The organism is Stutzerimonas azotifigens, from assembly GCF_013522725.1.
GTDB classification, from domain to species: domain Bacteria; phylum Pseudomonadota; class Gammaproteobacteria; order Pseudomonadales; family Pseudomonadaceae; genus Stutzerimonas; species Stutzerimonas azotifigens_A.
The window spans coordinates 230687-288357 of the sequence record NZ_JAAMRF010000005.1 but is presented as its reverse complement, the minus strand read 5'-3'; the positions used below and the strand labels follow the sequence as shown (position 1 = coordinate 288357).

44 protein-coding genes (2 of these 44 running past the window's edge) are annotated in these 57671 nt (G+C 63.8%); 21 read left to right on the top strand and 23 right to left on the bottom strand.

Annotation, left to right across the window (positions count from 1 at the left end; all coding sequences use genetic code 11):
- Together G7026_RS12055 and G7026_RS12050 are read left to right on the top strand one after the other, a co-directional pair.
- Positions 1 to 655, top strand: partial view of a multidrug efflux RND transporter permease subunit gene (locus G7026_RS12055; RefSeq protein ID WP_181071063.1) — the end only. The gene continues 2453 nt to the left of window position 1, outside the view; only the last 655 of its 3108 coding nucleotides appear in the window; the start codon falls outside the window, past its left edge; the stop codon is at positions 653 to 655.
- A 2-nt stretch (positions 656 to 657) separates the two neighbouring features.
- Positions 658 to 2133 carry an efflux transporter outer membrane subunit gene (locus G7026_RS12050; RefSeq protein ID WP_181071223.1) on the top strand — a complete coding sequence of 492 codons (1476 nt, stop codon included), beginning with the start codon at positions 658 to 660 and terminating at the stop codon, positions 2131 to 2133.
- Between the two features lie 57 nt (positions 2134 to 2190).
- On the opposite strand, the gene G7026_RS12045 is transcribed toward G7026_RS12050, so the two are convergent.
- On the bottom strand, positions 2191 to 3186 hold the full coding sequence (locus tag G7026_RS12045) for a TRAP transporter substrate-binding protein (RefSeq protein WP_181071222.1): 996 nt from the start codon (positions 3184 to 3186) through the stop codon (positions 2191 to 2193).
- Between the two features lie 148 nt (positions 3187 to 3334).
- Positions 3335 to 3637 (bottom strand): hypothetical protein, encoded by a 303-nt coding sequence (locus tag G7026_RS12040; protein WP_181071061.1) that lies wholly within the window; start codon positions 3635 to 3637, stop codon positions 3335 to 3337.
- Between G7026_RS12040 and G7026_RS12035 the strand changes: the two genes are divergently transcribed.
- Positions 3621 to 4763, top strand: a complete 1143-nt coding sequence (locus G7026_RS12035; protein ID WP_181071059.1) for an HPP family protein — start codon at positions 3621 to 3623, stop codon at positions 4761 to 4763. The genes G7026_RS12040 and G7026_RS12035 overlap by 17 nt on opposite strands.
- On the opposite strand, the gene G7026_RS12030 is transcribed toward G7026_RS12035, so the two are convergent.
- The 5 genes from G7026_RS12030 to G7026_RS12010 all read right to left on the bottom strand — a co-directional run bounded on the left by G7026_RS12030 (position 4751) and on the right by G7026_RS12010 (position 12913).
- On the bottom strand, positions 4751 to 5611 hold the full coding sequence (locus G7026_RS12030) for a LysR family transcriptional regulator (RefSeq protein ID WP_181071057.1): 861 nt from the start codon (positions 5609 to 5611) through the stop codon (positions 4751 to 4753). The two genes, G7026_RS12035 and G7026_RS12030, sit on opposite strands and share 13 nt — an antisense overlap.
- A 260-nt stretch (positions 5612 to 5871) precedes the next feature.
- Positions 5872 to 7260: an efflux transporter outer membrane subunit gene (locus G7026_RS12025; RefSeq protein WP_181071055.1), complete on the bottom strand. Its 1389-nt coding sequence runs from the start codon at positions 7258 to 7260 to the stop codon at positions 5872 to 5874.
- Positions 7257 to 10430: an efflux RND transporter permease subunit gene (locus G7026_RS12020; RefSeq protein WP_181071053.1), complete on the bottom strand. Its 3174-nt coding sequence runs from the start codon at positions 10428 to 10430 to the stop codon at positions 7257 to 7259. The genes G7026_RS12025 and G7026_RS12020 overlap by 4 nt, the downstream gene beginning before the upstream one ends.
- Before the next feature lie 114 nt (positions 10431 to 10544).
- The gene (gene mexE, locus G7026_RS12015; RefSeq protein ID WP_181071051.1) at positions 10545 to 11786 is read right to left on the bottom strand and encodes a multidrug efflux RND transporter periplasmic adaptor subunit MexE; all 1242 of its coding nucleotides are present in this window, start codon (positions 11784 to 11786) and stop codon (positions 10545 to 10547) included.
- Between the two features lie 209 nt (positions 11787 to 11995).
- Positions 11996 to 12913: a LysR substrate-binding domain-containing protein gene (locus G7026_RS12010; protein WP_258190252.1), complete on the bottom strand. Its 918-nt coding sequence runs from the start codon at positions 12911 to 12913 to the stop codon at positions 11996 to 11998.
- A 312-nt stretch (positions 12914 to 13225) separates the two neighbouring features.
- Here G7026_RS12010 and G7026_RS12005 point away from each other — a divergent pair, with 312 nt between their 5' ends.
- The 8 genes from G7026_RS12005 (at position 13226) to fdhE (ending at position 23026) form a co-directional block, all read left to right on the top strand.
- Positions 13226 to 14242, top strand: a complete 1017-nt coding sequence (locus G7026_RS12005; RefSeq protein WP_181071049.1) for a zinc-dependent alcohol dehydrogenase family protein — start codon at positions 13226 to 13228, stop codon at positions 14240 to 14242.
- Positions 14243 to 14341: 99 nt separating this feature from the next.
- A complete protein-coding gene (locus tag G7026_RS12000) occupies positions 14342 to 15199 on the top strand; it encodes an SDR family oxidoreductase (RefSeq protein WP_181071047.1) in 858 nt (285 codons plus the stop codon).
- An 11-nt stretch (positions 15200 to 15210) separates the two neighbouring features.
- Entirely contained in the window at positions 15211 to 16221 is a 1011-nt protein-coding gene (gene ku / locus G7026_RS11995; RefSeq protein WP_181071045.1) for a non-homologous end joining protein Ku, read from the top strand.
- A 172-nt stretch (positions 16222 to 16393) separates the two neighbouring features.
- Entirely contained in the window at positions 16394 to 17266 is an 873-nt protein-coding gene (gene ligD, locus G7026_RS11990; protein WP_308811794.1) for a non-homologous end-joining DNA ligase, read from the top strand.
- A gap of 129 nt (positions 17267 to 17395) precedes the next feature.
- Positions 17396 to 20467 (top strand): formate dehydrogenase-N subunit alpha, encoded by a 3072-nt coding sequence (gene fdnG / locus G7026_RS11985; protein ID WP_181071221.1) that lies wholly within the window; start codon positions 17396 to 17398, stop codon positions 20465 to 20467.
- Positions 20467 to 21402 carry a formate dehydrogenase subunit beta gene (fdxH, locus tag G7026_RS11980; RefSeq protein WP_181071041.1) on the top strand — a complete coding sequence of 312 codons (936 nt, stop codon included), beginning with the start codon at positions 20467 to 20469 and terminating at the stop codon, positions 21400 to 21402. Before fdnG ends, fdxH begins: the two co-directional genes overlap by 1 nt.
- On the top strand, positions 21399 to 22091 hold the full coding sequence (locus G7026_RS11975) for a formate dehydrogenase subunit gamma (protein ID WP_181071039.1): 693 nt from the start codon (positions 21399 to 21401) through the stop codon (positions 22089 to 22091). Before fdxH ends, G7026_RS11975 begins: the two co-directional genes overlap by 4 nt.
- Positions 22088 to 23026 (top strand): formate dehydrogenase accessory protein FdhE, encoded by a 939-nt coding sequence (gene fdhE / locus G7026_RS11970; protein WP_258190251.1) that lies wholly within the window; start codon positions 22088 to 22090, stop codon positions 23024 to 23026. Before G7026_RS11975 ends, fdhE begins: the two co-directional genes overlap by 4 nt.
- A gap of 87 nt (positions 23027 to 23113) precedes the next feature.
- On the opposite strand, the gene G7026_RS11965 is transcribed toward fdhE, so the two are convergent.
- A complete protein-coding gene (locus G7026_RS11965; protein WP_181071037.1) occupies positions 23114 to 23278 on the bottom strand; it encodes a hypothetical protein in 165 nt (54 codons plus the stop codon).
- A gap of 292 nt (positions 23279 to 23570) precedes the next feature.
- Here G7026_RS11965 and G7026_RS11960 point away from each other — a divergent pair, with 292 nt between their 5' ends.
- The 3 genes from G7026_RS11960 (at position 23571) to glgB (ending at position 31289) form a co-directional block, all read left to right on the top strand.
- Positions 23571 to 25583: an alpha-1,4-glucan--maltose-1-phosphate maltosyltransferase gene (locus tag G7026_RS11960; RefSeq protein WP_181071035.1), complete on the top strand. Its 2013-nt coding sequence runs from the start codon at positions 23571 to 23573 to the stop codon at positions 25581 to 25583.
- A gap of 160 nt (positions 25584 to 25743) precedes the next feature.
- On the top strand, positions 25744 to 29076 hold the full coding sequence (gene treS / locus G7026_RS11955; RefSeq protein ID WP_181071033.1) for a maltose alpha-D-glucosyltransferase: 3333 nt from the start codon (positions 25744 to 25746) through the stop codon (positions 29074 to 29076).
- Positions 29073 to 31289: a 1,4-alpha-glucan branching protein GlgB gene (gene glgB, locus G7026_RS11950; RefSeq protein ID WP_181071031.1), complete on the top strand. Its 2217-nt coding sequence runs from the start codon at positions 29073 to 29075 to the stop codon at positions 31287 to 31289. The genes treS and glgB overlap by 4 nt, the downstream gene beginning before the upstream one ends.
- 285 nt (positions 31290 to 31574) lie before the next feature.
- Here the strand turns inward: glgB and G7026_RS11945 are convergent, their stop codons facing one another.
- The 6 genes from G7026_RS11945 to G7026_RS11920 form a co-directional block, all read right to left on the bottom strand.
- Positions 31575 to 32567, bottom strand: coding sequence for a lysylphosphatidylglycerol synthase domain-containing protein (locus tag G7026_RS11945; protein WP_181071029.1), 993 nt, complete (start codon positions 32565 to 32567; stop codon positions 31575 to 31577).
- Positions 32564 to 33817, bottom strand: a complete 1254-nt coding sequence (gene clsB / locus G7026_RS11940; protein WP_181071027.1) for a cardiolipin synthase ClsB — start codon at positions 33815 to 33817, stop codon at positions 32564 to 32566. Before clsB ends, G7026_RS11945 begins: the two co-directional genes overlap by 4 nt.
- Positions 33814 to 34566: an endonuclease/exonuclease/phosphatase family protein gene (locus G7026_RS11935; protein WP_181071219.1), complete on the bottom strand. Its 753-nt coding sequence runs from the start codon at positions 34564 to 34566 to the stop codon at positions 33814 to 33816. Before G7026_RS11935 ends, clsB begins: the two co-directional genes overlap by 4 nt.
- Positions 34567 to 34613: 47 nt before the next feature.
- Positions 34614 to 35528 (bottom strand): DUF72 domain-containing protein, encoded by a 915-nt coding sequence (locus tag G7026_RS11930; protein ID WP_181071025.1) that lies wholly within the window; start codon positions 35526 to 35528, stop codon positions 34614 to 34616.
- A gap of 16 nt (positions 35529 to 35544) precedes the next feature.
- Positions 35545 to 36831, bottom strand: coding sequence for a zinc-dependent alcohol dehydrogenase (locus tag G7026_RS11925; protein ID WP_181071023.1), 1287 nt, complete (start codon positions 36829 to 36831; stop codon positions 35545 to 35547).
- Positions 36832 to 37366: 535 nt separating this feature from the next.
- Positions 37367 to 38278 (bottom strand): LysR family transcriptional regulator, encoded by a 912-nt coding sequence (locus G7026_RS11920; protein WP_181071021.1) that lies wholly within the window; start codon positions 38276 to 38278, stop codon positions 37367 to 37369.
- A 106-nt stretch (positions 38279 to 38384) separates the two neighbouring features.
- On the opposite strand from G7026_RS11920, the gene G7026_RS11915 reads away from it, so the two are divergent.
- Positions 38385 to 39206: a DODA-type extradiol aromatic ring-opening family dioxygenase gene (locus tag G7026_RS11915; RefSeq protein ID WP_181071019.1), complete on the top strand. Its 822-nt coding sequence runs from the start codon at positions 38385 to 38387 to the stop codon at positions 39204 to 39206.
- A 23-nt stretch (positions 39207 to 39229) separates the two neighbouring features.
- Positions 39230 to 39511, top strand: a complete 282-nt coding sequence (locus G7026_RS11910; protein ID WP_181071018.1) for a DUF2218 domain-containing protein — start codon at positions 39230 to 39232, stop codon at positions 39509 to 39511.
- A 6-nt stretch (positions 39512 to 39517) separates the two neighbouring features.
- Here the strand turns inward: G7026_RS11910 and G7026_RS11905 are convergent, their stop codons facing one another.
- The 7 genes from G7026_RS11905 to glgA form a co-directional block, all read right to left on the bottom strand.
- Positions 39518 to 40342 carry a M23 family metallopeptidase gene (locus G7026_RS11905; protein ID WP_181071017.1) on the bottom strand — a complete coding sequence of 275 codons (825 nt, stop codon included), beginning with the start codon at positions 40340 to 40342 and terminating at the stop codon, positions 39518 to 39520.
- Positions 40343 to 40511: 169 nt separating this feature from the next.
- Positions 40512 to 42662 (bottom strand): glycogen debranching protein GlgX, encoded by a 2151-nt coding sequence (gene glgX / locus G7026_RS11900; RefSeq protein ID WP_181071016.1) that lies wholly within the window; start codon positions 42660 to 42662, stop codon positions 40512 to 40514.
- 63 nt (positions 42663 to 42725) lie between these two features.
- On the bottom strand, positions 42726 to 43055 hold the full coding sequence (locus tag G7026_RS11895) for a DUF2934 domain-containing protein (RefSeq protein WP_181071014.1): 330 nt from the start codon (positions 43053 to 43055) through the stop codon (positions 42726 to 42728).
- A 14-nt stretch (positions 43056 to 43069) separates the two neighbouring features.
- Positions 43070 to 45859: a malto-oligosyltrehalose synthase gene (locus G7026_RS11890; protein ID WP_181071218.1), complete on the bottom strand. Its 2790-nt coding sequence runs from the start codon at positions 45857 to 45859 to the stop codon at positions 43070 to 43072.
- A complete protein-coding gene (malQ, locus tag G7026_RS11885) occupies positions 45859 to 47934 on the bottom strand; it encodes a 4-alpha-glucanotransferase (RefSeq protein WP_181071012.1) in 2076 nt (691 codons plus the stop codon). The genes G7026_RS11890 and malQ overlap by 1 nt, the downstream gene beginning before the upstream one ends.
- On the bottom strand, positions 47927 to 49702 hold the full coding sequence (gene treZ / locus G7026_RS11880) for a malto-oligosyltrehalose trehalohydrolase (protein ID WP_181071010.1): 1776 nt from the start codon (positions 49700 to 49702) through the stop codon (positions 47927 to 47929). The genes malQ and treZ overlap by 8 nt, the downstream gene beginning before the upstream one ends.
- An 11-nt stretch (positions 49703 to 49713) precedes the next feature.
- On the bottom strand, positions 49714 to 51264 hold the full coding sequence (glgA, locus tag G7026_RS11875) for a glycogen synthase GlgA (protein ID WP_181071008.1): 1551 nt from the start codon (positions 51262 to 51264) through the stop codon (positions 49714 to 49716).
- A 302-nt stretch (positions 51265 to 51566) separates the two neighbouring features.
- Here glgA and G7026_RS11870 point away from each other — a divergent pair, with 302 nt between their 5' ends.
- Positions 51567 to 52058, top strand: coding sequence for a CinA family protein (locus tag G7026_RS11870; RefSeq protein WP_181071006.1), 492 nt, complete (start codon positions 51567 to 51569; stop codon positions 52056 to 52058).
- Between the two features lie 14 nt (positions 52059 to 52072).
- Here G7026_RS11870 and G7026_RS11865 read toward each other — a convergent pair whose 3' ends face one another.
- On the bottom strand, positions 52073 to 53188 hold the full coding sequence (locus G7026_RS11865; RefSeq protein WP_219858416.1) for a mechanosensitive ion channel family protein: 1116 nt from the start codon (positions 53186 to 53188) through the stop codon (positions 52073 to 52075).
- A gap of 213 nt (positions 53189 to 53401) precedes the next feature.
- Here G7026_RS11865 and G7026_RS11860 point away from each other — a divergent pair, with 213 nt between their 5' ends.
- Complete coding sequence (locus tag G7026_RS11860) at positions 53402 to 53941, top strand: ferritin-like domain-containing protein (RefSeq protein WP_181071004.1); 540 nt, start codon at positions 53402 to 53404, stop codon at positions 53939 to 53941.
- 87 nt (positions 53942 to 54028) lie between these two features.
- Positions 54029 to 54304: a DUF2061 domain-containing protein gene (locus tag G7026_RS11855; RefSeq protein WP_258190249.1), complete on the top strand. Its 276-nt coding sequence runs from the start codon at positions 54029 to 54031 to the stop codon at positions 54302 to 54304.
- Here G7026_RS11855 and G7026_RS11850 read toward each other — a convergent pair.
- On the bottom strand, positions 54295 to 54555 hold the full coding sequence (locus G7026_RS11850; RefSeq protein WP_181071002.1) for a DUF1652 domain-containing protein: 261 nt from the start codon (positions 54553 to 54555) through the stop codon (positions 54295 to 54297). The two genes, G7026_RS11855 and G7026_RS11850, sit on opposite strands and share 10 nt — an antisense overlap.
- Before the next feature lie 285 nt (positions 54556 to 54840).
- Here G7026_RS11850 and G7026_RS11845 point away from each other — a divergent pair, with 285 nt between their 5' ends.
- Together G7026_RS11845 and ligD (G7026_RS11840) are read left to right on the top strand one after the other, a co-directional pair.
- Complete coding sequence (locus G7026_RS11845) at positions 54841 to 55155, top strand: hypothetical protein (protein WP_181071000.1); 315 nt, start codon at positions 54841 to 54843, stop codon at positions 55153 to 55155.
- 68 nt (positions 55156 to 55223) lie between these two features.
- Positions 55224 to 57671, top strand: partial view of a DNA ligase D gene (ligD, locus tag G7026_RS11840; protein ID WP_181070998.1) — the 5' portion only. 135 nt of this gene lie beyond the right edge of the window; the window shows 2448 of its 2583 coding nt (coding positions 1-2448); it begins with the start codon at positions 55224 to 55226; its stop codon lies off the right edge, out of view.

Genomic DNA, 57671 nt, shown 5'->3' with positions numbered 1-57671 from the left:
GGATCAAGCCACCGCCGCGATCGAACGCGCCGTCGCAGCCATCGGTCTTCCCACCGAGGTGCAAGGCCGGCTGGGCGGTACGGGCAGCGCATTCCAGTCGACCCAGGACAGCCAACCGTTGATGATCCTCGGCGCACTGCTGCTGGTTTACATCGTGCTCGGCATTCTCTACGAGAGCTACATCCACCCGCTGACGATCCTTTCCACCCTGCCTTCGGCTGGGGTCGGCGCACTGCTGGCGATCCTGCTGACCGGCCAGCAGTTCAGCCTGATTTCACTGCTCGGGTTGTTCCTGTTGATCGGCGTGGTGAAGAAGAATGCGATCCTGATGGTGGACCTCGCCCTGCAGTTCGAGCGCAACGACAAACTGGCGCCGGCCGAATCCATTCGCCGGGCTTGCCTGCTGCGTTTCAGGCCGATCCTGATGACCACCCTGGCGGCGATTCTCGGTGCACTGCCGTTGCTGATCGGGGGTGCAGAAGGGTCGGAGATGCGCCAGCCCCTGGGCTTGTCGATCATCGGCGGATTGCTGCTGAGCCAAGTACTGACGCTTTACACCACGCCGGTGGTCTATCTGTACTTCGACCGCCTGCGTCATCGTTTCAATCGCTGGCGTGGTATTCGTACCGACGCCGCCTTGGATAACCCGCTATGAGCATGACCTGTTTCAACCCGGACCGGCCTTTCCCAGCGATGCGTCCCCTTGCCGTCGCTGTGCTGTTGCTGTCCCTCGGCGGCTGCACGCTGGGCCCCGACTACCAACGTCCGACGCTGCCCGCGTCGGCTGAATTCAAACAGGCCACGGGCTGGAAGGCCGCAACGCCAGCCGATGCGCTGCAGCGCGGCGCCTGGTGGCAGCTCTACGGCGACCCCGAGCTCGACGCGTTGGTCGAACGGCTGAACGTCTCCAATCAAAGTCTGGCCGCGGCCGAAGCGCAGTACCGTCAGGCCCGGGCGCTGGTGCGCAGCGCACGCTCGCAGCTGTTCCCACTGATCGGTGCGAGTGCCGGCGTGACCCGCTCGAGTCAGGGAAGCGGGAGCAGCAACTCCCAGTTCGAACAGAGCGGCAGCCGTCGCGACAACTACGAAGCGGGGGTGAACGCCTCCTGGGAACTGGATATCTGGGGCCGCCTGCGGCGCAACCTGGAGGCCAACCGGGCCAATGCCGAGGCCAGCGCCGCGGACCTGGGCGCCGTCAAGCTGAGCTTGCAGGCCGAGTTGGTGCAGACCTACCTGCAGTTGCGCGTGATCGATGAGCAGCAGCGCCTGCTCGACCAGACCGTGGCCTCGTTCGATCGCTCGCTGCGCCTGACCCAGAACCAGTACGACGCCGGTATCGTTCCACGCTCCGATGTCGCCCAGGCGTTGACGCAACTCAAGAGCACTCAGGCCCAGGCCATCGACCTCAAGTGGCAGCGCGCCCAGCTCGAGCATGCGATCGCCGTGCTGGTCGGCGTTGCGCCGTCCGAACTCGGCATCGCAGTGAGCGACCGGATCCCGTCCTTGCCGGCGGTCCCGCTTGCCTTGCCGAGCGAGCTGCTCGAGCGGCGGCCGGATATCGCTTCGGCAGAGCGTCAGGTGATCGCCGCCAACGCGCAAATCGGCGTGACCCAGGCGGCCTGGTATCCGGATCTGACGTTGTCGGCCAGTGGCGGCTACCGCAACAGCAGCTTCAGCGATCTGTTCAGCGTGCCCAACCGCTTTTGGTCGCTGGGCCCGCAGCTCGCGGTCACCTTGCTCGATTTCGGCAGTCGCCGCGCCGAGCTCGAGCGCGCCGAGGCAGTCTACGATCAAACGGTGGCGAACTATCGGGAAACGGTGCTGCAGAGTTTCCGCGAGGTCGAGGACTACCTCGTCCAGTTGCGTGTGCTGGAGCAGGAGGCGGTGGTGCAGCGCGAGGCATTGGAAGCCGCTCAGGAATCGCTGCGGCTGATCGAAAACCAGTACCGCGCCGGCACGGTGGATTTCCTCAGCGTCGCCACGGTGCAATCCAATGCGTTGAACAACGAACGCACCAACCTCAGCCTGTTGGGCAGTCGGCTCACCGCCAGCGTGCAACTGATCGCAGCGCTCGGTGGTGGCTGGCAGAGTAGCGAACTGGAGCTTGAGGTACCGGAGGCGACCGGAGATTAATCATTGCCCATAAAAAACCAGGCCGAAGCCTGGTTTTTTTATGCTGCGCCGGACGCGTTACTGGTTTTGCTGCTTGCGGTTGACCGTTTCAGCGGCCTTGACGATGTCCGGGCCGATCTCGGCTTCGAACTGCTTCCATACCGGACGCATCGCGTTGCGCCAGGCTTCGCGCTCTTCGGCGGTGAGGGTGATGATTTCCGAGGTGCCGGCCTGGCGAACGCGTTCGCGTTCGGCCTTGTTCAGGGCCTCGGCCTGTTGGTTCACGCTATAGGTGACTTCATCCACGATCCCTTCGAGGACGACGCGGATCGAATGCGGCAGGCTGTACCAGAAGGACGAATTGCTCACCAGCATGTAGTCCAGCACGCCATGGTTGGACTCGGTGATGTAGGGCTGAAGGGTGTGCAGCTTCTTGCTGTAGATGTTCGACCAGGGGTTCTCGGCGCCCTTGACGGTACCGTTTTGCAGCGCCCCGAAGACTTCCGAGAAGGGCAGCATCCGGCTGGAAGCGCCGATCTGGGCGAACTGGGCTTCGATCACGCTGGATTGCTGGATGCGGAAGGTCAGACCGGCTGCATCGCTGGGTCGACGCAGCGGACGGGTCGCGGAAAGCTGCTTCAGGCCGTTGTGCCAGAAGGCCAGGCCAACGATACCGCTCGACTCCATCGAGCGCAGCAGCTGCTTGCCCTTGGCGCGCTTCTGGAAGCGATCGACCGAGTCCTGGTCGTCGAACAGGAAAGGCAGGTCGAATATCTGCAGCTGCTTGGTGTATTTCTGGAAGTTGGCCAGCGAAGGCGCGAGCAGCTGCACCTCGTTCTTGCGCAGTGCCTCGAGCTCGTCAGCGTCGCGCAACAGGGTAGAGTTGGGGTAAACCTCGACAACGACCTGACCGGGAAGCCGCTCTTCCACCAGACGTTTGAACAGCACCGCACCGTTACCCTTCGGGGTATCTTCGGTGACGACGTGGGAAAACTTGATGACGATGGGGTCCGCCTGGACGGTAACGCTGGCCAGCGCTAGAACGACGCTGGCGAGAGTGATGATCGGCTTGATCATGAAGGACTCGGTCTATGTTGTGCGGTTGTTGGCGTGCGTGCGTATCAGTCTTTGCCGATTGCGCACGCGGCGAGGCGATCAGCCAAGGCTTATGCCAAAGATGACGTGTCATAAAAAGCCTGCGCCAACAGAGAGCTGAAGTAGGTCACATTTTTCTTGTGAATAATGCCCGAGCACTTGCCGGGTATTGCATAGGGTGTTTTGCAATGTTCATGGATGACCGTTGGGCGCTCAGCTTTGCCGGCTGAGTCAATTGCTTTGGCCTGCTGATGACACCCTCGTAATCCTGAGCCTGATCGAACAGCGTCTGGAAACAGCCAAAATCTGTGTCTACTGCAATTTTCATGAACTTAAGCAGCAATATCTTTCGTTGGAGCTGATGGAAAAAGCGCAGGAAAATGGCTGGTTTTACCAAGGGGCGAATGCGCAAGATGCGAGACCGCTTCATCAGTCATCTCAAGGCGTTTTGCGCAACATCCTTCAGTACTCGCCCGCAGGAATGGCTCCGTGCCGGAAGTGGCGTCGTGCTCGCCATGCTCGCGGTGCTCTCGGCGGACCTCATGCTGTTTGGTCCCACCGTCTCACTACCGCTGTCCGGTCCGGTGGCGGCCTCGGCCTTTCTTCTGTTCGTAGCGCCGTCTAGCCCCTTCGCCCGGCCATGGTCGGTCTTCGCTGGCAGCCTGATAGCAACCTTGGTCGGGGTGTCGGTCGGGCTGGCGGGACTCGATCCGGTGCTCGCCGGTGCGCTCGCCGGAGGCCTCACGCTCGGCAGTCTGGCGGCGCTGCGCTGCCTGCATCCGCCGGGGTGTGCGCTGGGCTTGGTGGCGGCGCTGGGCGGGCCGGTCCTCCATGATCTGCATTACACGCTGCTGCTGCCGGTAGGCCTCAATGCCGCGTTGCTGATCGCCGCCGCGTTGCTCTACAACAACCTCACTGGTCATACCTATCCGAAAACGCCGACGCCCCGCGAGAACGGTCATCACACACGAGACCCACTGCCGGACGACCGCCTGAGCTTTACCCAGGCGGATATCGGCCAAGCGCTGCAGGACTTCGGTGAATACGTCGACGTCATGCCCGAGGACCTCGAACAGCTGATACGTCAGACGGAGCGGTACGCGTTGCGGCGCACGATGGGGCGGATCTGCGCCGCTGACATCATGTCCCGGGATCTTTACCACTGCTCGACCAGGACTTCAGTGCGCCAGGCGCTGCGTGCCCTGCAGCATCATCATCTGCGGGCATTGCCCGTGGTCGAGAAGGGCACCGGGCGGCTGCTCGGTATCATTACCCTGACCGACCTGCTGCGTGTTTCTCGGCCCGGGTTGCTGCGGCTGGGGAGGCTCGGACCGACCGAGCGGGTCGGAGACCTGATGAGTGCGCCGGTCGTGTCGGTCAGCGGCGAGACGCACATGGTCGAGCTCGTTTCGCTGCTTTCGGACCGCGGTCTGCACTGCCTGCCGGTGGTGGATACCGAGCAGCGCTTGATGGGTATCGTTACCCAGACCGACCTCGTCGCCGCACTGTATCGGCACTGGATCTACCACCTGCCAGGCTCGGGTCAGACTTCGTAGTACCAGCGAGACCAGTCGATTTCTTCGTCGGCCACTTCGCGAAGGGCATCCAGCGCGGAGCGAAGAGCCGTGCCATCGGCTGCACGTGCGTATACGAGAAAAATGGGGTGGGTGAACTCGGGTGCGTTATGGACGAGTTTCAGGCTGCCCTCATTGAGATAGCGCTGCACGACGCGGGTGCGAAAATAGCCGCGCCCGCCGTATTGCAGCAGGTACTGCAACGCCAGCGGACCGAGGCTGAAGCTCAGCGGTGCATTCAGGTGTTCCGGCAGGGCGGCGTCGTGCTGACTGCGAAACGACGGCCCCCAGTCGACGTAGAGATATGGTTCGGGCTTGCCTGCATGCACCACTTGCACGAGTTTTTCTTCAAGCAGCTGCTCTATCTGAAAGCCCGGGCGGTATTCGGGCTGATGCACGAGCACCACATCCAGGGCGCCCAATTCGAGCTGATCTTGCAGCTCGGCATCGCTGGCGATTCGCGTACGTACCGCATGGCTGGGCATCGCCTGGCTCAGCCGCCGCACCCAGGCCAGCATCAGCGGGTTGCACAGGCTGTGCTCTGCACCGAGGTTCAGCAGGTCGCGATAGCCTGACGGCAGTGGCAAGTCGCGACGTGCTGCGTCCCAGGTCTGCACCAGCTGCGTGGCGTGGCCGGCGAAGCGCTCGCCATCGGCTGTAAGCGTCGCGCCCGAGCGGTTGCGGATGAACAGCTGGCAGCCCAGCTGCCGTTCGAGGCTTTGTATTCGGGCGGTGACGGCCGTTTGCGTGAGGTGCAGACGCTGGGCCGCAGCGACGAAGCTGCCAGCGCGCACGATCTCCAGAAAGGTGGCGGCGAGTTCGATGTCCATGACGGCGCGGCTGTGGGGTGGGGCGTCAGTGTAGCGAAGCGTAGGTTGCAGAGTATTGCCCTTGGATGCTGCATGCCTGGGGCGAAAAAGATTTCTTAGTCACGTTCGCTCCGCAGGGTGTCCCGACAGCCTATGCCGATCCCCCAGGGCCGCCTTGATCTGGCTCAAGCTCGACGGGCGCCGGCGTGCCGGGCAAAAAAAAAAGCCCCGCGACCAGGAGCCAATCGCGGGGCAAAGGTGAAGCGGATGCGAGGAAAAGGTCAGCTGCTGATGTCCCAACCGCCGCCGAGCGCCTTGTAGATGGAGACGATGCCGCGGTACAGATCGACCTCGGCCTGCGCCTGGGCGTCTTCGGCGGCCAGGCGCTCGCGCTCGGCATCGAGCAGGACGAGGAAGTCCACCGTGCCTTCGCGGTAGCGGATCGCCGCCTGGCCGGCCGCTTCGCGGCTGGCATCGGATTGGCGCACCAGGGCCAGTAGGCGTTGCTGGGTCTTGGCGTAGTCGCTGAAGGCGTTTTCCGATTCTTCCAGGGCCAGCAATACCTGCTGCTCGTACTGCGCCAGGGCGCCATCGGCATCGGCGCGGGCACCGCGCAGGCGGGCCCGCACACTGCCGAGGTCGAAGGCGGCCCAGCTGATGGTCGGTGCGACGCCCCAGGCCCGAGCAGCCGAGGAGCCTATCTGCGAGCCACGTCCGGCGGTGAAGCCGAGAAACCCGGAAAGGCTGACCCGGGGAAAGAGGTCCGCCGTTGCCACGCCAACGTTCGCCGTGGCGGCTGCCAGCTGGCGTTCGGCCGCATTGATGTCCGGGCGGCGACGCAGCAGTTCCGCTGGATCGCCGATCGGCAGCGCCTTGGCGATCGCCGGCAGCTCGCGCGGGGAGAGGTCGACCGTGAGCTGATCGGGGCGCTGGCCCATCAGCGTGGCGATGCGGTTGCGGGCCCGTACCTGCTGGGCCTGGAGCAGTGGCAGTGTCGCTTCGATGGCGGCCAGACGCGCATCGGCGCGCAACACGTCCAGCTGGCTGCCGATGCCGGCTTCGCGCAGCTGTTCGGTCAGCCCACGGGAGTCCTGCTGGTTTTCAAGGTTGGCGCGGGCGATGCGTTCACGCAGCTGGGCACCGCGCAGATCGCCGTAGGCATCGACCAGATCGGCGATCAGCGTGATCTGCAGCTGATAGAGCTCGGCCTCGGCGCTCTGCGCCTGGGCCTCGCTGGATTCGAGCTGGCGCTGAATGCGCCCGAACAGGTCGATCTCCCAGGCCATATCAAGGCCCAGGTCATAGCGCTCGGCATTGCCGCGGCGCTCGCTGAAGCCCGGTTGCTGCGCCTTGCCGACTTCGGCGCTGGCGCGGCTGCTGACGATCGGCAGCGCGTCGTTGCCGACGTCGTCACGGATCGCCCTGGCCGCACGCACCCGGGCAAAGGCGATGCGCAGTTCGCGGTTCTCTTCGAGCGCCTGCTCCACCAGTTGGTCGAGGGTGCGGTCTTCGAACTGGCGCCACCAGGCGCTCTCGAAGCGGCTGCGGTCGAGCGACGCCGCCTGCGCGTGGATCAGGTTGGCCGGCGCGGTCTCCGGCGCGCGGTAGTCCGGGCCTACCGCACAGGCGGACAGTGCCAGTGCGAGCAGGGCGGGGGCAAAGGCCTTCATGCATGAATCTCCTTGAGACGGGTCTGCCGGCGTGCTTCGCGGCGTTCGACGAAGGCGCGCAGCAGGACATAGAACACGGGGGTCAGCAGCAACCCGAAGAAGGTCACGCCGAGCATCCCGGAGAACACCGCGACACCCATCGCGTGGCGCATCTCGGCGCCGGCGCCACTGGATATCACCAGCGGAACCACGCCCATGATGAAGGCGAAGCTGGTCATCAGGATCGGCCGTAGACGCAGGCGGCAGGCTTCGAGCACAGCGGCCACGCGGTCGAGGCCTTCTTCCTGTTTCTCCTTGGCGAACTCGACGATGAGGATCGCGTTCTTGCACGCCAAGCCCACCAGTACGATCAGGCCGATCTGGGTGAAGATGTTGTTGTCGCTACCGGCGATGATTACCCCGGCGATTGCCGAAAGCAGCGTCATCGGCACGATCAGGATGACCGCGAGCGGCAGACTCCAGCTTTCGTACTGGGCGGCCAGTACCAGAAACGCCAGCAGTACGCAGAGCGGAAAGACAAACATTGAAGTGTTGCCGGAGAGGATCTGCTGGTAGGTCAGGTCGGTCCACTCGAAGGTCATGCCGTTGGGCAACTCCTCACGCAGCAGCCGCTCCATCGCCGCTTCGGCCTGTCCGGTGCTATAGCCGGGCGCCGGCGCGCCATTGATTTCGGCGGTAATGAACCCGTTGTAGTGCATGACGCGATCCGGCCCTGCGCTGTCGCTGACCTTGACGAAGGTCGACAGCGGCACCATTTCGCCCCGGTTGTTGCGAACCTTCAGCTGACCAATCTGCTCGGCTTCGAGCCGGAACTGCTGCTCGGCCTGTACGTTGACCTGGTAGGTCCGGCCGAACCGGTTGAAGTCGTTGGCGTACAGCGAACCGAGGTAGATCTGCATGGTGTCGAAGATGTCGTCGATCGCCACGCCGTGGGTCTTGGCCTTCTCCCGGTCGATCGCCGCTTCTACCTGCGGCACGTTGACCTGGTAGCTGGAGAACAGACCGGCCAGTTCGGGCACGCTCTGGCTCTTGGCGATGATGTTCTGGGTCTGACGGTAGAGCTCGTCATAGCCCAGGTTGGCACGGTCCTGCACTTGCACACGGAAGCCGCCGATGGTGCCGAGGCCCATCACCGGTGGCGGCGGGAAGATGGCAATGAAGGCATCCTGAATTCCGCCGAACTGGCCGTTGAGTTCTCCGGCAATGGCACCGGCCGACAGCGAGGCGTCCTTGCGCTCGGCGAAGTCCTTGAGGGTGACGAAGACGATCCCGCTGTTGCTGCTGTTGGTGAAGCCGTTGATCGAGAGGCCGGGGAAGGCCACGGTGTTCTCGACGCCGGGATGCTTGAGGGCAAGCTCCGACATCTTCTTGATCACGTCTTCGCTGCGGTCCAGCGTCGCTGCGTCCGGCAGTTGGGCGAAAGCCACCAGATACTGCTTGTCCTGCTGCGGCACGAAACCGGTCGGCGTGTTGGCGAAGCCCATCCAGGTCAGGCCCATCAGCCCGGCGTAGATCAGCACCGCAATGCCGCTGCCGCGCAGGATGCGGCGCACGGCCCCGACGTAGCCGTGGCTGGCGCGATCGAATACCCGGTTGAACGGCTTGAACAGCCAGCGCCCGAAGAGGGCATCCAGCACGCGGGAAAAGCGGTCCTTCGGCGCATCGTGGGCGCGCAGCAGCACGGCAGCCAGCGCCGGCGAAAGGGTGAGCGAGTTGAACGCGGAGATGACCGTAGAGATGGCGATGGTCAGCGCGAACTGCTGGTAGAACTGCCCGGTAAGCCCGGAGATGAAGGCGGTCGGCACGAACACCGCGCACAGCACCAACGCCGTCGCCACGATCGGACCGGTGACTTCCTTCATGGCCTGCTTGGTGGCCTCGACCGGCGTTTTGCCCAGATCGATATTACGTTCGACGTTCTCCACCACCACGATCGCATCGTCCACGACGATACCGATCGCCAGCACGAGGCCGAACAGTGACAAGGCATTTAGCGAAAAACCGAACATGTGCATGACCGCGAAGGTGCCGATCAGCGAAACCGGTACCGCTACCAGCGGAATGATCGAGGCACGCCAGGTCTGCAAGAACAGGATCACCACCAGCACCACCAGCACGATCGCTTCGAGCAGGGTATGGACCACCGCCTCGATGGAGCCACGCACGAAGATGGTCGGGTCGTAGACGATTTCGTAATCGACGCCCTGGGGGAAAGCTTCCTTGAGCTCGGCCATCTTCGCCCGCACGTTGTTGGACACGTCGATGGCGTTGGAGCCTGGGCGCTGGAAGATCGGCATGGCCACGGCGGGCTTGTTGTTGAGCAGCGAGCGCAGAGCGTATTGATTCGAGCCAAGCTCAATCCGCGCAATGTCCCTCAGGCGGGTGATCTCGCCGTCTTCACCGGCGCGCACCACGATGTTCTCGAACTCCTCCTCGCTGACCAGCCGGCCCTGGGTGTTGATCGACAGCTGGAAGCTGTTGCCGGCATTGGACGGCGGCGCGCCCAGCGAGCCTGCGGCGACCTGGCGGTTCTGCTCGCGAATCGCGTCAACCACGTCGGTTGCGGTGAGGTTGCGCGAAGCGACCTTGGTCGGATCCAGCCAGACGCGCAGCGAGTATTCGCCGAGGCCGAATAGCTGCACGTCGCCGATGCCGTCCAGCCGCGCCAGCTCGTCCTTGACGTTGAGCGTGGCGTAGTTGGACAGGTAGAGCATGTCGTAGCGCTCGTCCGGCGACGTCAGGTGCACCACCATGGTCAGGTCGGGCGAGGCCTTGTCGACGGTGACGCCCAGGCGCTGCACCTCGGTCGGCAGAGTCGGCATGGTCCGGGTGACGCGGTTCTGCACCTGCACCTGGGCGGTATCCAGATCCGTACCGAGGGCGAAGGTGATGGTCAGGGTCATCCTGCCGTCGGAGGTGGCCTGGGACGACATGTAGAGCATGCCCTCGACGCCATTGATGGCCTGTTCGAGCGGCGAGGCGACGGTTTCGCCGATGACCTTGGGGTTCGCCCCCGGGAAATTGGCGCGCACCACCACGGTCGGCGGTACCACTTCCGGGTACTCGCTAATGGGCAACTGGAACAGCGCGATGGCGCCGCCGATCAGGATGATCAGCGAAAGCACCGCCGCGAAGATCGGCCGCAGGATGAAGAATTGAGAGAAGTTCATCGGAGCATGTCCTGTGTATCGCTCGGCAAGGGGGCACCGCTGCCCGCGACAAGCGGGCAGGGCACAGCACTACAACAAGGGTGAACGCCTCCCGCGGCGCGGGAGGGTCAGGCATCAGCTTCTGGGCGCACCGTTGCCATCGCGGCGGGCAACGCTCGGGGCCGGGTTCTGCTGTGCGGCCTCGATCGCTTCGCGCTGGCTGGCCAGGGCAGCGAGGGTGGCTTCGCTTGCCATGGGTACTTCCTGCGGCTCGACATGCATGCCCGGGCGCACCCGCTGCAAGCCGTTGACCACGATGCGCTCGCCCTTGGCCAGGCCGCTGCGCACGATGCGCAGCCCTTCGAGGCGCGGTCCGAGTTCGACGGCGCGGTAGTCCACGTCACCGTTGGCGCCGATGACCAGCACGAACTTCTTGCCTAGGTCCGTGCCGACGGCGCCGTCCTGGATCAGGGTGGCGTCGTAGCGGCCGCTGCCCACCAGTTTCAGACGGGCGTACAGCCCCGGGGTGAAGCGCCCGTCGCGGTTGTCGAACACGGCGCGACCGCGGATGGTGCCGGTGCGCGGGTCGACGCGGTTGTCGATGAAGTCCATGTGGCCGAGATGTGGATGACCGTCTTCGTTGGTCAGCCCGAGATAGACCGGTGTCGCATCGCCGCGCGAGCCCTGGCGGGCCAGTTCGCGCTGCTTGAGGTAGACGCGCTCGTCCGCCTCGAAGTAGGCGTAGACGCGATCGGTGGAGACCAGCGTGGTAAGCAACGTGTCACCGGCATTTACCAGGTTGCCGGCGGTCACCACGGCATTGCTGACCTGTCCGTCGATGGGCGCGGTGATCTGCGTGAAGCTCAGGTCCAGACGTGCCGAGTCGAGCTGGGCCTGAATCGCCGCCACCGCCGCCTTGGCTTCCTCGGCGGCGCTGATACGCGCATCGGCCAGTTCGGCGGAGATCGCGTTGCTCGAACGCAGGCGTTCGCCACGCTCGGCCTCGCTGACGGTACGGCGTTGCTGAGCACGGGCTTGTTGGAGCTGGGCTTCGAGCCGCTTGACCTCGGCCTGGAACGGGCGTGGATCGATCTGGAACAGCAGGTCGCCTTTTTTCACCCGGGCGCCTTCGGTGAAGGCCACCTTGTCGATATAGCCCGACACCCGTGGGCGGATCTGTACCGACTCGGGTGCCTCCAGGCGTCCGGTCAACTCGTCCCATTCGGTAATGGGCTGCTCGATCACCTGGGCGACGCTGACGGCAGGCGCCGGCGGCGCGGCCGACGCGCTGGCTTGGGGTGCCTTGTCGCAGGCGGCGAGGGCGACGATCGCGAGAGCGGCCAGGGGAAAGCGCAAGGCCTTGAATGACTGATCCATGTAACGGGCTCCGCAAAGCAGGGAATAGACAGTGGGGCGAGTGTGCGTGTCGCGCGGTGGTACGACGAATCGAACGAGGCGAAGATGAATATCACTGTCGATGATGGTTTAACTGTATGTATCGATGCAGGTGAGGATCAGCGGACAGCGCCCTTGCGTGGCGCAAGGTATGACCGTCCACCCAACGTTGTATTGCAGTTGGGCGCGAGTTAGAGGCTGTCCGGATCGCCGATGAACATCTGAATGCGCGAACGCAGCCAGCGCTCGGCCGGGTCGTTGTCCTGAGCGCCGCGCCAGGCCATCGACAGCTCGAAGGTGGTGTCTGTCTCGAAGGGCAGCGGCTCGGCGCGCACGCCCCCATTGGCGGCAAGGGCCGCAGCGGCATAGTCGGGCACCGTGGCGATGATGTCGGTACCGGCGATCAGGCTGGCCAGGCCGTTGAACTGGGGAACCGCCAGCACCACCTTGCGCTTGCAGCCACGCAAGGCCAGTTCTTCATCGATGAACCCGTTCAGGTCGCCGGCGAACGAGACCATCGCATGGGGCCGCGCGCAATATTCATCCATGCTCAGCGCACCGGGCTTGGAGTCTGCCCTCAACAGTCTCGGCCGGCTACGGCGCAGGACCTTGCGCTTGGCGTTGGCTGGCAATTCGTCGGTGTAGCTGACGCCGACCGAGATTTCGCCAGAGGCCAGCAGGCTCGGCATCAGCAGGTAGTTGGCGCGCCGTACCACCAGCACCACGCCCGGAGCCTCGGCGCGGATGCGCCGCAGTAGCGGCGGCAACAGGCCGAACTCCACCTCGTCGCTCAGGCCAATGCGGAACACCATGTTGCTGGTGGCCGGGTCGAACTGGCTGGCACGACTGACCGCCGTGGAAATCGAGTCCAGCGCGGGCGAGAGCAAGCCGAAGATTTCCTGAGCGCGCGCCGTCGGCTCCATGCTGCGGCCGGTGCGCACGAACAGTGGATCGTCGAACAGTGAGCGCAGACGCCCGAGTGCGGCACTGATCGCTGGTTGGCCGAGGAACAGCTTTTCCGCGGCGCGGGTAACGCTGCGCTCGTGCATCAGCGTTTCGAAGACGATCAGCAGGTTGAGGTCGAGGCGACGAAGGTCGTTACGGTTCATGCCATCCACGCAGTAGTCAGTGACCGGATAATCGAGCGTTACCCGATAAACAGATGTCTCAAGGCAAATGGTAGTGTCTCGTGCCAGGATGACGAATGCCCGATCGTATCGGTGCCTTGCCTGATCCAGCGGCATAAGAGCACGCCGGCACGCCGCCGTCGACTGCTCTAAGCCGCTTCAAAGAGGTCGAGTGGTCGAGATCATTAGCACCGGGCATGAGCACTATCAACAGGAATACCCCTTCGATGGGTGGTGTTGTTCGGGGAGTGCGGATAGAGTCGCTCCAGCCTAGAAGTACGAGTGAGGTGCACGATGTCGCGCATGATCAAATTTCACCAGTTCGGCCCCGCCGAAGTACTGCAATTCGAGAACGTCGAAGTCGGTTCGCCTGCGCCTGGCGAAGTGCTGATTGCAGTCAAGGCGATCGGTGTCAGCTGGAACGACGTGCTCTGGCGTCAGGACTTGGCGCCGCGTCATCCGCGCTTGCCCACGGGGCTTGGCAGCGAGGTCGCCGGGGAAGTACTGGCGGTCGGCGAGGGCGTCGAGCGCTTCAAGGTCGGCGACGCAGTGGCAAGCTTCCCGGCGCACGATCTCAATGACTATCCCGCCTACGGCGAGCGCGTGCTGATGCCGCAGACGTCGCTTGTCCAGTATCCGGACGTGCTGAGCGCCGAGCAGGCGTGTGTGCATTACACGCCGCTGTTGATCGCGTATTTCGGCCTCAAGGACCTGGCACAGCTGCAAGCCGGTCAGCAGGTGCTGATGACCGATGCCAGCCACTGTACGGGCCCGTCGGCGGTGCAGCTCGCTTCTGCCCTGGGCGCGCGGGTGATCGCAACCACCGATACCAGCGAAGACCGGGACTTTCTCCTGGATCTCGGCGCAAATGTGGTGATCGCCACCGAGGAAGAGGATCTGGTCGGGCGCGTCCAGAAACTCACCGAGGGCCGTGGCGTGGAAGTCATCCTCGACGCCTGCGGCGGTTCGCAGATGGCCTTGCTCGGCGACGTCATCGCGCCGCGCGGCAAGCTGATCCTCTATGGGCTCAATGGCGGCAACGAGACTGCATTCCCGGCGTGCGCCGCGTTCGAAAAGAACATCAAGTTCTTCCTGCACTGCCTGGGCGACTTCACCGGCCTGCCGGAGCTTGGCATCGCTCAGGACGCCGAGGCGGTCGAGCGGGCGCTGACCCACATCAACCAGCTCACCGCAGACCGTCTGCTGCAGCCCGCCATCGCTCGCGTCTACGGTTTCGACGAAGTGGCCGACGCGCACCGCTATCTGGAAAGCGGCGCTGCCCGAGGCCGAGTGGTATTGCGAGTCGAGTGACCGCAGGTTCCCGTTCGGCGGGCGCGCCGCCCGCTGACGGAAACTTTTGTTTCTCCCCGCCAGTCCTCCAAAGACAGTCGTACGCTTTGGAGACGCCGTATGTCGGACGCGAGCCAGACCCTTCCGCCCCAGCAACAACCCGAGCCCGGTGACGAAAGTCGCATGCGTCCGCGCCCCGCCTACAAGGGCGAGGACTACCGCGCGGCGGGCAAGCTCGAGGGGCGCGTAGCGATCATCACCGGCGGCGACAGCGGCATCGGCCGCTCCGTCGCGGTGCTCTATGCCCGAGAGGGCGCCGATGTGGTGGTGCTCTACCTGAACCAGGTGGACGACGCCGAAGAAACCCGCCGAGAAGTCGAGAAGCACGGCCGCCGCTGCCTGACCTTCGCAGGCGATGTGGCCGATGCGAATTTTTGCCGCCGGGTCATCGACGAAACCCAGCGGCTTTTTGGCCGGCTCGACATTCTGGTCAACAACGCCGGTGAGCAGCATCCTCAGAAGAGCCTAGAGGACATCAGCGAGGAACAGTGGGAGCGCACCTTCCGCACCAACATCTTCGGCATGTTCCAGCTGACCAAGGCCGCTTTGCCGGTGATGAAGGAGGGCGCCTCGATCATCAATACCACCTCGGTGACGGCCTACAAGGGCAACCCGAATCTGATCGACTACTCCTCGACCAAGGGCGCCATCACCAGCTTCACCCGCTCACTGGCGATCAACCTCGCGCCGCGTGGCATCCGGGTCAATGCGGTGGCGCCCGGGCCGATCTGGACGCCGCTGATTCCCTCGACCTTCGACGCGGATCACGTCGCCCACTTCGGGTCCAACACGCCCATGGAGCGCCCCGGCCAGCCCGAGGAGGTCGCTCCCGCCTACGTCTACCTCGCCAGTTCCGACTCGTCCTACGTCAGCGGCCAGGTCATCCATGTCAACGGCGGAACCGTCGTCAACGGTTGAGGAGTACAGCCATGCCACGCACGATCTGGAAAGGGGCCGTCAGCTTCGGCCTGGTACACATCCCGGTGGCGCTGGTGCCGGCCACCACTCGCCAGGGCATCGATTTCGACTGGCTCGACAAGCGCAGCATGGATCGGGTCGGCTACAAGCGAATCAACAAGACCACTGGCGAAGACATCGAAAGCGAAAACATCGTCAAGGGCGTCGAGTACGAGAAGGGGCATTACGTCGTTATCAGCGATGATGAGATCAAGGCAGCCCACCCGAAAGCCACCCAGACGGTCGATATCGTAGCGTTCGTGGACGCCAAGGACATTTCTTTCCTCTATATCGACACGCCGTATTACCTCACGCCCGATCGCCGGGGCGAAAAGGTCTATGCGCTGCTGCGCGAAACGCTGATCGAAACCGGCAAGGTGGGCATCGCCAACGTCGTGCTGCGTAACAAGCAGCACCTGGCCGTGGTGATGCCGATGGGCAAGGCGCTGGTGATGAACACGCTGCGTTGGGCCGACGAGGTGCGCGGCGTCGAATACCTGGAAATGAAGGACGAAGCGCTCAACGCCGACCTCAATCCGCGTGAACTGGACATGGCCAAGCGGCTGGTCGAAGACATGACCGAGGAATGGAAGCCGGAGCAGTTCAAGGACACCTTCCAGGACCAGATCATGGAGCTGGTCGAGCGCAAGGCGCGCGAGGGCAAGCTCGAGGCGGTCGGAGGGCCGGAAGAGGCCGTGGACCGTCGCAGTGCGGACGTCATCGACCTCACCGAACTGCTCAAGCGCAGCCTGGCGGGGAAATCCTCGAGCAAGGCCGCTGCCAGGGACGAACCCGAAGACGAGGAGGACGACGAGGAGGACAACGCTGCGCAAGCGAAGGCGCCTGCTCGCAAGACGGCCGCCAGCAAAACCACCGGTACCAAGGCCAAGGCACCTGCTAAAACCACCAGCGGCACGACACGCAAAGCCAGCGCAAGCAAAACCAGCAGCACCACCAGCAAGTCGAGAAAGAAAGCCAGCTGAGCGGGGCGCCGCGCATGCGGCGCTGAGCTAGCCTCATGAGGAGCCCACCGTGCCCCAAGCCCAGAGTCGGTCTGCCGAGAAAGCCCCCAGCAGGAAATCAGCGGCAGCCCCCAAGTCACCCAAACGTAAAGCGAGCGCCAGCGATAGTCGCCCTCCGGTCGGTGGAGTCGGCATCAGTCACCCGGAGCGGGTGATCGACACCACCAGCGGCGTGACCAAGAAGGGGCTCGCCGAGTACTACCTGAGCGTTGCCGAACACCTGCTGCCGCAATTGGCCAAGCGCCCGTTGTCCATCGTGCGGGCCCCCGAAGGTGTGGGTGGCGAGACGTTCTTCCAGCGCCACGCCGGCCGCTTGAAGATGCCGCACATGCGCGAGCTGGACAAATCGCTGGATCCGGAACATGCACGGCTGATGCAGGCCGACAACATCACCGCGGTGATCGAGGCGGTGCAGATGGGCACCCTCGAGTTCCACAGCTGGAATGCGCGCAGCGACAAGGTCGAACGGCCCGACCGGGTGATCTTCGATCTCGACCCGGACCCGTCGCTGCCCTGGTCGGCCATGGTGGACGCCACCTGCATGACCCTTGACCTGCTCGAGCGCGTCGGGCTACGTGGTTTTCTCAAGACCAGCGGTGGCCGCGGCATGCACGTGATGGTGCCGCTTGCCCGTCGCCACGATTGGACGCTGGCCCGCGAGTTCGCCCGCGCGGTGGCCGAGCGGCTGGCAGCAGAAGCCCCCGAGCGCATCGTCGCCAAGATGGGGCCGCAGAACCGGGTCGGAAAAATCTTCGTCGATTACCTTCGCAACCAGAAGGGCGCCAGCACCGTGGCGGCCTATTCGGTACGCGCACGGCCGGGCCTGCCGGTCTCGGTGCCCATCACCCGCGAGGAGCTGGGTCGGATCGAAGGCGCCGCCCAGTGGAACGTGACCAACCTCGCCGAGCGTCTGGCCAGCCTCCCCAGCGACCCCTGGACCGAATGCGCCTCGCTGGCGCAAATCATCAGCCAGGCGACTCTCAAGGCCTTGTCCGATCCTGCCTGAAACCGATCTGCAAGCCCGCCTGTCGCATAGCGCGACGGGATTTAGCGCAGTAAGGAACCAAGCGGAATTCCGCGCAGTCGACTGCCCACCTGATGAGTACATAAGAAAGACAGGAGAGACGCGATGACCGTGCGTGTATCCCGGCGACAATTCTTGAAGTTCGGCGCGGCTGGCCTGGGCGCATCGAGCATGGCGATGATGGGTTTCGCCCCCGATGAGGCACACGCGTCGATCCGGCATTTCAAGCTGACCGGCGCCAAGATGACCCGCAATATCTGCACTTACTGCTCCGTAGGTTGCGGCATGTTGCTCTACAGCCGCGGAGACGGCGCAATCAACGCGCATGAGGAAATCTTCCACGTCGAAGGCGATCCGGATCATCCGGTGAGCCGCGGTTCACTGTGCCCGCGCGGCTCCGGCGTACTCGACTTCATCAAGGCCAAGTCGCGGACCAAATTTCCCGAAGTCCGCGAGCCCGGCAGTAGCGAGTGGAAGCGGATCAGCTGGGACGAGGCCATGGAGCGCATCGCCCGCTGGATGAAGGACGACCGCGACGCCAACTTCGAGACCCATGACGAGCAAGGCAGGCTGGTCAACCGCTGGATGACGAGTTCGATGGTGGCCGCATCGGCCTGTACCAACGAGACGGCCTACCTCACCCAGAAGATCACCCGGGCGCTGGGCATTCTCAAGCTGGATAACCAGGCGCGCGTCTGACACGGACCGACGGTGGCAGGTCTTGCCCCTTCATTCGGTCGCGGTGCCATGACCAATCACTGGGTCGACATCCGCAACGCACACGTCATTCTCTCCATGGGAGGCAACTCCGCGGAGGCGCATCCTGTGGGCTTCCGGTGGGTCATGCAGGCCAAGGAGCGCAGCAACGCGATCCTGATTTCCATCGATCCGCGTTTTAACCGCACCACGGCGGTGGCCGACTATCACGCCTGGATCCGTACAGGCACCGATATCGTCTTTCTGGGCGGCTTGATCAGCTATCTGATCGAGAACAACCGCTACAACGACGAATACGTGCGCGCCTATACCGACGCGAGCCTGCTGGTGCACGAAGACTTCGGCTTCGAGGACGGGCTGTTCACCGGCTACGACGAAGCCAACCATCATTACGACCGCAAGACCTGGAACTTCCAGCTTGACGAGCAGGGTTTCGCGCGCCGTGACCCGACGTTGCAGGACCCACGCTGCGTGTTCCAGCTGATGCGCCAGCACTACAGCCGCTACACGGTGGAAATGGTCGAAACCACCTGCGGTATGCCGCGTGAAACCGTGCTGCAGCTGTGGGACCTGATCGCCCAGACGGCCGCGCCCGACAAGACCATGACCATGCTTTACGCGCTGGGCTGGACACAGCACTCGGTCGGTTCGCAGATGATTCGCACCGCGGCGATGGTGCAGCTCCTCCTGGGCAACATGGGCATGCTCGGCGGTGGGGTGAATGCTTTGCGCGGCCACTCCAACATCCAGGGCCTGACCGATATCGGCCTGCTGTCCAACCTGTTGCCGGGCTACATGAACCTGGCCTCGGTGGACCTGCAGAATTACCAGGCGTACCTCGACAAACGGATCAAGCAGCCGCTGCTGCCCGAGCAGGTGTCCTACTGGAAGTACTATGAGCGCTTCTTCGTCAGCACCATGAAGGCCTTTTACGGCGACGCGGCGACGGCCGAGAACAACTGGTGCTACGACTGGCTGCCCAAGCTTTCCGAGCCGATCTACGACGTGCTCTATGCCGCCAACGACATGGCCAACGGCAAGATGACCGGTGCCTTCTGCCAGGGCTTCAACATCCTCGCCGCATTCCCCGACAAGGCGAAGATGACCCGGGCGCTGTCGAACCTCAAATATCTGGTCGTCATGGACCCGCTGCAGACCGAGACCAGCGAGTTCTGGCAGAACCACGGAGCGTTCAACGACGTCGACCCGAGTCAGATCCAGACCACGGTGTTCCGCCTACCGACCACCTGTTTTGCCGAGGATGACGGCTCGATCACCAACAGCTCTCGCTGGTTGCAGTGGCACCATCGTGCCGCACCGCCACCTGGCGAGTCGCGCACCGACACCCACATCCTGGGTGATCTGTTCCAGCGCATTCGCAAGCTCTACGAAGAGGAGGGTGGCGCGTTCCCCGATCCGATCCTGAACATGGCTTGGGACTACAAGATTCGCGACTACCCGCAGGCCGACGAGCTGGCTCGCGAATACAACGGCCGTGCCCTGGCGGACATCGAGGACAAGGGCCAGATCATCCGGCGCAAGGGCGAGCTGCTCAATGACTTCGGCGAGCTGCGCGCAGACGGCTCCACCTCATGTGGCTGCTGGATCTACTCCGGCGCCTGGACCGAAGCCGGCAACATGATGGATCGGCGCGACAACGAGGACCCTTACGATAACGGGCAGACCCTGAATTGGGCGTGGGCCTGGCCGATGAACCGGCGGATCCTCTACAACCGCGCCTCGGCACGCCCGGACGGCACACCCTGGAACCCTGATCGCAGGCTGGTCTGGTGGAACGGCGAGCGCTGGGTGGGCGCCGACGTCCCTGACTATCCGATCGCGGCACCGCCAGAGCAGAACATCGGTCCGTTCATTCTCAACCAGAGCGGCGGCGGCCATTTCTTCGCCAGCGAATGGTTGAACGAGGGGCCATTCCCCGAGCACTACGAGCCGTTCGAGTCGCCCATCGACCACAACCCGCTCAGCCCCGATAACCCGCTGGCGTATCACAACCCGATCGGCCGGGTGTTCGAGGAAGACAAGCCCAATTTCGGCACGGCGAAGGAGTTCCCGTACGCGGCGACCACCTACCGGCTGACCGAGCACTTTCACTACTGGACGCACCACGTACTGCTCAACGCCATCGCGCAGCCGGAAAAGTTCGTCGAGATCGGCGAGACGTTGGCCGAGGAACTGGGCATCAAGGCGGGCGAGAAGGTCCGGGTGACCTCCAAGCGCGGCTACATCGAGGCGGTGGCGGTGGTGACCAAGCGGCTGATACCGCTGCAGATCACCGGCAAGACCGTGCATCAGGTCGGCATTCCGATTCACTGGGGCTTCCTGGGGGTGGCGAAGAAGGCATTCCTCACCAATACCCTGACGCCAGTGGTTGGCGACGGTAATACGCAAACACCGGAATTCAAGTCGTTCCTGGTGAACGTGGAGAAACTGGGAGGGCGTGCCTGATGCGTGGCGAACAACCCAACATGCAGAACTTCATCCAGCGCTCGGCGACGCCCGTGGCGACGCCGCAGGTGCGTACCGGCGGCGTTGAGCCGGTGACCAAGCTCATCGACGTTTCGGTGTGCATTGGCTGCAAGGCCTGTCAGGTCGCCTGCTCGGAATGGAACGACCTGCGCGATGAAGTGGGCGAGTGCGACGGCACCTACAACAACCCGCAGGACCTGACGCCGCAATCGTTCGAGGTGATGCGCTTCTCCGAATACGTCAACGAGGAGGGCGGGCTGGAGTGGTTGATCCGCAAGGACAACTGCATGCATTGCGCCGAGCCGGGCTGCCTCAAGGCGTGCCCGTCTCCGGGAGCGATCGTGCAGTACGCCAACGGCATCGTCGACTTCAACTCCGAGCATTGCATCGGCTGCGGCTATTGCGTGGCCGGCTGTCCGTTCAACATCCCGCGGATCTCGCAGAAGGACCACAAAGCCTACAAGTGCACCCTCTGTTCGGACCGCGTATTCGCGGGCCTGGAGCCGGCCTGCGTGAAGAGCTGCCCGACCGGGTCGATCCAGTTCGGCACCAAGGAACAGATGCTCGACTACGGCGCGCACCGGGTGGAGAAGCTCAAGGAACGCGGCTTCGATAACGCCGGCATCTATGACCCGGCCGGCGTCGGCGGCACCCATGTGATCTATGTGCTGCAGCACGCCGACAAGCCGGAGATCTACAGCGGGTTGCCGAAGGATCCGCACATCAGCCCGCTGGTGGATCTGTGGAAAGGCGTGACCAAGCCCTTCATGTCGGCGGCGCTCGGCATCTCCGTGCTGGCGGGCTTCTTCCACTACATGGTCAAGGGGCCGAAGGAAGAACCCGAAGACGATCCGGATCCGGAAAAGGCAGCGGCCGCGCGCGAGCTCGATCGCAGCGAGGAGGGGCGGCTATGAGTCATTCCAACGTCGAGAAAGGGATCCTGCGCTACGGCTGGTGGTCGCGGTTCAATCACTGGCTGATCGCGATCTGCTTCGTCGCACTCACACTGAGCGGCCTGGCACTGTTCTACCCGCTTTTCTTCGGGTTGACCGGTCTGTTCGGCGGTCCTACGGCGACGCGAATCATTCACCCCTTCATCGGGGTGTTCATGTGCCTCTTCTTCGCGATCCAGGCGGTGCGGTTCTTCAAGGCCAACCTGATCCGCAAGCATGACGTGCAGTGGGCCAAGCAGATCGGCGACGTGCTCTCCAACCGCGACGACAGGTTGCCGCCGGTGGGTCAGAACAACGCCGGACAGAAGCTGGTGTACTGGATCTTCCTGTTCAGCGTGCCGGTGCTGCTGGTGACCGGAATCATCATGTGGCAGCCATATTTCGCCATGGCGATGCCCCGCGAACTGTTGCGCTGGGCTGTGATGATCCATGCCTACGCGGCATTCATCGCGATCATCACCCTGGTGATTCATGTCTACTCGGCGATTTGGGTGAAGGGCTCCATCCGGGCGATGACTCAGGGCCGGGTGAGTCGTGCCTGGGCGAAGCACCATCATGGTCTCTGGTATGACGAAATCGTCCGTGGAGAAAAGCAGGGCGACGACACGCGCTTGCCTGCGACGAGTGAAACCACAAGGAAATCGACATGAGCGCAGTAGCCCCGGAACACAGCTTTGGCAACGCGCCGAGCGGAATCATGGATCCACCGACAATAGCCTTGCCCGATGCGCAGGTGTTCAGCCGTCGCGCGGCACGGCTGCGGGAGCTGGTGGTGATGGTCCCGGCGCTGGACGAGTTTCTTTCGTTCATGGCGCGGGTGGTACAGGCGCAGGATCAGGCACTGCAACGCGAACCGCGGTGGCAGCCTGAAGCTGGCGCCTTCGACCTCGCCCTGGAGCACGGCATGCCGCCGCTCGGCGTCGATGCGCTGCGGCGCGACCTGGACTGGAAGCAGGACCTGACTGCGCTGCTCGATGCCATCGAGCTGCATGTGGGCGAGCGGCAGCGGCCGCTTATCCAGACCCTGCGGGATATGTCGCCCGAGCAGCTCGATGCGTTGGCCGATGAGGTCATCGACGTACGCCCAGGCACGCAGGAGAACCGCGGGCTCATGCCACTGGTAGCGGCTGCCTTGCAGGTCGCCTGGGTCAGGCTGGCTCGCCAGCTGCCCCGACCGCCGAAGCGCCCGAGCGCGGAAAGCCGCGGTGTCTGCCCGTGCTGCGGTTCCTTGCCGGTGGCCAGTGTGGTGCACAACGAACGGCATCGCAGCGGGGTGCGCTATCTGCATTGCAGTCTGTGTTCGACCGAATGGCATCTCGAACGGGTGCGCTGCAGCGTCTGCGACAGCGGAGCGAAGCTGACCTATCTCGGGCTCGACGACGAGAAAGGCAAGCCTTTCCTGCCGATCCAGGCCGAGGCCTGCGGCGAATGCCATAGCTACCTGAAGGTGGCGCAGCGCGAGCTGCACGGTCGAGCCGAGCCGGTTGCCGACGACCTGGCAAGCCTGGGGCTGGACCTGCTGCTGGCCGAACAGGGCGAGTTCGCACGCAGCGGGTACAACCCTTTGCTGATTCTCGGCGACTGATCGCGGTCAAGACCGCGAAGAGGGCGATGCCGATCAAGCGCCGAGCGCTAGGCCGTTAAGAGCGAGTCCGTTCAGCGGTAACAGGTATTAGAGAGGCTGTTGCTGCTGATCGGCCACCACTTGTCCTCCATAAAGTGTCCCCGGCTTGAAGAACTCGTCGAGTTCGTCGGCACAGGGCACTTGCGGAAGGTCGCCGGGTTGATCGTGCACGATGGGGTCCGGTTGGGGGATGTCGAGGCGTGCGTGAATCATGGTGTCTCCTGCCGTGACGGCCGTTTCGCAAGGGTGCCGCAAGGCCCGTAGGCCGACGCTGAATTGAGGTGGACGCAGGCGCTTAGTTCCTGCCGCTTGTCCGTTGGCGACAGGCGGCGCAGCCCCCGTTTTTACTGAACTTTGCCCTGCCGGCGCGCTCGGAAATAACACGGCCCGGCAAACCGCGTGAGCGGCTTCCGGCCTGCCGCCAGGCACCACACAGCGCTCCGGTCCGTGCCAGGCGGTGACCGTCTCGTCCATACCATGTCCACGCGCCTCAGGAGTCCGCTCGATGACCGACGTACCTCAGCCAGATTCGATGAGCCCCATTTCACTCGAAGAGGCGATGCGGGCGCCACGTATCGCCATTGAGGCAACCGAACCGGCAGTGGATGACGGTCGCTATCCGGCCAAGACGATCATCGGGCAGCCGGTCGATGTCAGCAGCAAGATCTTCGCCGATGGCCACGACCAGCTTGCGGCGGTGGTGTGCTGGCGGCAGAAAGGCGAGCAGAACTGGCGTCGTGCTCGTCTGAAGCTGATCACCAACGACCTCTGGCAAGGGCATTTCACCCCCACGCAGGTCGGTCCCCACGAGTTCCGCATCGAATCCTGGTGGGATCTCTGGGAAACCTATCGCTACGAACTGTCGAAAAAGCACGGCGCAGGCGTGCCGGTGCAGCTCGAACTCGAAGAAGGGCGCCTGCATCTGGAGCGCGCGGTTCAGCGGGCTCAGGGCGAAACCCGTGCGGTACTCGAAGACATCATGCATCGCCTGGCCTCGTCGCATCTGGACGACGAACGTGTATCGGTAATGCTCGCCAGCGAGACGGCCGCCGCCATGGCCGACGCCGACGCACGCGAGCACTGCAGCGTGAGCCACGTTTTCCCGCTGGAGGTTGAGCGACCCCTGGCCCAGTTCGCCAGTTGGTACGAGCTGTTCCCCCGCTCGGAAACCGACAGCCCCGACCGCCACGGCACCCTACGGGACGTGATCAAGCGGTTGCCGGCGATCCGCGACATGGGCTTCGACGTGCTCTATTTCCCGCCGATCCATCCGATCGGACGCAAGCACCGCAAGGGACCCAACAACAGCCTTGAAGCCGGCCCGCAGGATCCGGGCAGCCCTTATGCCATCGGCAGCGAAGAGGGTGGGCATGAAGCTATCCATCCGGAGCTGGGCACCGTCGATGACTTCCGTGCGCTGGTTTCTGCGGCGGCCGACCATGGCCTGGAGATCGCCCTCGATTTCGCTATCCAGTGCTCGCAGGACCATCCCTGGCTCGAGCAGCATCCCGGCTGGTTCTCCTGGCGGCCCGATGGGACCATTCGCTACGCGGAAAACCCACCGAAGAAGTACCAGGACATCGTCAACGTCGACTTCTACGCCGAGGACGCCATGCCCGATCTCTGGATCGCGCTGCGCGACGTGGTGCAGGGCTGGGTAGACCTCGGCGTGAAGGTGTTCCGCGTGGACAACCCGCACACCAAGCCATTGCCGTTCTGGCAATGGCTGATCGCCGATATCCGTTCGCGCGACCCCGACGTGATGTTCCTCGCCGAGGCCTTCACCCGACCGGCGATGATGGCGCGTCTGGGCAAGGTGGGCTTCAACCAGAGCTACACCTACTTCACCTGGCGCAACACCAAGGCCGAACTCACCGAATACCTCACCGAGCTTAACGAGCCGCCGCTGCGGTACTGCTACCGGCCGAACTTCTTCGTCAACACGCCGGACATCAATCCGTTCTTCCTGCACAGCTCGGGGCGGCCAGGCTTTCTCATCCGTGCGGCGCTAGCAACCATGGGGTCGGGCCTGTGGGGCATGTATTCGGGATTCGAACTCTGCGAGTCGGCGCCCTTGCCGGGCAAGGAGGAATACCTGGACTCCGAGAAGTACCAGATCCGTCCACGCGACTACCGCGCCCCCGGCAACATCATTGCCGAGATCGCCCAGCTCAACCGGATTCGCCGGCAGAACCCGGCACTGCAGACCCACCTCGGCTTCAAGGCCTACACCGCGTGGAACGACAACATCCTGTTCTTCGGCAAACGCACGGCCGACCGCTCCAATTTCATCCTGATCGCGATCAACCTCGATCCGCACAACGCCCAGGAAGCGCACTTCGAGTTGCCGCTATGGGAGCTGGGCCTGCCCGATGGCGCGCAGACCCATGGTGAAGACCTGATGAACGGCCACCGCTGGAGCTGGTACGGCAAAACCCAATGGACGCGACTCGAACCCTGGAACCTGCCGTTCGGCATATGGCGCTGGACCGTGCCTGCGGTGGAACAGAACGGCTAGTCGAACAAAAAAACTGAAGCTCGTTTATTAAGACGGACAAATAACTCTTTGAAATGAAAGGGTAACGGCGTGGGAAAGCCAGGGCGCTACTAACGACCAGGGCCTGCTCGTCAATACCGTCTCCACGGGAGGCGGACGAGCCGAGGCAAGGAAATACACCATGGCTAAACCCCGCAGACCTGCCAAACCCGCTGCCTTCATCAAGGACCCGCTCTGGTACAAGGACGCGGTCATTTATCAGGTGCACCTGAAGTCATTCTTCGACGCCAACAACGATGGGGTCGGCGACTTCGCTGGCCTCATCGAAAAGCTCGACTACATTGCCGATCTGGGCGTCAACACCGTCTGGCTGCTGCCGTTCTATCCGTCGCCACGGCGTGACGACGGCTACGACATTTCCGAATACCGAGGCGTGCATGGCGACTACGGCACCCTGACCGATGCGAAGCGCTTCATCGCCGAGGCCCACAAGCGCGGCCTGCGAGTGATCACCGAACTGGTCATCAACCACACCTCCGACCAGCACCCCTGGTTCCAGCGTGCGCGCAAGGCCAAGCCGGGCTCGGCGGCGCGAAACTTCTACGTTTGGTCCGATACCGACGAGAAGTACCAAGGCACCCGCATCATCTTTCTCGACACCGAGAAATCCAACTGGACTTGGGACCCGGTGGCCAAGCAGTACTTCTGGCACCGCTTCTACTCCCACCAGCCGGACCTGAATTTCGACAACCCCCAAGTGATGAAGGCGGTGCTCGGCGTGATGCGCTACTGGCTCGACCTGGGGATCGACGGCCTGCGCCTGGATGCCATTCCCTACCTGGTCGAGCGCGATGGCACCAACAACGAGAACCTGCCGGAGACCCACGCGGTGCTCAAGCAGATTCGCGCGGAGATCGACGCCAATTACCCGGACCGCATGCTGCTCGCCGAGGCCAACCAATGGCCCGAGGACACCCAGCAGTATTTCGGCGGCGAGGAGGGCGGGCCGGGGGACGAATGCCACATGGCGTTTCACTTCCCGTTGATGCCGCGCATGTACATGGCCATCGCCCAGGAAGACCGCTTCCCGATCACCGACATCCTGCGCCAGACCCCGGAAATCCCGGCCAACTGCCAGTGGGCGATCTTCCTGCGCAACCACGACGAGCTGACCCTCGAAATGGTGACCGACAGGGAGCGCGACTACCTCTGGAACTACTACGCCTCGGACCGTCGCGCGCGAATCAACCTCGGGATTCGCCGGCGCCTGGCGCCCTTGCTCGAGCGCGATCGCCGGCGCATCGAACTGCTCAACTGCCTGCTCCTGTCGATGCCGGGCACGCCGACGATGTACTACGGCGACGAGATCGGCATGGGCGACAACATATTCCTCGGCGACCGCGACGGCGTACGAACCCCCATGCAGTGGTCGGTCGACCGCAACGGCGGCTTCTCGCGTGCCGACCCTGCGAGTTTGGTGCTCCCGCCGATCATGGACCCGCTCTACGGCTACCAGACGATCAACGTCGAGGCGCAACAGCGCGACCCCCATTCGCTGCTCAACTGGACGCGTCGCCTGCTGGCCATCCGCAAGCAGTTCAAGGCGTTCGGCCGCGGCACCATGAAGATGCTGGCGCCGTCGAACCGCCGCATCCTGGCCTATCTGCGCGAATACACGGCGCCCGATGGCGAGCAGGAAATGATCCTGTGCGTCGCCAACCTGTCGCGCTCGGCGCAGGCCGCCGAACTCGAACTTTCCCATTACGCCGGCATGGTGCCGGTGGAGATGATCGGCGGCAGTGCGTTCCCGCCGATCGGCCAGCTGTCCTATCTACTGACGCTGCCACCTTACGGCTTCTACTGGTTCCAGCTGGCCTCCAGCAACCAGATGCCGAGCTGGCACCAGCAACCGGTGGAAACCATGCCCGACTTCCAGACATTGGTGCTCAAGCGCCTCGATACCATCACCTCGGCGAACAGGAAGATTCTCGAGACCGAGTCCCTGCCGACCTACCTGCCCAAGCGCCGCTGGTTCGCCGCCAAGGACGAAAAGATCGAGTCAATGAAAATTTGCTACACCGTGCCGTTCGGCAATCCGCAACGTCCGGTGCTGCTCAGCGAGATCTCGGTGACCACGGCCACCCGTACCGATTACTACCAGCTGCCACTGGGCTTCCTCGCCGAGGCGGATTTCGACATGGCTCTGCCGCAGCAGCTGGCCATGGCACGGGTACGCCGTGGCCCACAGGTGGGGCTGCTGACCGATGGTTTTACCCTGGAGCCTTTCGTGCTGGGCGTGATCCAGGCACTGCGCGACGAACTGGTGGTGCCATGCGGCGACGACGAAATCCGCTTCGTGCCGATGGCGCAACTGGCCGAGTGCGAGCTGCCGGCCGATGCCGAGGTGCGCTACCTCTCGGCCGAGCAGTCCAACAGTTCGGTCATCGTCGGCAGCAGCATGATGCTCAAGCTGATCCGGCGGATATCGGCCGGTGTGCACCCGGAACTGGAAATGGGCGCGTTCCTCACCGAACAGGGTTATGGCCACATCTCGGCGATGCTGGGCCAGGTCAGTCGGGTGTCCAAGGACGGCACCCCGCACGCATTGATGGTGGTGCAGCGCTTCCTCGACAACCAGGGCGATGCCTGGGAGTGGACGCTCAACGTGCTGGACCGCGCGGTACGCGACGAGATCGCCGGAGGCGTGTCGCTGCACGAGAACCAGTATGACGCCATGGAGGAGCTCGAAGCCTTCAACCGGCTGCTCGGCCAGCGCCTCGGCGAGCTGCACGTGGCATTGGCTACCGATACCGACAACGCGGCCTTCGCCCGCGAGACCACGGACAAGAAGATGAGCAAGGTCTGGGCCGAGGCGGTAAGCGCACAACTCGAACGCGCCCTGGACATCCTCGCCGAACACCGCAGCCGGCTCGAAAAGGCCGACGTGGCGCTGGTCGACAAGCTGCTGGGCAAGCGCGACGCGCTGGTCGAGGAGACCAGGCGGCTGGCCGCCAGCACGGTCGGAGGGTTGCGCATCCGCGTCCATGGAGACCTGCACCTGGGGCAGGTCCTGGTGGCGCAGGGCGACGCCTACTTCATCGATTTCGAAGGCGAACCGGCGCGTCCGTTGGAAGAGCGCCGCGCCAAGCTGAGCCCGTTCAAGGACGTCTCCGGAGTGCTGCGTTCGTTCGAATACGCAGCCGCCATGACCGTGCGCAATACGCAGAGCAGCGACACCTCCGAGGTGGCCGCGCAGGCCCGTCAGCGGATTGCGGCGAACTATCGGCAGAGCGCGCGTTCTGTGTTCCTTGAAGCTTATTACAAGGCGGCACAAAGCCTTGCGCACGCCTGGACTTCGACCGACGGCGCAGAGGCGGCGCTCGCACTGTTCAGCCTGGAAAAAACCGCTTATGAGATCGCCTACGAGGCCGAGAACCGACCGGCCTGGCTATTCGTCCCGCTGCAAGGGCTGGCGATGCTGGCGCAACAGTTTTTCGATGGAGATTCCAAATGAGTGATCGACCGGCCATTTCCCTGTCAGGCGAAACCCTGTTGCCGAGTGATGCGGATGTCGACGCACTGGTGCGCGCCGAACATGGCGATCCGTTCTCCATTCTCGGGCCACATCCCGATGGGGCCGGCCAGGTGGTGCGGGCTTACTTGCCTAACGCGCTGGGTGTGGACCTGCTCGACCGCTCCGGCAACAACGTCCTGGCGACCATGGAACAGGGTCAGGTGCCGGGCTTTTACTTTGCTCGCCTCAGCCATGCACAGCCTTACCTGCTGAGCATTCGCTGGGCAGGCGGGCAGCAGGTCACCGAAGACCCCTACAGCTTTGGGCCCTCGCTGGGGGATATGGACATCTACCTTTTCGCCGAGGGCAAGCACCGTAACCTGGCACACAGCTTCGGCGCCCAGGTAATGGAAATAGACGGCGTGCAGGGTGTGCGTTTCGCGGTCTGGGCGCCCAATGCGCGCCGCGTGTCGGTGGTCGGCGACTTCAACAGCTGGGACGGCCGTCGCTACCCGATGCGCGTGCGTCACCCGGCAGGCGTCTGGGAGATATTCATTCCCCGCCTGCAGCCCGGTGAGCGCTACAAGTACGAGATCCTCGGGCCCGACGGCGTGGTGCCGCTTCGCGCCGATCCGGTGGCCCTGGCCACCGAACATCCGCCGGGCACCGCGTCGATCGTCGCCAAGCCGTTCGAGCACCAGTGGCAGGACGAGGCGTGGATGCAGCAGCGCGTCGTCCGGCAGGGTTACGACAAGCCGATGTCCATCTACGAGGTGCATGCAGGTTCCTGGCGCCGCGACGGCGGTGACGATGGGCGCCTGTACGACTGGCACGAGCTGGCCGAGCGGCTGATTCCCTACGTGGTCGAGATGGGCTTTACCCATATCGAGCTGATGCCGATCATGGAGCACCCGTTCGGTGGTTCCTGGGGTTATCAGTTGCTCTCCCAGTTCGCGCCGAGTGCGCGCTACGGCAGCGCCGAAGACTTCGCCGCCTTCGTCGATGCCTGCCACAACGCCGGGATCGGCGTGATCCTCGACTGGGTACCGGCGCATTTCCCGACCGATGCCCATGGCCTCGGCCATTTCGACGGGACCTCGCTCTACGAGTACGCGCATCCGTTCGAGGGCTTTCACCAGGATTGGGACACCTACATCTACAACCTGGGCCGCACCGAGGTGCATGGCTTCATGCTGGCGTCGGGGCTGCACTGGCTGCGCGATTTCCATATCGATGCGCTGCGCGTCGATGCGGTGGCCTCGATGCTCTATCGCGACTATTCACGCAAGGAAGGCGAGTGGATACCGAACCGTTTCGGTGGCCGCGAGAACCTGGAGGCGATCGATTTCCTGCGACATCTCAACGAGGTGGTTCCCGCCGAGGCGCCGGGCGCGCTGGTCATCGCCGAGGAGTCGACGGCCTTTCCAGGCGTTTCCAAGCCGGCTTCTGAGGGCGGGCTGGGGTTCGCTTACAAATGGAACATGGGCTGGATGCACGACAGCCTCAAGTACATGCACGAAGATCCGGTCAACCGCAGGTACCACCATGACATGATGACGTTCAGCATGGTCTATGCCTATTCGGAGCACTTCGTGCTGCCGATCTCCCACGACGAAGTGGTGCATGGCAAAGGCTCGCTGATCGACAAGATGCCGGGCGATCGCTGGCAGAAGTTCGCCAACCTTCGGGCGTATCTGGGCTTCATGTGGGCGCACCCCGGAAAGAAGCTGCTGTTCATGGGCAGCGAGTTCGGCCAGTGGCGCGAGTGGAGCCACGACCGCGAGCTGGACTGGTTCCTGCTCGACGAACCCGATCATCGCGGCGTGCAGTCACTGATGCGCGACCTGAACAGGCTCTACGTCCAGGAGCCCGCGCTGCACGAACTGGATCACGATCCCCAAGGTTTCCAGTGGTTGATCGGCGATGATCGACAGAACAGCATCTTCGCCTGGTTACGCCGTAGTGCTACCGGACATCCGCTGCTGGTGGTGGTCAACTTCACGCCCGTGGTGCGCCAGGAGTACCGGATTGGTGTGCCGGTCGCCAGCAAATGGCTGGAAGTGCTCAACAGCGACGCAGAGGTCTATGGTGGTTCCAATGCCGGCAACGGGGGCGGCGTGGTGGCCGATGAGGACAGCAGCCACGGCCAGCCGTATTCGCTGAAGCTGACCCTGCCGCCGCTGTCGGTGATCATCCTGCGCCCGCAGGAGTAGCGGCGCGGAGTATAGGGCAGCTGTGCTGTAAGGAACAATGCGCCGGCCCCGGCGCATTGTCGTTTCAGTAAACCTTAAAGATCGCGGTCAAGACTAGGCGTCCCCAACTAGGCGTCCCCAACCGCTCCCACGGGCGGATGTCGTCCACTTGATCAGTGACCGAACGCTATATCCGCACAGTTGTGGGTGCCATCTGACCGGCGGCGGGGACACATACCGCTGTCGTGGGAGCGAAAGGGCCCGACGCTGATCAGGCCCGTTCAAGCCAATCCTTCGGCCGAGGAGTCAGGCATTCCTCTGGCCGACAGGGCGCCGGGTGCGCAGTTTCTTCGCCCGCGCCTCGAGGATGACGTAGACCAGGGTGGCAAACAGCAGGGGAATCAGGAAGTAGATGACCCGATAGCCGATCAGTGCCGCGACGACGCTGCCTTTGCTCATTTCGTCGGCGAGCATGGCGACGAACACCGCTTCGATCACACCCAGACCGGCCGGAATGTGCGCGATGACACCGGCAATGCTGCTGATCATCAGAATGCCCAAAACCTGCGGATAGCTGACCTGTTGCAACAGCATGAAGTACACCACCATTGCCATCAGCGACCAGTTGGCCGCCCCGAGTACCAGTTGGACCACTGCCAGGCGTAGCGAGGGCAGCTGTATTTCGTGGCCTCGAAGGGTCCAGGAACGCCGTTTGGAGAAGCCGCACAGGGCGAGGTAGATCACCGCGATGCCGATCAGCGCCGCGCCAAGCACGCGCAAGGCGGTCGCGCCGATTTCCCACTGCGTCGGCGGAGTTATCCAGCCGAACGCGAAGATGACGCCAGCCAGCCACATGTAGCCCAACCAGTTGGTCAGCACACTGAGCGTGAACACCCGAGTGATCTGCGCCGGCTTCAGACCGAGCCGCGAGTACAGCCGAAAGCGCAGCGCGATGCCGCCGACCCAGGCGCTGAGGTTGAGGTTGAACGCATAGCAGACGAAGGTGACCGGCAGGATCTGCCTGACTGGCAAGTCATGCTTGGCGTAGCGCTTGCCCAGCACATCGAAGAAGCAATACACCCCATAACTGGCCGCCGCGGCAGCGCTGGCGAACAGCAGGATACGCGCATCGTAATTGCGTAGCGTGGTCCACACTTCCTGCCAGTCAATATTGCGCGCCAGGCTTACCAACAAGCCGACGACCAGGGCGAAGAACACATAAGTGAGGATCTTCTTGAGGGTCGGCCACCACCGGCGCCAGCGGCTCTGAGGCGCATCCTGCGCGTGGCTCGCACTCATTGGCTGTCTCGCGGCAGAGGGGACGTTTTGGTCGGCTGCAGGGCGCCTTCCTCGGGAGGCGATCCGCCGAATACCGCGACCTTCGGCGTGTGTGCCGGAATCAGCCCCACCAGCGCCGGAAAATTGCGCAGGAAGTGGAAGATGATGAACACCAGCGGTGCACGCCAGAAGTACCCGCGCACGATGCGCTCGAGCGGAATGCGGCGGCAGTCGTTCTGCAACAGCACGTCGAGCTTTTCATGCAGCTGCCGATTGAAGGTGTGGTCGCGGATGATCAGGTTCGCCTCCAGGTTCAGCGACAGGCTCAACGGGTCGAGGTTGCTCGAGCCCACGGTGGACCATTCGTAATCGGCCAGCGCCACCTTGCCGTGCAGCGGCCGACGGCAGTATTCGTGGATCTCCACGCCGTCTCGCATCAGGTAGTTGTAGAGCATGCGCGCACCGAACTTGGCGATCGGCATGTCCGGCTCGCCCTGGAGGATCAGCCGTACCCGCACGCCCCGGCGCGCGGCGTTGCGAATCTCCCGGAGTACCCGGTAGCCGGGGAAGAAGTAGGCGTTGGCGATCACCAGCCGCGAGCGCGCATCGCGGATCGCCTGCAGGTAATGCTCCTCGATGTCGTTGCGGTGTTCCTCGTTGTCGCGGGTGACGAACAGGGTGCGAGCTTCGCCGCGCGACGGCGAAACGCGGGTGTCGTGCTTTTGCGGGTCACGGCGGCGCCACCAATGTCGCCCCTGCTCCTGCGGGGCCACGGTGGTGAGTGCGAAGCGGTGAATGTCGTTGACCACCGGGCCTTCGACCATCACCGCATAGTCCTGCTTGGCGCCGGGGCCGAAGTCGCCGACATGGTCAGCGGAGAAGTTGATGCCGCCGATGAACGCGACCTCCGCATCGACCACCACGATCTTGCGGTGCAGACGGCGGAACAGGTTGACCCGCTTGCCCAGCAGGCGTTTGCGCGGATCGAACATGTGGATGCGAATCCCGACGTCGGTCAGCGACTTGATGAAGGGTTCGCTCAGGTCCGCAGAGCCGTAGCCATCCACCGTGATGTCGATGCTGACGCCGCGTTGGGCCGCGGCGATCAGTACGTGCTGCAGCTGGGTGCCGATCTTGTCTTCGAAGAGGATGAAGGTTTCGAGCAACACTTCCTTTTGGGCCAATCCGATGGCCTCGAACACTGCGGGGAAGAACTCCTCGCCGTTCTCCAGCAACTGAAGACGATTTCCGTCTCTCCAGTGAAATTTCATAGGTGTATCTCCACCGCCAGGGGCAGATGATCGGACAAATGAGTCCAGGGTTTGTTGCCAAGAATTTTCGGAGAATGGCTCGTGGCGTTGCGCACGTAGATGCGATCGAGCCGCAGCAGTGGCCATCGCGCGGGGAAGGTTTTGGCCAGGCACCCATGGGCTACCTGAAACACCTCGTGCAGGCCCTTGCAGTGATCCAGGACCTGGCCGGCACGCACGCGCCAGTCGTTGAAATCTCCGGCCACTACCACGGGCGCGCCTTCGGGCAGGCTGTCGAGCAGCTCGCAGAGCAGCTTCAGTTGTTGCTGCCGGTGCGCTTCGCGCAGGCCAAGGTGTACGCAGATGGCGTGGAACTCATCGTGTCCCGGCACCTGCAGCACGCTGTGGAGGAGCCCGCGACGCTCGGGGCCGCTGATGGATATATCGAGGTTCTCGTAGCGCAGGATGGGAAACTTGGACAGCACCGCATTGCCGTGATCGCCATCCGGGTAGACGGCGTTGCGCCCATAGGCGAAGTCGGCCCAGATGCTGTCGGCGAGAAATTCGTACTGCGGTGTCTGCGGCCAGTTGTGGAAGCGCACGGCGTGCTTCTGGTGCGTGCCCAGGACTTCCTGGAGGAACACCACGTCGGCGCCGACGGTGCGTACCGCTTCGCGCAGTTCCGGCAGGATGAAGCGGCGGTTCAGCGCGGTAAAACCCTTGTGAGTGTTGACGGTGAGAAGTCGGATCGAGTTGACCGCGGTGGACATGTGCGCGTCGAGCTGGGTGGCATCCAGTGGTGCGTGGGGGTGAGTCACTACGTATCTCCTTGCAACTGGCCTGGTGTGGTTTCCAGGTCGGCGTCCAGACCGAGGCGTTGGAGCAGGCCTCGCGCGTCATAGGGCGCCCGGACTTTCACGTCGTTATCGAAGTAGCAGTACACGTCTCGGGACTTGCGCTTCGGTGGCTCGGTCTGGCTGATCAGGTGGGCATCTTCGGGCTGTGAGCCGTCACGCCAGAGGCTGATGCGTCGGCACCATTCGTCGAGCGCTTCGGGCGTGTAGCCGCTGGTGTAGAGCTGTTCGGCACCATGCAGGCGGATATAGACGAAGTCGCTGGTCAGGTCCTCCCGGTATGGCCATTTCCCGGCCGTGTCGGCAACCACCAGCGCCACCTTGTATTGGCGCAGGAGGGCAACGAAAGCCGGATCGACGAAGCTCTCGTTACGAATTTCGACGGCGTGGCGCATTCGTCGCTTGCGGTCGATTTCCAGACAACTGCGGCCTTCCATCCGCGGGTCGCAGCCACGGGCCGCTTCGAGCGCCGCCTCGGTGTCGGTCGGCAACAGCTTGAGGAATGCTTCGAAGACTTCGGGGCTGAATTTGAAGGAGGGCGGAAACTGCCAGAGGATCGGGCCGAGTTTTTCACGCAGATTGAAAATGCCCGATGCGAAGAAGTTAGCGATGGGTTTTTCGACGTCTTGAAGGCGCCGGATATGCGTAACGTAACGCGGCGCCTTGACGCTGAATACGAAGCCTTGCGGCGTGTCGGCATACCAGTTTGCATAGAGCTCCGGTTTTTGCAGTGAGTAGAACGAGCCGTTGATCTCGATGCTGCTGACGGCACGGGAGGCAAAGTGCAGCTCGTTCTTCTGCACCAGCCCCTTGGGATAGAAATCGCCGCGCCACGGGGTGTAGCGCCAGCCTGAGATTCCAATGCGGATGGCTGCCATGCCCGACTGCTCCTGGCTAACGCTTGGGGTTCTGCATGGTGGTTGGATCGCTGGCCGGGAAGGTATCGGCAATGGCGTCGTCGAGCCGCTCCTCGCCTTGCGTGCTGTCCGCATCGTCCGAGCGCGTCGACTGCGGATGCAGCTCGACCTTGACCCAGCCGTTTTCGCGCCGATCGAACGCCTTGAACGCCGCGATCACGTCGTTCATCGGTTTGACCTGGGTAAGGATTTGGGCGGGGTCGATGCGCTTGGCCATGACCATTTCGATCAGCTTGGGGATGTACTTGCGGTGATGGCAGTTGCCCATGGTGATGGTGAGATTGCGGTTCATCGCCATGCCGATCGGGAAGGTCATCGCGTCCGGTGGGTAGACGCCGATGATCGCCAGCGTGCCGGCCTTGGCCAGGCTCTGTACCGCCCATTCCAACGCCTGCGCAGGCGCGTCACCGGGCTTCCAGCTGCCGTCCGCCCCCTGCGGCTGATCGCTGACCGGCTTGGCTTCGCTCTGGTGCCCGCACAGCCCATGCTCGGCATCGACGCCAACGGCATCGATCGCTCGGTCGACGCCAATGCCGCCGGTGAGCCGCTTGATCGCCTCAACGGGATCCTCGCGGTTGAAGTCGATCACCTCGGCGCCCTGTTTGCGCGCCATGCGCAGGCGGTCGTCGAACTGGTCGACCGCGAAGATGCGCCCGGCGCCCATCAGCCGCGCACTGGCGATGGCGAACAGGCCAACCGGCCCGCAACCGAACACGGCCACGGTGTCGCCATCCTTGATGCCGGCAATGTCCGCACCGAAGTATCCGGTGGGAAAGATGTCGGACAGCAGGATGGCCTGGTCGTCGCTTATCTCCGGTGGCAGCTTCACCAGCCCGACGTTGGCGAAGGGTATGCGCGCCTTTTCCGCCTGCAGACCGTTGAACGGGCCAGTGGCTGCCGGGCCGCCGAAGAATGAAGTTCCGGCCGATTTGCCGTTGGGGTTGGCGGTGTCGCATTGGGCGTAATAGCCGGCGCGGCAGTAGGAACAGTTGCCGCAGGCGATGGTGGAGGGGATCACCACACGGTCGCCGATCTCCAGGTTACGCACGTCTTCGCCCAGCTCCTCGACGATGCCGACACCCTCGTGGCCGAGGATGGTGCCGGCTTTCATGCCGCTGAACGTGCCTCGGACGAAGTGCAGGTCGGTCCCGCAGATGGCCGATGCGGTGATCCGCACGATGGCGTCGGTAGGGGCTTCGATGCGCGGTTCCGGCACATCGTCCAAACGGATATCGCCTACGTCGTGAAATACAACCGCTTTCATAGTCTCTCCGGTCAGGTTGATGGCCGCATGACCGATGGACATGCGGCTGGCCGTGGCGTTGTCTCGAGTCGCTCATGCTGCCCGGTTGAAGAGAGCGGCCTCTGTTCGCCGACGGGCAGGGCGTGCGAGTGGTCATGGCGCGCTTGGCCGCTGGATCGAGCGGTGCATCTTTCAGGGATGCCTACTGTTTCCGACTGGCGGCGGCTTTGGCGGTTCACCCCAGCGCGAAGTTTTTACCGGTGGCAGCGGCTCTGCCGCGAGGGCTGGCGTTGTGAAAGCGAATGGAGCCAGGCAGGGGTTATCGCGGAGCGGGGGGCGATGGGCATCGAGCGCGGAAATATCGAAAGCAACGCGGCGATTGGCGGAGAGCCCGTCCGGACGGTCTTCCATAGACCGGTGCGTACCTAATCGGGAGAGTGGGAACGGTCACGACCGAACGCTCGCTTACTTGCACCTATACAAGTGCGCTAACTGTCTGCACTAGCATCCGGAACTATCCGGCACAACCCGCTCCCTCGCGGGCTCAGGGTACCGCCTAGGCGAACAGATCGCCGCGGCTCTGAAAGGCTTCGACCAGGTAGTCGATCATTGCCCTGACCTTGGCAGGGGGGCGACGGTTGCGGGGGTAGATGGCATGGATACCGCCCAGCGCGTAGCAGGGTTGATCGAGAGTCAGAATCTGCAGCGCACCCCGTCGCAGCGCCTCGCCGACGATGAATTGCGGCTGGTAGACGATGCCCTGGCCACCGATCGCCGCCGCGACCAGCGCGGCGCCGTTGTTGGCGATCAGATCACCCCGCACCGACACCCGGATTTGGCCGTCGCGGCCGAACGCCCATTCGCCGGGGCCGGCGAGGGGCGAGAGGCTGTAGCCCAGGCAGTTGTGGTCGGCCAGTTCGGTCACTGAACGCGGCATGCCATGGCGGGCCAGATAAGTCGGCGCGGCGCAAACCAGCATCGGGCAGTCGCTCAGTTGGCGAGCCTGCATCGGGGCGTTGGCCAGCCGGCCGATGCGTACGCCCATGTCCCAGCCACCATCGATCAGGTCGATCTGGCTGTCGTTAAGACCCAGTTCGACGGTGACCGCAGGGTGGCGGCGGGCGAATTCCGGCATCAGCGGTGCGATGAAACGGGTGCCGAACGACAACGGCACATTCATCCGCAGCAGCCCGGTGGCGTCGACCCGCTGGGAAGCGGCCGCTGCTTCGGCTTCGTCCACCTCGTCGAGGATGCGCAGACAGGCTTCGAGGTAGTTGGCGCCGACATCGGTGAGCGTCAGTCCACGGGTGGATCGATGCAGCAGCTTTATCCCCAGTCGCGCTTCCAGGGCATCGATGTGCTTGGTCGCCATCGCCGCCGACATGCCTAATTGGCGGCCGGCCGCCGACAGGCTACCGGCCTGTGCCGCCCGGGCCAGCACTCGCATGCCGGTAAGTCGATCGAGCATTGGCTTCCTACCCCTGGTATGAGCTGAACGCTCGTATTGATGGATTCTTTGCGATTCGCAGTGTAAGCGATACTGCGCATCCATTTACCCCGCACAGGGCACCGCAATGAGCGCCGCAGCCGACTCCGTTTCCATCCAGCCCAGCGCTTTCATTCCCCACGGCGCTGGGCCCTGCTTCTTCATGGATTGGAAGCCGGCCGACGCCTGGAATGCGATGGCGCGGTTTCTGAGCGGTTTCGCCGCTACCCTCGAGCAGCCACCGAACGCCATCTTGGTGGTATCGGGCCACTGGCTCGAACCGGTGTTCAGTATCACCAGCGGGCAAGCGCCCGAATTGATCTATGACTACTACGGTTTCCCCGAGCACACCTATGCGCTGCGCTACCCGGCCCCGGGCAGTCCAGAGCTGGCCGCGCGGTTGCGCGACCTGCTGGAGACGGCGGGCCTGGCCGCGCGAGAGGACGCGCAACGCGGTTTCGATCACGGCCTGTTCATCCCGCTGAAGCTGATGTTCCCGGAGGCGCAGATTCCCGTGGTGCAGTTGTCGCTGCGCAGCGACCTCGATCCCGAGGCGCATCTGGCGGCAGGCCGAGCGCTGGCGCCGTTGCGCGAGGAAGGGGTGCTGATACTCGGTAGCGGGATGAGCTTTCATAACATGCGTGGCTATGGCGACCCGCGTTTCGGCCCGATTTCCGATGCGTTCGACGCCTGGCTGGCCCAAGTGGTCGAATCCCCGGCCGAGCGCCGCGAAGCCGAGCTGGCGCGCTGGAGCGAGGCCCCGTCGGCGAGGCTGTGCCATCCGCCGGGCGCCGAAGAGCATCTGCTACCCTTGCTCGTCGCGGCGGGCGCCGGTCATTCGGGCCCTGGCCGCAAGATTTTCAGCGACCGGGTCATGGAAACCACCTTGTCCGCCTTCCGTTTTGCCTGACTTTCAAACCAGAGGAGCCCCAGATGGCCGTTTCCAACGCCAGCATCGCCACCCAAACGCCCGAACGGCTGATCAAGCGCCTATGCAAGCATTGGGGACACAAGTTCCCGGTGGACCTTCAGGAGCAGAGCGGCACCGTTGAGCTCCCCACCGGCCGCTGCAGCATGCAGGCCGGCGGCGGCATCCTCGAAGTAGAGCTTGAAGGCGAGCAGGAGAACCTGCCGCGCTTGCAGGAGGTGGTCGCCGACCATTTGCAACGCATGGCGGCTAGCGAAGAATCGCTCACCATCGACTGGCGCGGCTGACGTCAGTCAGTCGCCACCCATCGCAAAGTTCGGCAGCGATTCCACCGGCCTGGAAAAGCGGAAGGGGATCGACACCAGCGACTGGCCGTCGGACTTCTGCACCACGAAATGAAGGTGCGGCCCGGTGCTGCGTCCAGTGCTTCCCGAGCGCGCCAGCAGCGTCCCGGTGCCGACCTTCTGCCCCGGCCTGACCACCACGGAACCCTTCTGCAGGTGCAGATAGGCGCTTTCAGTGCCGTCGCGGTGGCGAATCCGTACGAAATTGCCTGACGGGTCGGGCCTCGCGCCGCCCTGATCGTTGCGAATATCGACGACGGTACCCTCGCGCGCCGCGACGATGGGTGTGCCCACTGGCATCCCGATATCTACCGCATAACGGCCTTTGGGGGTGTTGTGGCTGAAATCGCCGCCGGCGCCTTGGGTGATGCGGAAGGGGCCGCCTTGCCAGGGCAGCGCGTAGGCATGGCCACCGATAGCGCCGGACTTGCCCGGGTTCGGCGAGAACTGCATGGCGTAGCTGAAAGCGTGCTGGTACATCAGCGGATATCCAGCCTGGCGTTTGCGCAACGTCGCCACGCGTACCTGGCTACGCGCTGGCACGGTCTTGCGTAGCGGGCGTTTGCCTACGCCTTGGACATTGACGGTGCGACTGAAAACCAGCACTGCGGTGATCGGTACATCCAGGTTATTGCGCACATCCATCGTGGTGCCGCCACGGCCTTCGTGTACCAGCAGCCGTACGCCTGAGCCCGCCTTCGCGCCGGCGGCGTATACCGCGAGCGGTGCCAGGCAGCTCAATGTCAGGAAAAAAAATACCAACAATCGAAGCATCGGGTGATCCCTCACAGTGGGGTGAGCCTGCGACCTCAACGCTGCCGGCTGGAGGATTCATCGCAGTGGGACTCGATGCCATGACGATGGTTCCACCGCGTCGAGCGCCGCTCGGCAGACGATCCGAACGACAGCGCCCCGGCTGCTTTCGCAGACGGGGCGCGGCAGTTTAGTCCTCGTCCTTGACCAGCTCGTAGAGCAGCAGGGAACGGGCGGTGACCGCGTACTCGGTGTCGAACTGGAAACGCTCGTAGCGGGCGTCCGGCGAGTTGGTGTCGATCAGGCGCTGCCAGTGGGCACCCTGAGGCACGGCCGGCAGGGTGAAATTGACCACGTCGTGATGGGCGTTGACGATGATCAGCAGCGTCGCGTCCGAGCCCGCGCGGCGGATACCGGTCGGTTGCGCACGGCCGTCGAGCAGCATGCCCATGCAACGGTTGTTGCTGTCTTCCCATTGCTCGACGGTCATTTCTTCACCTGCGGGCGAGAGCCAGGTGACGTCCTTGACGCCGATTTCCTCGTTGTAGGCACCGACCAGGAAACGGCCCCGGCGCAGCATCGGGAAGCGCTGGCGCAGGCGGATCAGCTTGCGCACGAACCCCATCAGGGCCTCGCCTTCCTCGCTAAGCTCCCAGTTCACCCAGCCGATCTCGCTGTCCTGGCAGTAGGCATTGTTGTTGCCATGCTGGGTACGGGCGAACTCGTCGCCGGCGACGATCATCGGCGTGCCTTGGGAGAACAGCAGGGTGGCGAAGAAGTTGCGCATCTGGCGGAAGCGCAGCTCGTTGATTTCCGGATCGTCCGTCGGCCCTTCGACCCCATGGTTCCACGACAGGTTGTTGTCGCTGCCGTCGCGGTTGTCCTCGTCGTTCGCCTCGTTGTGCTTGTTGTTGTAGGACACCAGGTCGTTGAGGGTGAAACCGTCGTGCGCGGTGATGAAGTTCACCGAGCTGAATGGGCGGCGGCCGCGCTGGTTGTACAGGTCGCCGGAGCCGGTCAGGCGGCTGGCGAAGTCGGCCAGCTTGTCTTCGTCGCCTTTCCAGAACGCCCGGACGGTGTCGCGGTACTGGTCGTTCCACTCGGCCCAGCCAGGTGGAAAGCCGCCGACCTGGTAGCCGCCCGGGCCGATGTCCCAAGGTTCGGCGATCAGCTTGGTCTGCGCCAGCACCGGGTCCTGGCGGCAGGCCACGAGGAAGCTGTGGCGTTCGTCGAAGCCGTCGTGCTCACGGCCGAGGATGGTCGCCAGGTCGAACCGGAACCCGTCGACGTGCATCTCGGTGGCCCAGTAGCGCAGCGAGTCGGTCACCATCTGCAGGACGCACGGATGGCTCATGTCCAGCGTGTTGCCGGTGCCGGAGTCGTTGACGTAGTAACGCTTGTTGTCCGGGATCAGGCGGTAGTACGAGGCGTTGTCGATGCCGCGCATGGACAGTGTCGGGCCGAGCTCGTTGCCTTCGGCGGTGTGGTTGTAAACCACGTCGAGAATCACCTCGAGCCCGGCGTTGTGCAGGTGCGCGACCATCTCCTTGAATTCGCTGATCTTGCCACTGGCGAGGTATTTCGCGTGCGGCGCAAAGAAGGCGATGGTGTTGTAGCCCCAGTAGTTACTCATGCCCTTTTCCAGCAGATGCTGGTCCTGGACGAAGCCGTGGATCGGCAGCAGTTCGATCGACGACACGCCAAGCTTGCGGATGTAATCGACCACCTCGGGCGTCTTCAGCCCGGCGAAGGTGCCGCGCAGTTCTTCCGGCACCGCCGGGTGCTGCATGGTGAAGCCGCGGGCATGGGTCTCGTAGATGATGGTCCGATCCCAGGGTACCTGTACCGGATGATCGCGACCCCAGGTGAACGCCGGGTCGATGATCTTGCTCTTGGGCACGAAGGGGGCACTGTCGCGCTCGTCGAAGCTGAGGTCGCCGTCGGGGTGGCCGATGGTGTAGCCGAACAGCGCTTCGGACCATTTCAGCTCACCCACCAGCTGCTTGGCATAAGGGTCGATCAACAGCTTGTTCGGATTGAAGCGATGGCCGTTTTCCGGATCGTACGGCCCGTGTACACGGTAGCCGTAGATTTGTCCGGGATGCGCGTCGGGCAAGTAGCCGTGCCAGATTTCGTCGGTGTACTCGGGCAGCTCGATGCGCTCGAGTTCGGTCTCGCCGGTGGAGTCGAACAGGCAGAGTTCGACCTTGGTGGCGTTGGCCGAAAAGATCGCGAAGTTGACGCCCAGGCCGTCCCAGGTCGCTCCGAGAGGAAAGGGAAGGCCTTCGCGAATGCGCGAGGGATTGGAGACCTGTGGAGGCTGGGCGTTCGTCTGAGGCATGGTTCCTCCGTTCGGCGCGGTTGCGCCAGTGCATTGGGGTTGTTTGAGCGGCTCAGGCCGCGTTCATGTTTCTTTGGGTTTGCGAGGCGCGCGGGTCTTCTTCATCACGTCAGGTGTGCCGGCAGCCGCATCGGTAGCCTTGGGCGTGGCCTTGGCGGAGGTCCGGCTGCCGGCCTTGGTCGCGCCGGGTTGGGTTACCGCCGCGGGAGTGGCGTCGGTGGGTTTGGTCGCGGTCTTGCGAGTGCGGGCGGGCTTAGCAGCGGGCGAACCTTTTTCAGCCTCGGCGAGCTTGCGGGCCATTTCCCAGTGCCGGGCTTCCTCGCCCACGGGACAGCCTTCGGACTGCCAGATTTCGTAGGCGAGTTCGCGGATGCGCTGGTCGTCTGCATTCATATCGGTGAATCTCCTTAGATTGAGGCTGTTGTTTGTAAAATGGCCACGGGCAGGCTATCCAGAGCCTGCGCTACACCCAGGCTCACCCGTGTGGGTGTGACTGCTGTTTGAGCAAAAAGTCTCCGTAATGACACGCCGTCCAGCGCTTCGGGCAACTCGACGCAGGTGTCGCCCCAGCGATCGGGCTCGATGCGTGGCTGATCGGCACCTTCCAGTAGTGGGAATGCCAGCCGCGCCGCCAGTACCACCACCCAGCGCCCCTCCCATTCGCGGGCGAATGCGACCAGCCGATCGGCCTGGGCACCGCTGACCTTCAGCGGCAGATAGTTGCCTTTGGTGAACAGATCGGGATCGGCCTTGCGGGCCTTGAGCGTGCGTGCGATCAGCCACTGTTTGATGCGGGCGTCGCGCCAGTGGGCGAGCAGTTCGGCAGGGTCGGCGTCGAGCGTGAAGCTGGCTCGGCGGGCATCGAAGTCCACCGGTCGGCGGTTGTCCGGATCGACCAGGCTGAAGTCCCAGTAGTCCGCCCCCTGATAGAGGTCGGGAACGCCGGGCGTGGTCATGCGCAACAGGGTCTGCGTCAGGCTGTTGAGCGTGCCAGTCGGTGCCAGCTCGGCCGCCGCGGCAGCGATGTCCCGGCGCAGCGCGGCACCGGACTCGTCGACCAGCAGGGCCTGGGTGTACTCCCGGCAGGCCGACTCGTAGGCCTCGTTGGGCGCGCCCCAGGTGCTGCGCAGCTTGGCTTCGCGCACGGCCTTTTCCTGCCATTGCAGGATGCGCTTGCAATACACCTCCATGCCTTCGGCATCGTCCGGATGCAGCGCCGGCTCCCAGCTGCCGAGCAGCGTCTGGAACAGCATCATTTCATCGGCAGGCGAGGGCGCCAGGCCATCGTCCAGCTCCTTGCGCCAGGCGGCGGCCTGGTCACGCCACTGGCCGACCTTCTCGGCGAACCAGGAGGCACGTTCACTGATCACGGCGATGCGCGTGCGGGTGTCTTCGCCGCGCTTGTGGTCGTGGGTGGCGGTGGTCAGCAGGTTGCGTGGGAAGTGCTGCTGGCGTGCCAGGCACGCCTGGTGAAACGCTTCGACGGTCCCGCTGAAATGCTGAGGATCGAAACCGACGTCGTTGCGCGACAGCAACACCGCCGAGCGATAGCAGGAAGTGTCTTCCACGGCCTTGGCGGCGGCGGGCGAGGTCAGCTGCTGGAAGCGGGTGCAGGCATAGCGCCGCGCCTTGCGAGCGGCACCCCGAGGTACCGAGCGCAGGTCTTCACCGCCGAGCCAGCGCTCCAGGTGTTCGAGCAATGGCCAATCGGCCTCGGGCAGGGTGGTCCGCGCCCCTTCCAGCGCCTGCTGGAAGAACGGCTCGTCCGCTTCGCGGCGTCCGGTCGCCGTGATGTAGGTGCGATAGACCGGGAAGTGGATGATCAATTCGAGCAGCGCCCGACGGATCGCGCCGAGGGTGATGTCGCGGGTCATCAGGTCGCTGCGGGCCACCTGCAACAGCGCCTGGGCCACCGTCTCGAAGTCGCCTGCCAGCGTACCGGTCAATACCAATTCGCGAGCCTCGCGGACTTCCTCCATGAAGTCATCGGTGCGGCCGCTGGTCTCGCGCCACAGCTCGCACAACGGCGCATGCCCGGCCGGATCGTGCTGCAGCAGGGAGACCTGGTTCATGAACTCGTAGCCGGTGGTGCCGTCCACGCCCCAGTCGTCCTGAAGCTTTTCGCCATCGGCAAGAATCTTCTCGACGTAGATCGGCACGTGGTCTTCGGCCGCCTCGGCCGGACGCGCGGCGTTCAACCGATCGACCCGGCGACGCAGGCGGCGGCAATAGCCGCGCGGGTTGGCCAGACCGTCGATATGATCGATGCGCAAACCGTCTACCAGCCCGTCGGCGACCAGTTCGAAGATCTTGGCGTGGGTCTCCTCGAACACCACCGGACGTTCGACCCGCAGGCCGCCCAGCTCGTTGATATCGAAGAAGCGCCGCCAGTTGATGTCGTCGGCCGCGGTACGCCAGCTCGCCAGGCGGTAGTTCTGCCGTTCGAGCAAGGAGTGCATCCGCTTGAAGCCCTGTTCGGTGGTCGAGTCGTAGAGCGTGAGGGCATCGTCCAGGCACTGGCGGATCGCCGGGTCCTTGAGTTGCTCGGCCAGGTCCGCGCGCAACTGGCGTGCGGTCTGGTAGGGCGCGGGGTCGGTCTTGAGCGCATCGAAGTGCTGCGCCAGGGGCTTGAGCGCCTCGCAACCACGCAGAATCTCGCCGTAGCTCAAGGGTGTGATGGGAAAACGGTGCTCATAGTGCTCGGCATAGAGCGAACCGGTGTCCACATCCAGGCGCAGCGGGATGAGGCCCTGCTGCAGGGCCTCGCCATAGTCGTCACCGAGGAAGGGGATCAGCAGCTGGCCTTCGAGCAGCGGATCGGGCGAATTCCACTGGATATCGAAGAACTGGGCGTAGGGGCTGCGACGGCCCCATTCGAGCACGTCGAGCCACCAGGGGTTGCCACTGCCGCCGACCGCCATGTGGTTGGACACGATGTCCAGAATCAGCCCCATGCCCTTGGCGCGCAGCGCCTCGACCAACCGGTGCAAGGCTTGTTCGCCGCCCAGTTCCGGGTTGATGTGCGTCGGGTCGATCACGTCATAGCCGTGCATCGAGCCGGGGCGGGCGGTCAGCAGGGGCGATGCGTAGACATGGCTGATGCCCAACTGGTCGAAGTAGTCGACCAGCGCCGTCGCGTCGTCCAGGGTGAAATCACGGTGAAACTGCAGGCGCAGGGTTGCGCTCAGGGCCTTCATCATTGCCGACTCCGAATGGATTGCCGTCGCGCCTCTGCCAACCGACCCAGTCGTCGGGCCGGCGTCTGCGCGTCGAGCAGCGTGGCGCTGTCGCCGGCATAGCGGCGGCGCCAGTTGGGGTGGCTGTCTATGGTTCCGGGCATGTTGGGCTGGTCTACCAGACCGAGAGCGTCCTCGATGGGTAGGAGCACCAGCGGGGCTGGGGTGTGGCCGAGGAACGAAGCGGCGCCGTCGACTACGTCCTGCTCTTGCATGTCGCCGCTTTCATGGCTGCCGGCATCCTCGCGCAACGCCCGAATCAGCCCGTGACGCTCGCGCTCGCGCTCTTCCATCTGCCCCTTGCGCTTGGACTCGTCGACCTGGCCGACGCGGATCCGCCAATCGATATCCTTTGCATGCCACCAACCCGCGATCGGCGGGATATCGTGGGTTGCGGTGGTGGCCAGCGCATCGTCCGGCCAATCGCGCGGAGGGACGAAGCGGGCCTGGTCGTCACGCTCGAAGAGCAGCACGCGCATGCCGAGAATCCCGCGCGCGGCGAGTTTTTCACTGAGTCCCTCGGGCACCGTGCCGAGGTCTTCGCCAAGGATCACCGCCTTGTGCCGCCAGGCTTCCAGCGTCAGCAGGCGCAGCATGTCGTCGAACGGGTAGTTCAGGTAGGCGCCCTGGTCCGGCCCCACGCCTTCGGGCGTGACCCAAAGACGCATCAAGCCCATTACATGGTCGATGCGCATGCCGCCGGCATGGGCGAGGTTGGCCCGCAGCATCTCGATGAAGGCTCGGAAGCCGTTCTGCTTGAGTCCCCAGGGCGAAAAGGCGGAAATGCCCCAGCTCTGGCCCTTGCGATTGAGAATATCTGGCGGCGCGCCAACCGACAGGGATGCCAGCAGTTCGGCCTGGCGGCTCCAGGCCTGGCTACCGCCGCTGTCCGCACCCACTGCGAGGTCGGCGATCAGCCCGATGCCCATGCCCGCGCTTTTCGCCGCGACCTGGGCGCGCTCCAGCCCACGGGCCATGAGCCACTGGGCGAACGCGTGGAAGCTGATCTCATCGGCGTTTTCTTCGGCGAAGCGTTGCACCGCCGGGCTTGTCGGGTCGCGATAGTCCTCGGGCCAGTTGGCCCAACCCTGGGGCAAGCCCTCGTCGTCGAGCAGCACGGCATGCAGGGCTTCGAAGCGGCAGTGGTTTTCCAGCGCCTCGCCACCGGCGGCGCGAAAGCTCTCGAAATCCTGTTGCAGGGGGTCGTCGCCGGTCCTGAAGTCGTCGAACAGCGCACGTAACAGACGCAGCCGGGTATCCGTGACCGCGGGCCAGTCGACCAGCTCGAGCGCCTCGAGCCGCTGCAATTCATCGGCAAGACCGCAAGCCTCGATGGCCTGGCGCAACCTCCGTTCACCGAGGATGCTGCCCGGCGCGCTGTGGAGGATGTTGAAGAACAGGCGGCTGGAGGGCGAGTAGGGGCTGTACTGGTTCGGATAGCCCGGAAACATCGCATGCACCGGGCTGATGCCGATCGCGGACGCACCATGCGCCGCGGCGTTGCGGGCGAAGTCTTCCAGCGCTTCGGTATCACCCAGGCCGCCATCTCCGGGGCGGCGCAGCCCGTAGAGCTGTACGGTCAGGCCCCAGGCGCCCGGGCCGGCCACATCCTCGACCGAAGGGCAGGCCTTGGGCGCTACCGCGACGGTAATCTGCTGCCCACCGAGGTCCAGCTGGTGATAACCGGGCGTGTCGATACCAGCCAGGCGCGCCTGCGCATCCAGCGTGCCGGTCACTGGCTGCGGCTGGTCTTCCAGGCTCAGGCTATAGGACGTGTCCGGCGTGAAGTAATCGCCCAGATCCAATGGCACGCCGAGGTCGACGGTCATCAATGGCGGTAATTGTGCCTGGCCAACACTTTCTTCGAGCTTTTTCAGGCTGCGCTCGATCTGGTCTTCGCTGTCGGCATCCAGGCCGAGCGCGGCGAGCACCTTGCGCAATACCTCATCGGAGACTTTCTGATCGCTACCGTCTGCATCGACCCACTCGATCGACAGCCCGGCCGCCTGGGCAAGCTGCTTGAGACCCTCAGACATGAGCACCCTCCAGATGAACGAACGCAGTGCGGGGCGCGAGTGTGTCGCCGGCCGCCTGGGCTTCGTTGGCGCTGGCGTGGAGCAGCCTGGCGGATTCGCCGGCGGGCTCGATGGCGACCGGCTGGTCACTCAGATTGAGCGCGATCCGCAGCCTGGAGCCGTCACCGAGCTGCCAGTGGGCAAGCGCGGCGGCGTTGCCCAGCGCTTTGGCACCGGCGAAGCGAGCGCCTTCGAGACGCGGTATGATTTCTCGGTGGCGAACGGACAGCAGCGCCCGGTACAGCGCATACCATTCGGCATGGCCGGGTTCGCGGACGCTGGTCAAATCCGGGCAGGAGGCATCGAAGGTTTTCTGCTCGTTCGGGTCGGGAATTCGCGCGCGAGTCGCTTCGTCCTGGAATTCGGCGAACTCGGCGAATTCGCCGCGACGGCCTTCGCGCACCGCATCGGCCAGTTCGCCGTGGTGGCTGGTGAAGAACAGGAACGGCTGACGCGAGCCCCATTCCTCGCCCATGAACAACAACGGCACCATTGGGGAAAGCAACAGCAACGCGGTGGCGGCCTTGAGTGCATCGGGGTCGGCGAGGGTGATCAGACGGTCGCCGAAGGCACGGTTGCCGGTCTGGTCATGGTTCTGCAGGAACAGCACGAAGGCCGTCGGCGGAAGATGCCCGCTCGGCTCGCCGCGCGATTCGCCTCGGCGGTTCTGCTGGCCCTGATAGATGAAGCCTTCGCCGAGAAAACGTACCAGTTTGTCGGTCGAGTCCTGATGGTAGTCGGCGTAGTAACCCTGGCTCTCGTCGGTCAGCAGCACGTGCAGCACGTTATGGCCGTCGTCGTTCCACTGGGCATTGAAGCTCTGCTCCAGCAGGCTCGACCGGTTGTGTTCGTTCTCGAGCACCAGGTGAACGTGGCGGCCTGGCTCGGTTTCGGCCCGGATACGCTCGGCGAGTTCGGTGAGGAAGCTACGGTCCGGAATCGCATGCACCGCATCGAAGCGCAGACCGTCGAAGCGATACTCCATCAGCCACATCAACGCGTTGTCGATGAAGAAGTTGCGTACCTCGCTGCGGCGAAAATCGATCGCATCGCCCCAGGGCGTCTGCTGGTCATGGCGGAAGAAATGCTTGGCGTAGCGGCCGAGGTAGTTGCCGTCCGGGCCGAAGTGGTTGTAGACCACGTCGAGAAAGACCATCAGGCCCAGCTCGTGCGCCCGGTCGATCAGCCGCTTGAGTTCTTCGGGCTTGCCATACGAGGCCTCTGGTGCGTAGGGCAATACGCCGTCGTAGCCCCAGTTGCGGTCGCCGGGAAACTCGGCGATCGGCATCAGTTCGATGGCCGTGACGCCAAGCTCGGCCAGCGCCGGCAGGCGCTCCTCGATTCCCGCATAACCGCCATAAGCCGAGACGTGCAGCTCATAGAGCACCGTCTCGTGCCACGGCCGGCCTTTCCATTCGGTGTTGCGCCACTGGTAGGCGTGCGGATCGGTCAGCACGCTGGACGAATGCACGTCGCCGGCCTGGAAGCGGGAAGCGGGGTCCGGCACGTTCAGTTCGTCGTCGATGCGGAAGCTGTATTGGGCCCCTGGGCGGCAGGGCGCCTCGACGCTGTACCAGCCGTCGTCGCCTGCCTGCATGGGCAGGGTGTCGCCGTCGATCAGAACCAGGCTGACGCTTTCGGCATCGGGAGCCCAGAGCCGGAATCGGGCATGGGTGTCGTCAAGAAGAACCGGTCCGTGATGTCCTCTCTGGGCGTATTGCGTTGGCATTGATGACCTCTTCAAAAGGTGATTGCGGTCGCCTGCTGGTCTCCCAAAAGTCGCCGGTAGAGTTGATCGTAGGGCGCGATCGACTGTCGCCAGAAGAATCCCGAATTCATTGCGCGGCAACGCATCGCGTTTAGCAGTTGCGGCCGGCCGAAGACCGCCAGGGCACGCTCGACGGCGTGGCGGTAGCTCTCGACATTTGCCTCATCGAACAGGAAGCCGGTTACGCCGTCCTCGATCGAGTCGGCCAGGCCACCGGTGCGGCGTGCGACCGGCAGCGAGCCGAAGCGCTGGGCGTACATCTGGCTCAGGCCGCAGGGCTCGAAGCGCGAGGGCATGAGCAGGAAATCGCTGCCGGCGAACAGGCAGCGCGCGTCGGTTTCGTTGAAACCGATGTGTACGCCGACCTGGCCCGGATAGCGCGCGGCGAGCTGACGAAGATCGTCTTCGATGCGGGCATCGCCACGGCCGATGATGGCTACCTGGCCGCCGGCTTCGACGATGGTCTGCGCGACGCCACGTGTGAGATCGATGCCTTTCTGATGAACCAGCCGCGACACCACGCTGAACAGCGGACCCTCGGATGGCGCCAGGCCGAACATTTCCCGGACGTGGCGCGCATTCGCGGCCTTGCCGGCCCAGTCGTGCATGCTGAAGTTCTGGATCAGATGGGTATCGGTTGCCGGGTCCCAGCTTTCATCGATGCCATTGAGGATGCCGCTGAGCAGGCCTTGCTCGGCCTTGACCCGTAGATAGCCGTCCATCCCGCAACCGAACTCAGGCGTGGTGATTTCTTCGGCATAAGTGGCGCTGACCGTGGTGACGTGATCGGCGTAGGCGATGCCGGCCTTGAGCAGGGAAAGGTGCCCGTAGAACTCCATCTGCTCGTGGTGGCAGGCCTCGACGGGAATCCCCAGGCGGCGGCGCTGATTCATGCTCATCAGTCCCTGGTAGGCCAGGTTGTGGATGGTGAACACGCTCGGCGTTTTCAGCCCGCGCCAACGCATGTACGCAGGCACCAGGCCCGCAGGCCAGTCGTGGGCGTGGACCAGATCCGGCGCCCAACGTATGCAGGCGGTGCCGGCGGCGATTTCCGCCGCGGCAAGGCCCAGCCGGGCGAAGCGTACCGGGTTGTCGGGCCAGTCGTTGCCGTGCTCGTCGCCATAGGGCGTGCCGTCGCGCTCGTAGAGCTCTGGGCTGATCAGCACATAGATGATCAGTCCGTCGGGCAGGTCCAGGCGACCGATATTGCAGGCCGGCAGGTCACCCTGGGCGCCCAGGCTACCGACCAGTCGGATCGGGTGGCCGCACTCGAGCACCTGCGGGTAGCCGGGAATCAGCACGCGCACATCGTGCAGCGGACTCAGCGCTCGCGGAAGGGCGGCGGATACGTCCGCCAGCCCGCCGGTCTTGACCAGGTCGGTCAGTTCGGAGGTGACGAACAGGATCTTCTTCTTGTCGTCATGGGTGCTGCTGATCTGCAGCACCGGGCGGTTGCCTGAAGGAAACGAAATATCGTTTTTTTTCGATGTGATCGGCTGGGCATTCACAGCTGCATTACTCATCACGTTCTCCACGAGCTACCGGCCACCATGCCGATGCCAACTACGAGCACAAAATTCCCGCGTTAAGGCCCTAAAACCCGACGCAACCATGAGCACAGCAAAGATTTGGATTTCCTTGTTCGAACCGCCGCGCAGGCGGGTAGGACAGCGTTGGCCCTACACCTGAACAAGACCGGGGCGCCGTGAAGAAGTTCTCACCTTTTGGTGAAAAGGACGGGGCCGGAACTTTGCCTCTGACCGACGGCTCGGAAAAGGACGCCGCGCCTTTTCAAAAGACGCGCTCACAGAGGGGAGTAAGAACCATGCAAGACCTCGCTGACGTGATTTCCTTTCTCAAGGAAAACGACCTTCAGCTGACCACCGCCGAATCGTCCACATGCGGCCTGATGGCCTCGCTGCTGGGCGATCTGCCTGGCTGCGGCCAGGTCCTCGATAGCGGCTTCGTCGTCTATTCGCCCAAAGCCAAGAACCGGTTGCTGCACGTCAGCTTCGAAACCATCGAAACCTTCGGCCTGACCAGTGAAGAAGTGGCGACCGAGATGGCCATCGGCGCGCTCAATTCCAGTGTCGCCACCATTGCCATCGCCAACACCGGCGTTGCCGACGACTCGGCCGAGGATGAGGCGGGCACGCACTGCTTTGCCTATGCGCTGATGAAGGATGACCGTCAGGTCGTGATCAGCGAGACCCTGAAATTCGAGGGCGACCGCGTGGAGGTGCGCAAGCAGGCCGCGCGCCACGGGCTGGAAGTGTTAGCCGACAAGTATCAGTTGCTGCTGGAAAAACTGCGCTAAGGCGCAGCGGCCGGCTATACCGGCGGCTGGCGCTCGGGTTCGATATGCTCGGGCGTATCGCGGTCGATCTGGTGCTTCTGTCCCACCGCCAGATCCGCCCGCAGTTGCGGTAGCGCGTTGGGATACTGGCGCTGAATGAAACCGATCAGGTTTTCGCGGACATGGCAGCGCAGGTCCCAGTTGCGTGACGAGTCGGGTGAACTCACCAGCGCCCGCAGCTGAATGGACTTCTCGCTGGTATCGGTCACCTGCAATACGCAGACACGGCCGTCCCAGATCTCCGGAACGTCCTTGCAGAGCCGTCGCAACTCCTCGCGCAACGGCTCCAGTGGCAAGGAATAATCCACCCACAGGAACACCGAGCCGATGAGGCTGGAACCGCTTCGGGTCCAGTTCTGGAACGGCTGCTCGATGAAGTATTGCAATGGCGTCACCAGGCGGCGGTCGTCCCAGATGCGGACGATCACGTAGGTGGCGGTGATCTCCTCGATACGTCCCCATTCCCCTTCGACGATGACCACGTCGTCCAGGCGAATCGGCTGGGTGATGGCGATCTGCATGCCGGCGATCAGGTTGGCCAGCACCGGGCGGGCCGCAAAACCCACCGCGAGGCCGGCGAGACCGGCAGAGGCCAGTAGGCTGGTACCGAACTGCCTGGCCGCTGGGAAGGTCATCAGCATGCTGGAGATTCCGATCAGAACGATCAGGAAACTCAGGGTCCGCAGCAATACGCGGGTCTGCGTCTGGATGCGCCGAGCTCGCAGGTTGTCGGCGATGTTGACCGGGTTGTTCAGCAGGATCACCTGTTCGATCCCGCGCAGGGCCCGCAACGCCAACCAGGTGATGCAGGCGATGATCAGAAGACCGGTGATGTGGCGCGCGCCGCCAATGAATAACACCTCGTCGGAAGCGGCCGTCCAAACCGCCTGCAAACCCAGCAGGGGCAACAGCAGACGCACGGGCTTCTGCAGGTGTTCGGACAGCTCGCGGGTGACGACAAAGCCACGTGCCAGGCGCAGTACCACCGCGGTGAGCACGCGGCTCAACAGGCTGAGGATCAACAGGACGATTATCGCCGCGACGAGGGTCCTGAAATTGGGGTTGGCGATCTGGTCTTGCCAGTCCGTCAGCGCGGCTGGGAGTTCGATAAGACAGCTCCTTCTCCGTTGGTCCAGAGTCAGAGACTGGACCGGGCAGGCAAAGTTCAGCGATCGAAACTGTCCGACAAGCCGCGCTCAATAACGGGAACTCCCGCAATCAGAGCCTTTCCCAACTACATGGGTGCCGCAGCATGGGTACCGCAGCGGACCCGCTTCAAGACCCCCAACTGAGGAGTACGGATCATGCAAAGTGCACAGACTGGTATCGACACCAACGATGTACGCGTCGAGCGAATGATCGAATGGCTGCGCGACGCCCACGCGATGGAAGCCCAAGCCGAATCGATGCTCACCAAGCAAGCCGCCCGCATCGAGCACTACCCCGAGATGAAAGCGCGCATCGAGCAACACATAGAGGAGACCCGGAATCAGTCTCGGCTCATCGAGCAATGCCTGGATCGCTACGGCCACTCGGCCTCCACCCTGAAGGACATGGGGGGCAAGATGATGGCGATGGGGCAGGCCATGGGCGGCATGATGGTCGAGGACGAAATCGTCAAGGGTGGCCAGATGGGCTACGTCTTCGAGAACCTCGAGATCGCGTCCTACACCATCCTCATTGCGGCTGCCGAAGCGGTGGGAGACACCGAGACCAAGCAGATCTGCGAGTCGATCCTGAAGGAAGAAGAAGCCATGGCTACATGGATTCTGGACAACCTGCCACAGCTGACCCAGGCCTATCTGACCCGCGCATCGACGCCGGATGCGGTTGCCAAGCGCTGATGCGTGGCCGGCATGCGCGACGCCTGCGTTACGCATGCCGGTTCTTTTATGCGGTACCTCTCACGCAACAACGGCCGGGATCCTTACATGCCAAGACCGATGCTCAAGACCTTGACCTTCGCCATCCTCCATTTCGCTACGGCGTTTCTGGTGGTCTACGCGCTGACCGGCAGCTTCGTCATCGGCGGTACCGTCGCGCTGATCGAGCCGCTGTGCAACACGGTGGTTTTCTACCTGCACGAGCGTGCCTGGTCACGTTTCGGCAAGCGTAAGCCGGAGCGTTCGACGAGCTATGGCCACGACGTGCTGCTTCGTCATCTCGGCAACAAGGCCCGGACGGCGGATAACGGGCGTCAATCGTGACGGATTTCCAGCACGCCACGGGTGGCGAACAGCTCGATCCGCAATTCCTGGGCTAGGCGGACCAGATTGGCGGCATCACGGCATTGCTCATCCGTCACGCCGAGGACAGTCAGCTCGTCGGTGCCGCTGGGTTCGCCATATACCCGAATGCTCAACGTGCGATTGAGCTGCGTTCGGCACTCGCACCGATAAGGCTGCAGGTGGTCATGCAGGATGGCCTCGATCTGAGCCAGAGACAGGCGTTGGTCCATGGGATCCTCCTTTTTGGTGGAGGTGGACGAGGACGCAGTTGAAACCCCTTTGCGCCCCGGTGGTTTTTCAACCCTAGCACGCTGAAAAAGGATGTAAACCCGACCCGGTGCGACGGGCTGACATAGACAGTCGCTCGGCTCGTATCGGCCTTCTACCGTTCATCGGCTATCGCTGCGTCGTCCGCTGTCGCGACCCGGCCTGCTGCAACTCGTCGATGTCGCCATTGCCCAATCCATAGAACCCACAAGAGGTTGCGTCGCTGTCGCAGCCTGAAGGAGATATCGATGAAAAAACTGACCGCCAGCCTGCTCGCGAGCTGTCTGTTGGCCGCACCGGCAGTGGCCTTTGCCCAGTGGCCAGCCGGTACCCCGGAATCCGAGCGCGGCGCGATGCCAAGCAACCAGGGCAACCCGGCGCCGCAGGAAGAAGTCGAAACTCACATCGATAGCCAAGGGCGCACCGTCATCGAAGACGGGCGGGAAGTGAAGGGCGCGGGCGAAGCAGCCAACAAGCCGGAGCAGGGCGGTCGCCACTCGGGTGATGGCGGCATCACCGACAGCAGCTCCGATCCGGGCAAGGTCGAGGGGCCGGCCCGCTGATCGCCGCTACCTGCGGCTGCGCAACCTGATCCAATCTACCGTTCGCATGCCCGTCGTCGGAGGGTTGCATGGCTCTGGACGAATACAATCGCAAGCGTGACTTCGCCGCCACACCCGAGCCGTCCGGTGGCGCGCCCAAGGCCCGTAAAAAGGGCAGTGCCGCCGCCCACGCGCTGCAATACTGCATCCAGAAGCACGACGCAACGCGGCTGCACTATGACTTTCGCCTGGAGCTCGATGGCACTCTCAAGAGCTGGGCGGTCCCCAAGGGGCCTTGCCTCGACCCCAAGGTGCGTCGCCTGGCCGTGCATGTCGAAGATCACCCATTGGATTACGCGACCTTCGAGGGAAACATTCCCGAAGGCCACTACGGTGCGGGCGACGTCATCGTCTGGGACCGGGGCGTGTGGACGCCGGAGGGCGATCCCCGTCAGGGTTACGAAAAGGGCAAGCTGAAGTTTTCCCTCGAGGGCGAGAAGCTTTCCGGCAGCTGGAACCTGGTACGCACCGGCATGAGCGGCAACAAGGAACAGTGGTTCCTGATCAAATCCCGCGACGAGGCGGCCCGCGACGAGAGCGACTACGACATAGTCGCCGAGCTGCCTAACAGCGTGCTGAGCGACCGCACCCTGATTCCCCGCAAGCGCGGCGCCGCCAAGGCCAAGGAGACGACCGCCTCGGTGAAAACCCCTGGCCGGCGCCGCCCGCGCAAGGACGGAGCAGCCGTCGAACTCGAGGGCGCTCGGCCCGCACCGCTGCCCGACAGCTACAAACCGCAGCTGGCGACGCTGGTGGAATCCGTGCCTGACGGCGATTGGCGCTACGAGATCAAATTCGACGGCTACCGGATCATGGCGCGCATCGAGTCAGGCAAGGTGCAGCTATTCACCCGCAACGGCCACGACTGGACCGCCAAGATGACCCGCCAGGCCGAAGCGTTGGCGAGTCTGGGGCTGGAGTCGGCCTGGCTCGATGGCGAGGTGGTGGTCCCCAACGAGGAGGGCACGCCCGATTTCCAGGCACTGCAGAACGCCTTCGAGGTCGGCCGCAGTGCGAGCATCGTCTACTACCTGTTCGACATGCCCTACCTTAACGGCATGGACCTGAGCGAAGTGTCGCTGGTGGATCGCCGGGCGGCGCTGGCCAGCGTGCTCGAACGCAGTGAAAGCGACCTGCTGCGCTTCTCCGCAGACTTTACCGAGGAGCCCGACAGCATCCTCGAAAGCGCCTGCCAGATGAAGCTCGAAGGGTTGATCGGCAAGCTTGCCGGCAGCGCCTACGTCTCCCGCCGCAGCAACAGTTGGGTGAAGATCAAGTGCAAGAACCGCCAGGAGTTCGTGATCGTCGGTTACACCGATCCGAAAGGGGCGCGCAGTGGCTTCGGCGCGCTGCTGCTGGGCCTGCACGACGACAGCGGCGCCTTGCGCTATGCAGGCAAGGTCGGCACCGGCTTCAACCAGGTGACGCTGCAAAGCTTGCACGCCAAGCTCAAGCCGCTGGAAGTGAAGAAGCCCGCTGTGGCCAATCCGCCCACCGGCGCCGATGCACGTGGCGCGCACTGGCTCGAGCCCTCGCTGATGTGCGAGGTCGCCTATGCCGAGATGACACGTCAGGGCATCATCCGCCATTCGGTTTTCCACGGGCTGCGTTCGGACAAACCTGTCGAAAACATCACCCATGAACGCGCAGCGCCCGCGCCCGGAGGGAAGGGTGTCGAGAAGAGCCGCAGCCGCAAAACCGCGGTCGCACCGGCCAAAGCTACGGCCCCGATCAGGATTTCCAATCCGGAGCGGATCATCGACAAGAGCAGCGGTACGACCAAGATGGAGCTTGCGCGCTACTACGCGCAGGTGGCGCCCTGGTTGCTGCCGCAACTGGCGCAGCGGCCGCTGGCCCTTGTCCGGGCACCTGAAGGCATCGACGGCGAGCTGTTCTTCCAGAAGCACTCGGAAAAGCTGAGCATTCCCCACATCACCCAGCTCGACCCCGCGCTCTATCCCGGGCATACGGCGCTGATGGTCATCGATTCGCCCGAAGCTTTGATCGGTGCGGCGCAGATGGGCACCATCGAACTGCATACCTGGAATGCCGTGGCACCGGATCTGGAACATCCCGATCGTTTCGTGCTCGACCTCGATCCGGATCCCGCGCTGCCCTGGAAACGCATGGTCGAGGCCACGCAGTTGACCCTGACGCTGCTCGACGAAATCGGCCTGCAGGCTTTCATCAAGACCAGCGGCGGCAAGGGCATGCACATCGTCGTACCGGTCACACCGGGGCAGAGCTGGGAGGAGGTGAAAGCCTTCAGCCAGGGCATCGCCCAATACATGGCGAAGTTGTTGCCGGACCATTTCTCCGCGGTCAGCGGACCGAAGAATCGCGTCGGTCGGATCTTCATCGATTACCTGCGCAACAGCCGTGGCGCGAGCACCGTGTCGGTGTATTCGGTGCGGGCACGCGAAGGGCTGGCCGTCTCGGTGCCGATCCACCGGGACGAACTTGCCGATATCAAGGGT

Bases quoted from the DNA above. Each gene is read 5' to 3' on its own strand.
- glgB (WP_181071031.1), top strand. From the start codon at position 29,073: ATGAGTGATCGACCGGCCATTTCCCTGTCAGGCGAAACCCTGTTGCCG.
- G7026_RS12050 (WP_181071223.1), top strand. From the start codon at position 658: ATGACCTGTTTCAACCCGGACCGGCCTTTCCCAGCGATGCGTCCCCTT.
- G7026_RS11895 (WP_181071014.1), bottom strand. From the start codon at position 43,055: ATGAATGCAGACGACCAGCGCATCCGCGAACTCGCCTACGAAATCTGG.
- treS (WP_181071033.1), top strand. From the start codon at position 25,744: ATGGCTAAACCCCGCAGACCTGCCAAACCCGCTGCCTTCATCAAGGAC.
- G7026_RS12030 (WP_181071057.1), bottom strand. From the start codon at position 5,611: ATGGACATCGAACTCGCCGCCACCTTTCTGGAGATCGTGCGCGCTGGC.
- G7026_RS11855 (WP_258190249.1), top strand. From the start codon at position 54,029: ATGCCAAGACCGATGCTCAAGACCTTGACCTTCGCCATCCTCCATTTC.
- G7026_RS11915 (WP_181071019.1), top strand. From the start codon at position 38,385: ATGAGCGCCGCAGCCGACTCCGTTTCCATCCAGCCCAGCGCTTTCATT.
- mexE (WP_181071051.1), bottom strand. From the start codon at position 11,786: ATGGATCAGTCATTCAAGGCCTTGCGCTTTCCCCTGGCCGCTCTCGCG.
- G7026_RS12035 (WP_181071059.1), top strand. From the start codon at position 3,621: ATGCGAGACCGCTTCATCAGTCATCTCAAGGCGTTTTGCGCAACATCC.
- G7026_RS12020 (WP_181071053.1), bottom strand. From the start codon at position 10,430: ATGAACTTCTCTCAATTCTTCATCCTGCGGCCGATCTTCGCGGCGGTG.
- G7026_RS11920 (WP_181071021.1), bottom strand. From the start codon at position 38,278: ATGCTCGATCGACTTACCGGCATGCGAGTGCTGGCCCGGGCGGCACAG.
- G7026_RS11860 (WP_181071004.1), top strand. From the start codon at position 53,402: ATGCAAAGTGCACAGACTGGTATCGACACCAACGATGTACGCGTCGAG.
- G7026_RS12005 (WP_181071049.1), top strand. From the start codon at position 13,226: ATGTCGCGCATGATCAAATTTCACCAGTTCGGCCCCGCCGAAGTACTG.
- G7026_RS11890 (WP_181071218.1), bottom strand. From the start codon at position 45,859: ATGAAGGCCCTGAGCGCAACCCTGCGCCTGCAGTTTCACCGTGATTTC.
- G7026_RS11910 (WP_181071018.1), top strand. From the start codon at position 39,230: ATGGCCGTTTCCAACGCCAGCATCGCCACCCAAACGCCCGAACGGCTG.
- malQ (WP_181071012.1), bottom strand. From the start codon at position 47,934: ATGTCTGAGGGTCTCAAGCAGCTTGCCCAGGCGGCCGGGCTGTCGATC.
- fdxH (WP_181071041.1), top strand. From the start codon at position 20,467: ATGCGTGGCGAACAACCCAACATGCAGAACTTCATCCAGCGCTCGGCG.
- G7026_RS11930 (WP_181071025.1), bottom strand. From the start codon at position 35,528: ATGGCAGCCATCCGCATTGGAATCTCAGGCTGGCGCTACACCCCGTGG.
- G7026_RS11850 (WP_181071002.1), bottom strand. From the start codon at position 54,555: ATGGACCAACGCCTGTCTCTGGCTCAGATCGAGGCCATCCTGCATGAC.
- clsB (WP_181071027.1), bottom strand. From the start codon at position 33,817: ATGAAATTTCACTGGAGAGACGGAAATCGTCTTCAGTTGCTGGAGAAC.
- G7026_RS11905 (WP_181071017.1), bottom strand. From the start codon at position 40,342: ATGCTTCGATTGTTGGTATTTTTTTTCCTGACATTGAGCTGCCTGGCA.
- G7026_RS12040 (WP_181071061.1), bottom strand. From the start codon at position 3,637: ATGAAGCGGTCTCGCATCTTGCGCATTCGCCCCTTGGTAAAACCAGCC.
- G7026_RS11945 (WP_181071029.1), bottom strand. From the start codon at position 32,567: ATGAGTGCGAGCCACGCGCAGGATGCGCCTCAGAGCCGCTGGCGCCGG.
- G7026_RS12000 (WP_181071047.1), top strand. From the start codon at position 14,342: ATGTCGGACGCGAGCCAGACCCTTCCGCCCCAGCAACAACCCGAGCCC.
- treZ (WP_181071010.1), bottom strand. From the start codon at position 49,702: ATGCCAACGCAATACGCCCAGAGAGGACATCACGGACCGGTTCTTCTT.
- glgX (WP_181071016.1), bottom strand. From the start codon at position 42,662: ATGCCTCAGACGAACGCCCAGCCTCCACAGGTCTCCAATCCCTCGCGC.
- G7026_RS11965 (WP_181071037.1), bottom strand. From the start codon at position 23,278: ATGATTCACGCACGCCTCGACATCCCCCAACCGGACCCCATCGTGCAC.
- G7026_RS11870 (WP_181071006.1), top strand. From the start codon at position 51,567: ATGCAAGACCTCGCTGACGTGATTTCCTTTCTCAAGGAAAACGACCTT.
- G7026_RS12010 (WP_258190252.1), bottom strand. From the start codon at position 12,913: ATGAACCGTAACGACCTTCGTCGCCTCGACCTCAACCTGCTGATCGTC.
- G7026_RS11845 (WP_181071000.1), top strand. From the start codon at position 54,841: ATGAAAAAACTGACCGCCAGCCTGCTCGCGAGCTGTCTGTTGGCCGCA.
- G7026_RS11960 (WP_181071035.1), top strand. From the start codon at position 23,571: ATGACCGACGTACCTCAGCCAGATTCGATGAGCCCCATTTCACTCGAA.
- ku (WP_181071045.1), top strand. From the start codon at position 15,211: ATGCCACGCACGATCTGGAAAGGGGCCGTCAGCTTCGGCCTGGTACAC.
- G7026_RS11925 (WP_181071023.1), bottom strand. From the start codon at position 36,831: ATGAAAGCGGTTGTATTTCACGACGTAGGCGATATCCGTTTGGACGAT.
- G7026_RS11975 (WP_181071039.1), top strand. From the start codon at position 21,399: ATGAGTCATTCCAACGTCGAGAAAGGGATCCTGCGCTACGGCTGGTGG.
- glgA (WP_181071008.1), bottom strand. From the start codon at position 51,264: ATGAGTAATGCAGCTGTGAATGCCCAGCCGATCACATCGAAAAAAAAC.
- fdhE (WP_258190251.1), top strand. From the start codon at position 22,088: ATGAGCGCAGTAGCCCCGGAACACAGCTTTGGCAACGCGCCGAGCGGA.
- G7026_RS12025 (WP_181071055.1), bottom strand. From the start codon at position 7,260: ATGAAGGCCTTTGCCCCCGCCCTGCTCGCACTGGCACTGTCCGCCTGT.
- G7026_RS11935 (WP_181071219.1), bottom strand. From the start codon at position 34,566: ATGTCCACCGCGGTCAACTCGATCCGACTTCTCACCGTCAACACTCAC.